Below are 57,026 nucleotides of genomic sequence, written 5' to 3'. Positions count from 1 at the left end.
CTCAAGAGCCGTCTGTTCGGGAGCAGGTTTCTTCAACATGTCCCAGTGAATCATAAACCCCTGGATGTGACCAGGGGTTTGTCAGCAGTCTGAGGCCGGCGAGAACGCCGGCCTTCGTGTTTTCAGACTGCGTCGATCAGATGTTCTCGGCCACGGTTTCGCGGGCGAGACGTTCCTCTTCCTCCCGCTCTTCGCGGTTGTACTTGATGGACGACCAGAGCGAGATGCCGATCAGGGCTGCGCCACCGAGGCCCGTGATGACTTCCGGGATGTGGAACAGTGTCTGCACATACATGATCACCGAGAGGATCAGGATGGCGTAGAAGGCGCCGTGTTCCAGATAGCGGTACTCCGCCAGCGTGCCCTTTTCGACCAGCATGATGGTCATCGAGCGGACATACATGGCGCCGATGCCAAGGCCGATCGCGATGATGAACAGGTTCTGCGTCAGCGCGAAGGCGCCGATGACGCCGTCGAAGGAGAAGCTGGCGTCGAGCACTTCGAGGTAGATGAAGGCGCCTAGGCCGCCCTTTGCCGCTTCGCTCATGGTCTTCTGCGAGGCATCCAGCAGTCCACCCAGCACTTCGACGGCCAGGAAGGTCACAAGCCCGTAGATGGCGGAATAAACGAATGTCGTTGATTCCTCGCCTTCGAGCAGGTTGGAAAACAGCAGGATCAGGAGCAGGACCAGCGCGATCTCGATGCCCTTGATGGAGGCCGAGCGTGCCATGTGCTTCTCAAGCCACTCGATCCAATGCACGTCCTTCTCATGGTTGAAGAAGTAGGTGAGGCCGACCATCATCAGGAAGGTGCCGCCGAAAGCCGCGATCGGAAGATGCGCGTCGTTCATGATGCGGGCATATTCGGCCGGCTCGCGCGCTGCCAGGATGATCGCTTCAATCGGGCCGATCTTCGCGGCGATGACCACGATGAGCAGCGGGAAGACGATGCGCATGCCGAAAACGGCGATGATGATGCCCCAGGTAAGGAAGCGCTGCTGCCAGACAGGGGTCATGTCCTTCAGCTTGTTGGCGTTGACGATCGCGTTGTCGAAGGACAGCGAGATTTCAAGGACCGCCAGAACCGCGCAGATGAAGAAGACGGTCGCCATGCCGGCGATCGTGCCGGACGACTGCCAGCCGAGAACGCCGCCCAGGATGAGGCCGATCGCCGTGACGATGAAGGCCCAGCGGAAATAGCCGAGGGTGGAGCTTCCACCGGTTGCTGCTGCCGTGCTCACGAGTAGACCTCCTGGCTGGAGGACAGAGAAATTGTAGAGATGCGAAGCGCCCTGCACGCCTTCGCATGAAGCATGATCCAGTTGTTCATTTTTCTAGAATCCGCCGGCTCAAATTGCTGGCGGTACCGACATCACGAGAGCGCCGTAAACTCTCGCCAGAGGGGCCCGGCACCAGGTTCGGACGCGGTGATGCTGAAATCACGGCGCCTCACGTTCTTGTTAACGAACAATGCTCAAACGTCAAGAATTAAGGCAGGCGAGGCGCGATACTTGATCGTATTGCGCAAAGACGATGCATCCGGAAAATGGCGCGGTCTTGATCGTGTGCTGCGGCAAACGAAGGCCGTGGAGATGACTCGCGACGCTTTGAGGTTGCGGCTTCTCTCCTGCTAGGCGTTGCCGATCACCAATGTCGGACGCACGGCAAGACTGTTGCTGACGGTGCAGATTTCCTCTGCGCGGTGGGCGATCGCCTGTTGCTGCTCCAGATCGAGCGCGCCCTGAAAGTCGAATTCGACCGTGAAGCCGATAAAGCGGGATGGCGCGTCGGCTGCCTTTTCACCGCTGACCGCTACTCCGACGCCTTCGAAGCTATGCGCAAGGCCAAGTTCGCGCGCGGCAATGCGTGCACTCATGCTCATGCAGGCGGCGAGCGAGGCGAGCAGCAGGTCGAGCGGATTGAAGCCGGGCTGAGTGGACCCCGTGACAATTTCCAGTTCGCCGCCGGTCACTGAGCGAATGGCCGGATAGCCGGTTTTCCCGAGAGTGGCGGTCGCGCCGATCGGTCGGTCCTTCAAGTCTGCCATCAGGGTCCCCAATTTCCAACCTGGACAGAATAGGGACCCGTCGCAGAAGCGGCAAGCAATGTCAGATGCTGCTGCCGATACGGGCCGTGCCCGTGTCGCCGTTGTCGCGGATCCACTTGAGGCGCTTGTCACCGGTGCGGATCAGTTCGAAGCACATCGGAGCGCCCTTGTACCAGCTGGTAAACTGCTGGCAGAGGCGGTCGCCATTGATCCACCACTTGCCCTTGTCGTTCGGCTTGGCGAAACGGCCGAGGCCGAGCGCTTCACCGGATCCGTCGACCTGGCCATCAAGGCGGTAATTGAGCGGGAATTCACCGCCGAAGGGCACGGCGAGATAAATGCGTTTGCCGATGATTTCGCCCTTGATGTCATTGGCTGTGAAGCGCTCGTTCGCCATTGCGGCCGACGTGGTGAAGACGAGCGTCAGGAGCGTGATCAATCCGGCGCGAAAGCTGCTGGTCATAATGAAGATCTCCCGTTGAAATGGGTTAACGGGATGTTTTACGGCATCCATGTTGCGCCGGATCACGTGCAATTGCATGATGGTCAATTCCGGATAAAGACATTCACGGATGCGGCGCGGCCTTCCGCATCGACGACGGTCAGCGTCGATTGCCCGGAACCCTCCGGATGCCACTCGCCGGTTCGTCTTCGCGTGCTGTCGCTCATCGGCTTTCCGTCGACCAGCCAGCGGAACGGCGCGCGACCGGCCTGCAGCTTCATGACGACCGGCAAGGCTTCTCCGTTCGGCCCCTTGCCGAGTTCCAGCACCGAGCCCTCCAGCGGATAGACGATCTGTGGCGGGCGCTCGCGGGCCGAGACGGAGATGAGGCCGTTCGGATCAACGGAGAAGCGGCGCAGGGATTGCGGCAGGTCGGAGGCGGCGATGCGGTTGGCGCCTGTGGGGGCTCGGGGCAGGGCCGTTCCAGCGAGGCCGGACTTGGCGAAGGCCTCGAAGAGGATCGGGGCTGCCGTCTGATAGCCCGAGATGCCGGGGACTGCGGCATTGTCCGGGCGGCCGATCCAGACGCCGAGCACATAACGACCGTCATAGCCGACCGACCAGGCGTCGCGGTAACCGTAGCTCGTGCCGGTCTTGTAGGCGATGCCGGCGGGCGGGCTGCCGGTTGGCGGCAGAACGTCGCCGAGCACGTCTGCCACCGTCCAGGCGGCTGTGGGTTCGAAGAGGGGCTGTTCGTCAACAAGTTCGGCCAAGTCGCGGATGCCGTCGCCGAGCCGGACCGGCTGTTCGCGGTTTGCGAGGCCTGCATAGAGTTGCACGAGATCCTTCAGCGTGATGCCGGCACCGCCGAGCGCTATGGCGAGGCCCGGCGCTTCGTTCGGTGGCAGTTTGAGCGTTACCCCGGCTCGGCGCAGGCGCACCATCAGACGCGAGGGGCCGACGGCATCGAGCAGGCGGACGGCTGGCACGTTGAGCGACAGCTGCAGCGCCTGGCGGATGCTGACATCCCCCTGATACTGCATGTCGAAGTTCTTCGGGCGGTAGCCGAAGAAGTCGGCCGGGCGATCCTCTACGATGGTCTCCTGGGCGACGAGACCCTGCTCGAAGGCAAGGCCATAGATGAAGGGTTTCAGCGCCGAGCCCGGCGAGCGTTCTGCCCGCGTCATGTCGATCCAGCCGGAGCGGGATGCATCGAAGTAATTGGCTGCCCCGACCTCGGCGACGATTTCTCCGGTGGTGGCATCGGCCATCAGCAAAGCGAGCGAGACCTTGGGATCAAGCTTGCGGCCCGCTTCGAGCGCTACCTTTTCCAGGATCTCCTGTACCGGTCGCAGGATGGTGGTTTGGTGAATGCTGGCCTCGGGTGCCTTGCGCCGAGCGGCTTCGGCGAGATGGGGTGCCAGCGCCGGCAATTGACGCCGAACGGTCGGGAGCGAGGCGTTGAGCGCCAACTCGACTTCTGTCTTGTCGACGACCTCTGCCTCGCGGGCGCGTTCGAGAACCCGCTTGCGGGCTTCGAACGCATTGTCGCGGTAGCGGTCCGGGCGGCGCTTTTCGGGTAGCTGGGGCAGGGCGACCAACAGCGCGGCCTCCGCTGTCGACAGGCGTTTGGGTTCCTTGCCAAACCAGGCGAGACTTGCCGCGCGCACGCCTTCGAGGTTGCCGCCATAAGGAGCGTGGGTGAGATAGAGGTTGAGGATTTCCGTCTTCGAAAGACGTCGCTCGATCTGGATGGCACGGGCGATCTGGATGAGCTTCGCCGTCAGCGAGCGTTCCCGACGGGGCTCAATCAGGCGGGCGACCTGCATCGAGAGCGTCGAGGCGCCAGATACGATCCGGCCGTTGGCGGCGAGTTGCCATGCGGCTCTCCCAAGGGCCAGAAGATCGACGCCGGAATGGCGCTCGTATCGGCGATCCTCATAGGCGACGAGCATGCGCAGCAGGGCAGGGTCGACATCATCGACCCTCGTTTCAAGCCGCCAGAGGCCCTCACGGGTGGCGAAGGCTCTGAGAAGCTGGCCATCCCGATCAAGGATTTCGGTGGAGACTTCCCGCGCGGCCTCCAGCGGGGGAGGGTAGTTCCTGTCTGCCCAGTCGAGCGCAAGAAGCGAGGTGGTGGCTGCGATGGCGACCGCCCCGATGCTGATCCCGATGCGCCTCGCCCGACCCATCAGGGTGCAGTCGAGACCGTCATCGCACCGGCTGCCGTGCGCGCCGACAGCTGCGGGCGATACATGTCTTCGACGCTTGCCGCGGGCAGGTCATAGGTGCCCGGCGTGACGGCGCGGACGACATAAGCCAGAGTGATTGTGCCGTTCTCGCCTTCGCCGCGATTGACGGCGGCGACGAAACGGTCGCTGCGGAATTCGAGATGCGCCGTTTCGGTCTGGCCAATCCACTCGAAATTGGCGAGGGCCGCGCTGTCGACCAAGCTCGGATTGTCGATCTCGAAGCCGGCCGGAAGCAGATCGGTCACCAGCAGCTGCGCCGGCCACTCGTCTTCCTCGGTCACTTCCAGCACCACAACATAACGTTCGTTCTGGATCGCTTCGGTGACGCTCGCCTCCTCGCCATCAAGACCGTAATAGGTCTTGGTGATCTCAAAGCCTTCGCCACCGGCTGCCGGCGGTTCGACCGGGGCAGCGACCGTCGTGATCGCCGCACTGACCGGATCAAGCCCGGTATTGGTCAGCGTCATCGGCGCCTGCAGCAGGGCGTCGCCCGGGATGGTGGCTGCATAGGCGCCAGTCTTTTCGGCACCGTTGACATCGAGCTTCAGACCGTTGTCGTCCTGCTGGAGCGCGCGGGCGGCGAGCAGCATCCAGGTCTGTTCCTGGGTGCTGAGCGTTTGCTTTGCCTTCCATTCGTCGGCCACGACCTTTGCCAGGATCGGGACGACAGGCGGAACCGGTCGGCTTTCGGCGGCAAGGGCCAGAACGCCAGCTGCATCACGCAATGCCGAGCCATAGTCGGAGCGTGAGAAGCTGACCGGCGTCAGGCGGGCCTGTTCGCTCATGCCGGCTGCATCGAGGAAGACACCGTTGGCCCGTTCGCTGTCACCATAGAGGGACAGTGCCGCTGCCAGATGCGCCTTGGACAGGGGTGTGGGGAAATCACCCAGCATCGTATCCGCGTAGTAGCGCAGATCGCTGAGCGAGGCCTTGCGGCTGCGGGCAAGCACATAGAGCGCATAGGCGATCTCGTTGCCGCGCGTGCGGATGTCGTTGTCGTAGGCGATGCGGTTCTGCAGGTTCTGCAGCGCCTGGACGAGTGCTTCCTCCGGCACGTCGAACTTCTGCTCGCGAGCGCGGGTCAGGAAGTCGGTGACATAGGCGTCGAGCCAGAGGCTTTCGGAACCGGGTGCCCAGAGGCCGAAGGAGCCGCTCGACGACTGGTAGGCCAGCACGCGCAGGATGCCATCCTGGACGCGCTTGTTGATCGCCTCGTCTTCCGGCAGGCCTGAGAGCTTGGCCAGTTCATCGAAATAGAGAAGCGGCAGCGCGCGGCTGGTCGTCTGTTCGGCGCAGCCATAGGGATAGCGATCGAGCGCCATCAGCAGACCCGGAATGTCGAGGCCGTCTGCGCGGGCGACATTCAGGCTGACCGAGGCTCCCTGCAGCAGGCTGTCGGCGAGCAGGTCGCCATCGACGGTCAGGCTCTTGCCCGGTGCAAGCGCAATGACCTGCCGCTCGGTGATCGGCAGCGTGGCCGGGCGTACCGGAAGATCGAGAGACTGGCTGACGGCGATGCCGTCTGCGCCAGACAGGGCAATGTCGATGGCTCCGTCGCCGGGGGTGTTGGCGGTCAGCGGCAGCGTGACGGTGGTGGTCTCACCGGCGGTCAGCGCAACTTCCTGGCTTTCGGCCCCGCCGACACTGACCGGACCGTTGCTGGTGACAGCGAGCGTGTAGGTGCCAGAAGGCGCGTCTGTGGCCGCGATATCGAGGCGCAGGCTGCTCTGGTCTTCAGGTGCCAAGAACTTCGGCAGGCTTGCCGTCACGACGACCGGGTCGCGGATGATCACATCAGTCTCGCCATGGCCAACACCGGTCTTCGACCAGGCCCAGGCCATGATACGCGCCGTGCCGTTGAACTGGGGGATGTCGAAGGAGACGGTTGCCTTGCCGTCTGCATCGAGCTTCACGGGGCCGGAGAAGAAGGCGACCAGCTTTTCGCGCGGCGGGTTGCCCTGAAGGGCGACCTGTCCGCCGTCACCACCGGTGCGCAGGCGTCCGGTTGCACCCAGCGAGCCATCGATCAGGCGGCCATAGAGATCACGCAGCTCAAGGCCGAGGCGGCGCTGGCCGAAGTAATAGCTTTCCGGATCGGGTGTCTCATAGCGGGTGAGATTGAGGATGCCGACGTCGACGGCGGCGACCATCACATAGGCTTCTTCGCCGATGCCGCCGCCGGTGACTTCCACCGGGATTTCGAGCGGCTGGCGGGGCAAGGTCTTTTCCGGCGGCGAAAGCTTGATTGCCAGCTTGTCGGCACCCGGATCGACGGCGAGCCAGGCAATGCCGATCGCACGCGCCGGCATACGGGTTTCCTCGGCGTCACCCGGACGGAAGAGCGTTGCCGTCACATAGGCCCCGGCACCGAAATCGGCTGTCACGGGGATCTCGATCTCCGCGCCTGTGGCCGGGACTTCGGCGACCTGGGTCGAGATTAGCGCATCGGTGCCGGAGGTCACGATGACCTGGCCTGCAAAGCGCGGCGAGATCTTCAGCTTTGCCGTGTCGCCGACCTGGTAGGAGGGCTTGTCGAGGCCGATTTCGAGAGCATCGGGCGTCTCGGTGGAGCTTGCGGTGACGAACCAGCCGGCGTCGAAATCGACGCTGGTGATCGCGCCGCCCTGTTCGACCTCCAGACGGTAGCTGCCCCAGGTGACGGGGACCGAAAGCGCTGTGCCATCGGCTGCGATGTCTGTGGTGCCATCGGCCACGAGCTTGGTCGTGGTGATCGGCTCGTAGCGCCAGGACGAGCCGTCGCGGTACCACTGGTAGTTCCGCTCCAGCTTGATCAGCTTCCACCGTGCAGCCGGCAGTGCCTGACGCTGACCATCCGGGCCAAGGGCGATCAGGTTGAAGGCGGCATTGGTGTTTTCGGCGAGGTCACCCTCGAATTCCGGTTTGATGCCGATGACAGGACCATCAGGCGTGACCGGAAGGCTCAGCTTGCGCTCTACGGCGCGGCCACCGCCTTCGCGCAGGCGCAGGACCACATCGGCATTCAGGAGCCGGGTGGTGGATGGCAGGTCGGTGAGGGAGACGTCTATGGTGGCGAGACCGTCGTCATCCAGCGCGTCAAGGCCTTCGAGAGGGACACGCATGTCCTCGATGCCTTCTTCGTCCGAAAGGCCGAAGCTGTAGCGGTCGAAGTCCGGATGGCTTGTTGTCGGGCGGATCACGACTTCGCCTTCGAGCGTGAGGCCGGCTGCCGGCGCGCCGTAGAGGTAGCGGCCATCGGCAGAGACGGTGACGGGCGCCTCAGGCGAGATGGCCTTGGCTTCGCTGGACAGTTTGAGATCCAGACGATCGGGCACGAAGTCGTCGACGAGGAAGGTCGACTGGGCGATGGCCGGCTTCTTGGGATCGGTATGGATTGCCACCGTCCAGGTGCCGCGCATGGCATTGGCGAGGATGGGCAGATCGACGGCATAGCCACCAAGCGTCTCGCTTGATACCGCCATGCGGCGGAACTCGACCCCGTCGGGCCGCGAGAAGAGGAAAGTCAGTGGCAGGCCAGAAATGGCATCGGCATTGGTGTCGCGGGCCAGCGCTGCGGCGTGCACGGTTTCGCCGGGGCGGTAGATGCCGCGTTCGGTCCAGGCCAGAATATCGACCGGGCCCGGTGCCGGGCGACCGGTGACACCACGATCCGAGAGGTCAAAGCCGGCGCGGGTCATGTCGAGGAAGACGTTGTCGTCGGCACCGCTGCGGGCCGCGATGACGGCTGGCGCCAGGGCCGCACCGCCGCGGACGAGACCGGCATCAAAGCGGGCGCGGCCGTCTGCGTCAGTCGTGGCGGTTGCCAGGATCTCATTGTTCTTGGCGATCAGCTGCAGTTCGATATTGGCGAGCGGGCTTGCCGATGCGAGCGAGCGGGCGAAGACGTGCAGGCCGTCAGTGCCGGCAAAGGTCGAAAGGCCGATGTCGGACACCACAAACCATTGCGTTGCGCGGCTGTCCCAGTTCTCGATAACAGATGTCGGCGAGACGGCGGTCATCACATAGATGCCCGGCTTGCGGGTGGGCAGCGCTTCCTGCAGCGGAATGCTGGTGACGACTTCCTTGTTTTGCTCGTTGGCGATCTCGACCGAGCCCTGCCAGACGAGTTCGCCCAGTTCATCCTTCACACGGCCGGCGGTGTAGCCGTCCATCTGGGTCAGGAACTGCGAGGATGCCAACAGCGGAGCGATGTTGCGGTCGCCGATCCGGTAGAGCTCGAGATTGGCGCTCTCGCTGTTGATCGAAACCAGCGGAATGCCCTGACGGGCAGAGGAGGGCAGAACGAAGCTGTCGCCGGTGAAGCGCACGGTGGAGCTGCGGTCGCGGACGTAAAGCTCAAGCTCGACCGGGGCTTCCAGATTTTCGTCCACGGATGAGGGCAGGCCGGCGCGGAGCGCGAGGCGATAGCGCCCGCCATGTTCCAGGCCTTCGACGCAGATCTGGTTGTTCTTGGCTTCGAGCGCCTTCGGCGTCTTGCCGTCGAGGGTGACGAAGGACGAATAGTCGACGCCGCGTTTGACCAGCGGTTCGGAGAATTCGACGCAGGCACGCGGCGAAGCGCTGTCGGAATCAACAGTGTTGTTGACGACGCGGAAGCCCTGGCGGGAGCGCAGGTCTTCGAAGGCGGCGCGCACTTCGGCGTTCGACGCAAGTTCGAGGCTTGCCTTGTAAGCGCTGAGCGCCGAGCGCCAAGTCTCGCTGTTTTCGAGTGACTTGGCGAGCGTGGCCAGGGCGTCGGCGCGGGTCGCGGCACCACGGGTCAGGAGATAGCCGTTGATGGAGGCCATCGCTCCTTCGTTGGCCATTCCGTAGTTCCCGGTGACGGTGTTGGCCATACGGGCCAGTTCGAGCCACAAGGCCTGATCATCGGGATCGACCGAGAGGGCGCCTTTCATCGAGGCGATGGCGTAGTCGATATTGCCGCCGGTGAAGGCTGCGCGCCCGGTTTCGATGAGGGCGTCGCGTCCGAGCCCCTCCTGTTCCGGCGTGACTGCGAGATTGTCGCGCTGGTTGCGAGCTTCGGTCTTCAGGTAGTCAGAAACGAAGGGAAGCGCTGGAGGAGCGCCGATGTCTTCTTCTGCCGTTTGCACAACGACGCGGCCCGCGATTGCTCCCGGGAAACTGTTCAGCTGATCATAATCGGATTTGAGAAAGCACCAGTTGACCTTCGGATTGTAAGTGAAGGCCCGGCAGGAGGCGTCGCCGATGCAGCTTGCCTCGCATTCGTCGATGGAGACATTCTTTTCCGTCCTGAGATCGAAGCCGAAATAGTCGGCATCAACGATGCGCTCGATGGTGCGGATGTCTTGCGCGGAAGCTGGGAGGGATGTCGGGACAAGAGCCAGCGCGAGTGCGAGAAATCCCGAAAAACGGTGTGTGAACATGGTCCCCTCCGAGCCTGATCATGGCTTTCGAAGGTTAGTCTTTGCTCATGACGGTAGGTTGTCAATCGGCACAGGACACAGGTGCTGAGTCATTTCTGGGTGCTCTTCAACCGCTTGTCGGACGTCGCTCGCTGAAGGTTCTCGCTTGCTCCAGGATCCAGGCCGCAAAGGTGCTGGCCGGCCCATAAGCCATCTTCGAAAGCGGTCGAACGAGGTAGTAGGCGCTGGCACTCTTGACCTCGTGATCCCAGGCGCGGACGAGTTGTCCGCTCGCCAGTTCCGGCTCGATCAGGAAGGTCGGGACCAACGCAATGCCGAGGCCGGCATGGCAGGCCTGGACGACATTCGAGAATTGTTCAAAGCGCATGCCGCCGCCGCGGCCTTCGCTGATGCCGAGGCTCGCGAACCAGTGTTCCCAGGCGCGCGGGCGGGACGCCATGTCGAAGAGAGGCTTGGCCAGGAGATCCTCCGGTCGCTTCACCGGGTTGGCGGCAAGGAAGGCGGGGCTGCAGACGGGCGCCACCATCTCATGCATCAGGAACTGGCAATCCGTGCCGGGCCAGTTCGGTTCGCCGATATGAATGGCTGCGTCGAGGCCCGATCCCTCGAAGTCGAACTGGCCGATGCGGGTGGCGAAATCCATGATGATGGCCGGGTTCTTCGACAGGAAGTCGGGAATGCGGGGCATCAGCCAGCGGGTGCCGAAGGTGGGAAGGATGGCAAGGCGCAGATGGGTGTCGTCGCGGGTCGCCATGGCTTCGAGCGAGAGCGTGCGGATGGTGGCGAGTGCGTCGCCGATACCTTTTGCATAGGTTCTGCCGATCGCCGTCAGTTCGACGCCGCGATTGGTGCGCTCGAAGAGCTTGACGCCGAGCTGGTCTTCGAGAAGGCCGATCTGGCGGCTGATCGCCCCTTGTGTCAGCGCCAGTTCGTTGGCGGCAGCCGAAAAGCTGCCGAGCTTGGCGACGGAATCAAAGGCGGCGAGTGCGCTGGTGGAGGGCAGGAAACGGCGTTGATGTGTGAGCATGCGATATGAATAGACCTAATAGCAACATGAGTAAACATGGCTTGAATTGTCGTCAGACATGAGCAATCTGGCATGACGAAACAAATGGATGAGACCGATGAGCGAGATGCAGCCGTTTTCCTGGAGTGACCCTTTCCTGATGTCTGAAATCCTCAGCGAGGATGAGCGGATGATCCAGGATGCCGCAGCGGCCTTTGCCGAAGCCGAACTCGCTCCGCGTGTCTCGGACGCCTATCTCGGTGAAACGGTCGAGCCGGAACTCTTCCGCCTGATGGGCAAGGCCGGTCTTCTCGGCGTCACGCTGCCGGAAAAATATGGTGCAGCGGATGCGGGCTACGTTTCCTATGGTCTCGTGGCGCGGGAGATCGAGCGGATCGACAGCGGTTATCGCTCGATGATGAGCGTGCAGTCCTCGCTCGTCATCTATCCGATCTATGCCTATGGTTCGGAAGAGCAGAAGGACAAGTATCTGCCGGGTCTGGTTTCCGGTGAACTCATCGGCTGCTTCGGCCTGACCGAGCCGGATGCCGGCTCCGATCCGGGTGGCATGAAGACCCGCGCTGAGAAGATCGAGGGTGGCTACCGCCTGCGTGGCTCCAAGATGTGGATCTCCAATGCGCCGATCGCAGATGTCTTCGTCGTGTGGGCGAAGTCCGAGGCGCATGGCGGCGAGATCCGTGGCTTCATCCTCGAAAAGGGCATGAAGGGCCTGTCGGCGCCGAAGATCGGCGGCAAGCTTTCGCTGCGGGCCTCGGTCACCGGCGAAATCGTCATGGATGGTGTCGAAGTCGGTGAAGATGCGCTTCTGCCGAATGTATCCGGCCTCAAGGGTCCCTTCGGCTGCCTCAATCGTGCGCGCTATGGGATCTCCTGGGGTGTACTCGGCGCGGCCGAAGACTGCTGGCATCGTGCCCGCCAATATGGCCTCGATCGCAAGCAGTTCGGCAAGCCGCTCGCCGGCACGCAGCTCTTCCAGAAGAAGCTGGCCGACATGCAGACCGAAATCTCGCTTGGCCTGCTTGCGTCACTGCGCGTCGGCCGCCTGATGGACGAGCACCAGTTCGCGCCCGAGATGATCTCCATCGTCAAGCGCAACAACTGCGGTAAGGCCCTCGACATCGCCCGCATGGCCCGCGACATGCATGGCGGCAACGGCATCCAGATCGAGTATCATGTGATGCGCCACGCGCAGAACCTTGAGACCGTAAACACCTATGAAGGCACGCATGACGTGCATGCACTGATCCTGGGAAGAGCCCAGACCGGTATTCAGGCCTTCTTCTGATCGGGTCATTCGGCTTCAGGCGGTCCACCACCCATGCCTATCCAGGGGTTTGATTGGTGGACTGTCGCAATATTGCGCCACCACCTGCAAAACCGCGTTTCCGCTTAAACACTCATACACTTGTCTGGTCTTAGAAACACATTCAGAAGACCCGAAATTTGTTCTAAGGTGTTGTTCGACGATTCCCGAGCGAGGATGCGGGATGCGGGTGCTCTGCACCACGGTCGGTTGTGGAGGATGCGCCATGTATGCTTTGACAGTACTCGATGCCGATGCGCTCAGTGCGTTCAGGAACGAGCATCCATGGCTCGATTTTCCGGAGAGCGTCACTGAGGTTTCGGTGTATTTCGATGACAATGGGGGCCCCAGCCGTCTGACGGCCCTCATGAAGGCGGAAGACGGTCAACTCCAGCCGGCCGACGTCAATACATTCGGTGTGGATACCCTTCTCGGCCTGATCCGCTATGCTCCGCAGGGAACGGCGAAAACCGAAGGCCCGCCAGAGGAACAGACCATCTGGGCCTTGATGGAAGCTCTTCCGGTTGCAGATGGATCCCGTTCGGTGGAGGCTGTCGAGGCGGAGCGTACGGAGAAGCTGCAGGAGGCCTATGCGATCCTGCGCAGCGTAGCGATCAGCAAAATGGAGGCTTTGCTCAAGACGGCGCAGAGTGCTCGCGAGACGCAGCGACTGGCCGATGGTATCTCCGCACTGCCGAAAACACTGGACGGCGTGGATGACGGCCACAAGCCGCACTTTCTCGAAGTCGACCTCTGGCGTCTCGTCGCGGTCCTTCGAGACGAGCTGGCGATGCCTGCCGACTACGAGATCTCGCCCGCAAGCGAGGACAAGCTGCTTTCGCGTGAACTGATCGAGCAGGCGGAAGCCACGGCGCTGTCCGGCCCGGTTATTCAGGCCCTGTTCGAGCTTTCGCCTGTCGCGTTTTCGATTTCCAGCATCGGACAGAAGAGCTCCCGCTATGTGCGGGTCAACCAGGCCTATCTCGATCTGGTCGGCAAGAACTGGGACGAGATCCGGGGTAGCGAGATGGTGGCTTCAGGTGTCGTTTCTGGCAGCGAGGCCCGTGCCGAGCGGCTGATGCTTCTCGACCGGGACGGCGGCTATACGGGGCTTCGCGGCGAGATCCGCAATGCTGACGGCAACATGGTGCCGGTGGTGATCTCGGCCCGACGAATCTCGGTCGCCGGCCAGCTCTACGACTTCGAAGTCCTTCAACGCGCGACACAGGACTGATCGACGGGCCTCAGGCCCGTCGTGACAGGGCGAAAGACCACGCCTCCAGCTCGAAGGTCTGGCCTTCCTCGGCCAGCTGCCCATGCTTTTGGTCGTCCTCGGTCGTAAGCTCCTGGGGGATTCGGGCCGAAGGCGGGGACGTCAGGATTCGAGTGGCGGATAACAGCCAGGAAGAGGACATGGCGGTTGCCTTCGAGCGCCTTCTTTAGGCGCGAAAGGTGTTGCGTATCGCAGTCGCCTATGCCGCCATCAATGGCACCTTGGCTCCGGTCGACGATCTGAAGCCGGACAATTCCGATGGCGAAGATCGCAACGATGGCAACCGACAGGCAGATGAGAATATGGGTTCTCAGGCCTGATGGAGACCCGGTGGATGCGCCAGAGGTTTCAGGTCTTGTCGCCGCTGGCCGTCGACGTATAGGTCGCAGACACCGGGTCGCTGGCGGGATAGGTATCCTCCAGGCCTTCCTGCAAGGCCGTTCCACCCCGCTGCATGGTCCGCTTGTCCTGCTTCTCCTGCCTAAGGCTTTCGACTGCAGCGCTCGGTTCCCTCGGAAGGTTTTCGTCGATTTCCGTGTCGCCGATCTCGCTCACGCCGAAGCGCGCCGCCTGCAACAGCATGACTTGTGCCTTCTCGAGCGCGTTATCCCGAGATAGGTCGCCGTTTTCGGTTGCTGCCATACGGACCGATACCCTCTCTTCGCCGTCACCGCGAAACTCGACAGTGAAGCCGCCGTTGGCCCCGTGATGCGCAATGATGTCCGTTCCGATGATCTGCATGGGGTGTCTCCCTTTTCTGTTGGAATCTGAACGCAGGGATTCGCATGTGTGTTCCATGCTTGACCGAGAGACTGCAGCGGGTGCGATTGCCCTAACCCAGGTCTTCTTCGCGTTAGGTCTCTGTTTACCATGTTGTTCGGCAATTTAAGAAAATCTGAACAAAGCATGATGGCGATCGTTGTGGTCGCAAAAGGAGAGAGAAGATGCCAGCAGGACAGGCTTTAGCGATCGACACCATTCTGATCGTCGAGGACGACGTGTTCATCTCGATGGATGCCGCCGATGCCGTCGCACGGGCCGGTGTCAACGTCATCACCACGGAGACGGTCAGGGATGCGCTGGAAATCCTGGATACCGAGCATATTTCCGGTGCGATCCTCGACTTCAAAGTGCGGGATGGCGCGGTCACGCCAATCATACAGAAGCTCCGCCGCAGCGGCATTCCGTTTCGCATCGTCTCAGGGTCGCCTGTCAAGGAGATCGAGGCGAACGGAATACCCGAGGATCTTTGTGCCTCAAAGCCGGCAGACTATGGGCAAGTGCTCGTGGCACTGATGCGTGACGTCGCGCCGCGTGGCGCTCACGGGGGCCACTGACGCTTCACGCGCGCTTCGACATCAACCGTTCCAGAGTCCGTTCGACAACGTCGACCATGACCATCGTCTGGTGGTCCACCTCGATGTTGAGGGCGTCACCCGGCTTGTAGCGTGGGAATGTCGTCTGACGCAGGGTTTCGGGAATAAGGTTGATCGTGAACGTGTCGTCTTCGGCCTCTGCAACGGTGAGGCTGGCGCCGTTCACTGCGAGGTAGCCACGCTTGAAGACGTATTTCGCCCATTCTTCCGGGACGCGGAAACGGATGAACGCACCCGGCATTTGCATGTTCGCAGCAACCAGCTCGGCCGTCGTTGCAATGTGGCCGGCGATGTTGTGGCCGCCGTTTTCATCGGTGGGCTTGGCAGAGCGCTCGATGTTTACATGGTCGCCGGATCCGAGGCTTCCAAGATTGGTTCGATCGAGAGTCGCATCCATCGCGTCGAAGCTCACCGTGGCGCCCTCCATCGATGTAACCGAAAGGCATACACCCTCCACAGCGACGCTGGCGCCGATTTGCAGATCAACCATCAGCCGTTCCGGCAGTTCAATGAAGAAGGTCGTATAGCCATCGTGACGGACGATGGATTTGATCGGAGCGACGGTCTGGACGATACCGGTATACATGGGATGAAGTTCCTCGAAAGATGCGAACGGAAGGTAATGCCTCGCACACCAAAGACAATCCCCATCAAGTGATCTCTGTGTTCACCCCTGGGGGTACACGTGGGAACACCGATTCCTAAGTGCGGTTGAGACCATGCGTCCTTGGGCCCGCTTGCGGTCCCGTGCACGACCGTCTTAGATCCTTCACGACGTTGTTGCAGTCTTGTCTCCGATCATTGTCAGGTAGTTCATCCATGAAGAAGATTCTTTGCCTCGCCCTCAATCCTGCAATCGACATCTCCAGCGATGCGGACGTGGTGCGCCATACACACAAGACCCGGACCTACAATCAGCAGCAGTTCCCGGGTGGTGGTGGCATCAACGTGGCGCGTGTCATTGCCACGCTTGGCGGCACCTGCGACCTGATGTTCCTGTCGGGCGGTGCCACGGGCGAATTGCTGGAAGCGATGCTGAAGCCGCTGCCGATCGCCACACATCCGTTCAGGATTCACGATCCGGTACGGGTCGCCTTTGCGGTGCACGAAACATCCAGCAATGTCGAGTATCGCTTCGTGCCTGAGGGGCCATTGGTAACCGAGGCCGAATTGGCACCCGTGTTCGAGGCTGTCGCTGCGAGTGATGCGGATTACGTGGTGGCGAGCGGCAGTCTGCCGCGCGGCATCGCTGACGACACCTATGTGCGACTCGCGGATATCGTGGCTTCGAAAGGCGCGCACTTTGTCCTCGACACATCGGGGCAGCCGCTTTCGGAGGCCCTGGCGCGATCGCGAATGTTTCTCGTCAAGCCGAGCCTTGGCGAGTTCGAAACCTTCCTCGGACGCAAGCTCGCACATGACGAGGTCGGTGCAGCAGCACAGGCGCATGTGAGGACAGGTGCCGCACAGCACATCGCGGTGACCCTCGGTGCGGATGGTGCCGTTCTGGCTTCGGCGGACCGGATCATCCGATTGCCGGCCATCGATGTGCCCGTGAATTCGGCGACAGGTGCTGGAGACAGCTTCGTGGCCGGCATGATCTGGTCCCTGGCTAAAGGGCATGATATCGCAGAGGCCTTCCGCTTCGGTCAGGCGGCAGGAGCCGCGACTGTCATGACGGCCGGAACCGAACTCTGCCGCAGGCATGACGTGTTCGAGCTCTTCGAACGAGAAGCGCAGGACATCAGTCTCCGCTGAGCGTGATCACAGATTCTGGAAAACAACCTCTCGGTTGTTTTATTACTTGTCACCATTAATCAAGTTTTATAAGGGAAGGCAGCGTAAGGGCGCGACCGTGGCGTCCGCAATTTGATCACCAGTCTATAAAAGGAGCTCCCAATGCCGCTCATTCATTCGGGGCCTTCGCTGAAGCGATTTGGACTTCTCCTTTCCGTTCTTCTATGCGTCCCTGTCGCCCATGCGCAACAGGCGGAGCAACAGATAACCCTGCCGCAGAACGCTGCAGCTGCGCCTGTGGCTGTGTCTCCCGCCGCCCCGGCGCCAACGGCTGGCAGCCCTGCCATTCCCGCAGAAGCAATGGGGGAGCAAGCGCCTTCGGCATCGGCGCTTCCTGTTGCGCCGGCCGCAGCCGCGACATCATCGCAAACGCCTCCCGTGGTGCGTGACACACAAGCAGTTTCGTCCGGCGTCGCGCAGGTGCCGCAGCCTTCCGCAACGCCGCCGACTGAACCCTTGGCCAATGAGGCCGCAGTCGAGCCTGCGGTGGATGCGGCTGTGCCGTCTGTGCCGGTGTCCGGCACTGCCGAGCCGTCAGAAGACATTGCCGAGAAGGGCATTGCGCATGATCTGTCGCCTGAGGGCATGTTCATGGCGGCCGACTGGGTGGTCAAGTCGGTGATGATCTCGCTTGCGCTTGCCTCCGTGCTGACATGGACGGTGTGGTTGGCCAAGTCGCTTCAGCTCTTTGGGGCGCGCTCCCGGGCCCTGCGCGGGCTCAAGGCCGTCACCCAAGCCCGTCAGTTGCAGGATGCCCTGCAGGCGCTGGAGAAGAGGGGTGGCGTGGTTGCCGGCATGGTACGGGCCGCCCAGCACGAAATGCGCCTGTCCGATGCCGCGATCGATCAGGTCGGCGGTGACGGGGTCAAGGAACGTGTGGCCTCGGCATTGGCACGGATCGAAGCCGGGGCCGGGCGCAAGATGTCGAACGGCACCGGCGTTCTCGCAAGCATCGGGTCAACGGCGCCATTCGTCGGCCTGTTCGGCACTGTCTGGGGCATCATGAATTCCTTCATCGGTATAGCCGAGACCCAGACGACCAATCTTGCCGTCGTCGCGCCGGGAATTGCCGAAGCGCTGCTGGCAACCGCAATCGGTCTCGTCGCAGCCATTCCTGCGGTCATCATCTACAACGTCTTCGCCCGGTCCGTGACCGGTTACCGCCAGCTGCTGGCCGATGCCGGTGCTGGTATCGAGCGGCTGGTGAGCCGGGATCTCGACTTCCGCAAGAGTGCCCGGATCGCTCAGGCGACCAAGCCCATGACGATGGCGGCGGAGTAAACAGATGGCTGGCGGCATCCGCGAAAACAGCTCCGGCGACGATCTGGTCGAGAACCACGAGATCAACGTAACGCCCTTCATCGATGTCATGCTGGTCCTGCTGATCATCTTCATGGTCGCGGCTCCGCTCTCGACGGTTGATGTCAACGTCGACCTGCCGGCTTCGACCGCAAAACCCGCTGAGCGTCCGGATGAACCGGTCTACGTCACGCTGAAGGAAGACATGAGCCTTTCGCTCGGCAACGATACCGTTGCCCGCGAGGCGCTCGGAACATCGCTCGACCGGATGACTGATGGCAACAAGGATGCGCGGATCTTCCTGCGTGCCGACAAGACCGTCGACTATGGCCAGTTCATGGAGATCATGAACCTGTTGCGCGATGCAGGTTACCTGAAGATTGCGCTCGTTGGTCTGGAAAGCCTGCCGGCAGCGCCAGCGCCAGTTCCAGCGGCTACGCCGATGGAGCCTGCGCCATGATCGAGCCCCGCTCCACGAAGCGCGCCATCGGCGAGGGGCTGTTGTGGACCGCAGCCGGCGTTCTCATCGCGGCGGCCCACGCAGGTGCCGTGGCGGTGCTTCTGCGCGAACCGGAGATGGTCCTTGCTGACAGCGGACCGCCGCCGGCCATCATGATCGAGCTCGCCCCGGAGGCGGAAGCCGTCATTACTGACGAGACTGAGATCTCGAACGAGCAGGTGGATGCCGAAGAGGTAAAGACGGCAACCAGCGAACCGGTACCGGAGCCTGTCCAGGAACCGGTGGAGCAACCCCTGCCGGAGCCCCCGCCGCCGGAACCCGAGCCGGAGGTCGCCGAGGCTCTGCCCGAGCCGCCGCCACTCATCGAGCCGGAACCCCTGCCGGAGCCAATCCCCGAAATCGATCCCATCGAGCAGCTTGTGATGGCGGAGCTGGAAAATGTCGAGGTTCCGATCCCGATGATGCGGCCGCCCGTGCCGAAGCCGGTCGTCGAGAAGAAGAAGGAACCGGCACCGAAGAAGGTGGTGAAGAAGGAGCAGGTTCAGCCACCGGCCTCGCAGTCAGCGCGGACGGCGAAGGCCGAGGTGGCACCCTCGACCCGGAATGCTGCGGCGGCCACGGCCAGCGGCGCAGGTCGCAATGCGTCTCCCGCCAAGTGGCAGTCGCGGCTGATGTCGCATCTCGAGCGGCGCAAACGTTATCCCAGCGAGTCGCGTAGCAATCGCGAAGAGGGCACGGTCTATGTCCGCTTCCGGATCGACGATTCCGGCAATGTGCTGGCGGTCTCCCTGTCGCGTTCCTCGGGTTACCCGACACTGGACAATGCCGTGCTCGACATGGTTCGAGCTGCGTCTCCGGTCCCCCCGCCGCCTCCGGGTGTCAACAAGACAATCACGGCTCCGGTGAAGTTCAACATCCGCTGACGGCAACGATCGTTGCAAGGCCGAGTGCTTCTTCCGCGACAATGGAGGCGGGACGACTTGCATCGATGCGACGCCAGTCGATCGGGCCGATCTCGCGTGCCAGCTGCTTGTCGAGAACCTGCACCGTTGCATCGGAATCGAGCACTGGCCTCGCCTTGACACGGGACCGCAGGACAGCTGGATCGGCATCGAGCCAGAGGCCCAGGAAACCGACCCCGTTCCGGCGCGCGACGTCTTCGATCGCTGCCCTTTCCTGCTCGTTGGCAAAGACCGCGTTTGCGACGACGCATCCTCCGGATCGGATGACAATGTCCGCCTTTTCGGCGAGCGCGGCATAGACCCTTTCGGAGATCTCCTGGCTGTAGGCCTCCGCTGGCATGTGTCGACCCCGGGGATGGCCGAGCATGGCGCGGCGCAGGCGATCGCTTTCGAGCAGGCGGGCGCCGGGGGCAAGGCCGATGCGTGGTGCAATCGCTTCGGCGAGTGTCGACTTTCCCGATCCGCTGAGCCCACCGATTGCGACCAGTATAGGCGCCTTCTGCTGCAGCAGCTCGATTGCCAGGTCCCGATACGACCTTGCGTCCTCTGCGGCATGGCCGGACTGGTCCCCCAGATCGCGCAGCTGCGTTGCTCCAACATGGGCGCGGATTGCGGCCCTGAGCGCCAGCAAAAAGGGCATGATCCCGTAACCGCCATCGTCGCCTGTCCGGTCGAGATAACGATTGACGACGGTGCTGGCGAAGTCCGGCAGCGCTCTGTGCCAAAGGTCCATCAGCAGAAAGGCGAGGTCGTAGAGGATGTCCGATGTCGCCAGGTGGTCGTTGAAATCGATGCAGTCGAACATGCGCGGTCCTTCGGGACCGAGGAAGATGTTGTGGAGGTGCAGATCGCCGTGGCAATGCCTGATCATGCCGGCGCGTTCGCGTTCGTCCAGTGCCGCTGCGTGGCGGTTCAGAGCCTCGCGGAAGAGCGCTGTCAGTCTGCTTGTCTCATCCGCCGAAAAGAGCGACACGGCCGAGAAGGCCGCTTGGTTGATGTCAAGGACTGCGGCAAGGTTGGCGCGTCCGCTGCCGATATGAAGGATCTCGGCCTCTCCGTGGAATTCCGCGATTTGCTCTGCCGTATCTTCCATCAGGGATTTCGATAATGCGCCGGTCTCGGCCATCCTGTCGAACAGCATCTCCTGCGAGAACCGATGCATCTCCACGACATAATCGATGGCCTCACCTTGGCCGCCCAGCGCGATGTTGCCGCCTGCGTCTCTGGTGATCGCGCGAACGCCGCAATAGATCTCCGGAGCCGTGCGCCTGTTGAGCGTCACTTCAGCCTCGCAATAGAGGCGTCGCAGATCGATCGTCGAGAAGTCGGCATAAGGCAGTTTGACTGCCCGCTTCAGCTTGTAGGCCTTATTGGCTGCGAGGAATATCAGGGAGATATGCGTTTCGATCACCTCGACCTGCGCGGATATCCCGTGGTTGGCGGGGTCCCGGAGAAAGGCGATTGCGGCTGACTGGTCCTCGACTTGCATGCATCCCTCACACGTGACGGCTGCTTCAGTCTCCTCCATCCCAAGGCCAAAGGCCAGCGACCCGCGCATGGACCTTTGTCGCAGGGGAAGAGGACCGGCGGAGGCCCGCCGGTCCTTCAGACATCACTCGATGTCGAACTTGACGCCCTGGGCGAGCGGCAGGGTACGACCGTAGTTCACGGTGTTGGTCTGGCGGCGCATATAGGCCTTCCAGCTGTCGGAGCCGGATTCGCGGCCGCCGCCGGTTTCCTTTTCGCCACCGAAGGCGCCGCCGATTTCCGCACCCGACGGGCCGATATTGACGTTGGCGATACCGCAATCCGAGCCACGGTCGGAGACGAAGGCTTCCGCCTCGCGAATGTCGTTGGTGAAGATCGACGAGGAGAGGCCCTGGGGCACATCGTTGTTCAGTGCCAGTGCGTCGTCGAAATTCGCATACTTGATGACGTAGAGGATGGGCGCGAAGGTTTCCTCGACGACCGGGCCGCACTGGTCCGGCATCTCGACGAGGGCCGGGCGGACGTAGAAGGCGTCGGCGGCTTCGTCAGAGCGAACGCGGTCACCACCATGCACCTTGCCGCCATTGGCCTTGGCGGCTTCCAGGGCGTGCTGCATGCGCTCGTAGGAGCCCTTGTCGATCAGCGGTCCGATCAGATTGCCGGATTCCAACGGGTTGCCGATGGTGACGGAGCCGTAGGCCTTGATCAGGCGCGGCACGAGCGTGTCGTAAACGCTCTCGTGGACAAAGAGACGACGCAGCGTGGTGCAGCGCTGGCCGGCGGTGCCCATGGCGGAGAAAGCAACGCCGCGCAGCGTCAGGTCGAGATCGGCGGTCGGGCCGACGATCGCGGCATTGTTGCCGCCGAGTTCGAGGATCGAGCGGCCGAAGCGGGCGGCGACGCGCGGGCCGACGGCGCGGCCCATGGCGGTCGAACCGGTTGCCGAGATCAGCGGAACCTTCGGGTGATCGACGAGGATCTCGCCGATGTCGCGGCCGCCGATCAGCAGCGTCGACAGGTTTGCGGGCGCCTTGCCGCCCTGGGCATTGTAGCGCTTCACAGCCTTTTCGAAGATCGCCTGGGTGGCGATGGCGGTGAGCGGGGTCTTTTCCGAGGGTTTCCAGATGGTCGAGTTGCCGCAGACGAGCGCAAGCGCTGCATTCCAGGACCAGACGGCGACGGGGAAGTTGAATGCCGAGATGATGCCGGTGACACCGAGGGGGTGCCAGGTTTCCATCATGCGGTGTTCGGCGCGTTCGGTTGCGATCGTCAGGCCGTAGAGCTGGCGCGACAGGCCGACGGCGAAATCGCAGATGTCGATCATTTCCTGGACTTCGCCGAGGCCTTCCGAGGTGATCTTGCCGACTTCGATCGAGACAAGGCGGCCGAGCTCGGTCTTCGCCGCGCGCAGCTCCTCGCCGAGCAAGCGGATCAGTTCGCCACGCTGCGGGGCGGGCACGAGACGCCATTCGAGGAAGGCCTTGTGGGCTGCGTCGATCGCCTTGCGGGTGTCGTCTGGAGAGATTTCGGCGACGGCTGCGATGGTCTCACCGTTGATCGGCGAGCGAACCGACAGCGTGCCGCCGGTCAGGGCCTTGGCGTCGACGCCAAAGCTTGCCATCAGCGATGCCGTTTCGGCGGAAAACTTGAGAGTGGCGAGGGTCATGGTGGTCCTTCCGTCAGGTCTACCTGGTTCTTGTTCGTTCAAAATCGTGCGCCGGCCAGATGCGCCACCTGGGCGCCGGCCTCGTACCATGCTTCCTTCAGGGTGCGGAAGGCCGGTGCTTGTGGATCAGTGAGTGGCAGGGGCAGTTCTTCTTCGGACATCTGGCCGAGGATGTGGCTGGCGATCGTCTTGCCAAAGACAGTGCCCGGTGAAATGCCGCGTCCGTTATAGCCGGAGAAGCCGATGACGCCGGGCGCAAACTTGTGGAAGCGCGGGAGCGCATTCGTGGTCATGCCGATCTGGCCATACCATTCGCTTTCGAAGGCAATGTCGCCGATCTGCGGGAAGATCGCTTTCAGCGCTCGTTGTGCCCAGGCGCGATGAATGCCGAGGCCTGTGCCACGCAGGGCGCCGACGCTGCCAAAGACCATGCGGCCGGCCTTGTCCATGCGGAAGGAGGACAGCACCTCTTTCGTGTCCCAGCAGCCTTGCCGCTCCGTCAGTATCGACTTACGCAGATTGTCACTGAGGGGCACGGTCGCAAAATTGAAGTAGGGGAGATGAACCTGTTCTTCGCGCACGGCAGCGAAGGGGCCGTGGCTATAGGCATCAGTTGCAACCACGATCCACTGCGCATCGACGCTGCCTTCTGCGGTGACGACACGCCAGCCGTTGGCTGTCTTGTCATAGGACACGACCGGGCTTGAGGTATGGAGGACGGCTCCCGCCTTCACTGCCGCATGGGCGAGGCCACGGGCATAGGCCAGGGGTTGCAAGGTGCCGGCGCGGCGATCGAGCAGCGCGCCCTGATAGGCGCGGGTCGCGATCTTGTGTTCGGTCTCCGCCTCGTCGAGCAGTTCCACGGGCGCGCCGCGACGCTGCCACTGCTCGGCGCGCGCTTCGATTTCCTTTCGCCCGGCGGTCCCAACGGCGCAGTGAAGGGTGCCCTGGCGCTCCAGTTCGCATTCGATCCCGTGGCGATCGATCAGGTCCATGACCGTGCGCGGTCCGTTGCCGAGCAGATCGAGCAGGCGCTCGCCATAGACCGGGCCGAGTTCACCCGGTAGATCATCGGGCATGACCCACATGCCGGCATTGATCAGGCCGACATTGCGGCCGGCGCCGCCGAAGCCGATTTCCCTGGCTTCGAGCAGAATGACGCTGGTCCCTGCTTCGGCGAGATGAAGGGCTGCGGAAAGGCCGGTATAACCTCCGCCGACGATCACGACATCGGCCTTGGCCGCACCCTGCAGGGACGCTGTCTGGGGGGCAGCGGGAGCCGTCTTTTCCCAAAGTCCGTGGGAGCGAGGATCGTTCAGCATGGTGTGGCCCCGGGATATGTATTGTGCCGAGGCTGGTAGACCTGACATGGATGCATCTCCGATATCATTCCGCCTCGTACTGTCTTGTGATTTCTAGAAGAGCGTTCTACGCCATTCCAGCGATAAATTCTCAAGAGATCATTCCAAAAAGGCATGACCAATGCTGCCGGCGCGTCGCTTTCTCCCGTCGCTCTCCCTCCTCACCGCCTTCGAGGCTGCCGCCAGGACCGGGAGCATCACGGCCGCCGCGCGTGAGCTTGACCTGACGCAGAGTGCCGTCAGTCGCCAGATCAAGGCGCTGGAGAATCAACTCGGGGTCGGGCTCTTCCTGCGGGAGCGGCAGACGATCCGGCTGACGGTTGCCGGTGACAGCTATGCCCGCGAGATCCGCGAGGCGCTCAGGCGCATCTCAAGTGCCTCCTTGAACCTCCGTGCCAACCCGCATGGCGGGACGTTGAACCTCGCGATACTGCCGACTTTCGGCGCGCGCTGGCTCGCGCCACGGCTTGGGCAGTTCCTTACAGCCAATCCTGGGATCACGATCAACCTCGTGACACGGCTGTCGCCCTTCGATTTTCGCCTCGATTCGATCGATGCCGCGATCCATTTCGGCGATGCGGTCTGGCCCGGCGCGGAGCTGACCTTGCTGATGGAGGAGGAGACGATCCCGGCCTGTAGCCCGACGTTCAAGCGCGAGCATGCAATCGAAATGCCGACCGACCTCCTGCATGTCTCGCTCTTGCACCTGACCACGCGGCCCGATGCCTGGGAGCGATGGTTCCACGAGACGGGTGTTGCGTTCGAAAGCGTGCATGGCATGCTTTTCGACCAGTTCGCAACGGCATCTCAAGCGGCGATCGGCGGGCTAGGTGTCGCGCTCTTGCCGACCTTTCTCATTCAGGATGAACTCAGGCGCGGCGAACTCGTACCCGCCGTCAATCGGCCAATCCGGAGTGACCAGCGCTATTATCTCGCCTTTCCGCGTGAACGCGCGGCCTATCCGCCGCTCGTGGCCTTCCGCAACTGGATCATGAGAGAATTGTCCAGGCCTGCGGCGTAAATCAGACGCCGCTTGCGGCCGCCGCGATCCAGACCGCGAAGGCCAGATGCGTCAGGTGATGAAGGGTCTGGTCTGTACCGAAGAGCCACCAATAGGCGGCCTGCTCGGCCTTGAAACGGAAGCGATGCTGGAGCAGCGTCTTGCTCTTGTCGATCATGCCGTGGACGATCAGGTCGACCACCGCCAACCATGCCATTTGCGGGGCCAGAAGCAATGCGATCAAGAGCGTGCCGACGGCATGCACGGTGATATGTGCCAGCAATGGCACAAGCCAGCCCTGCAGGCGCTCTTTTCCCTTGGCCATCCAGCCGGTCTGCAGAAGAAAGTCAGCCGCCAGATGCTTGATAATGAACAGAGCTACGGCCCAGATCAACAGCTGGGTGGAGATTTGCTCCGGCAGGATGGGCATGAGTATTCCTTCGGCTTACTTTTCTGTCCGAAGATAGACCACTCTTCAAAACGGTGTGAAGCCGCCATTTAGTCTACCCAGATTTGGGCTTTGCGCTTCCTTTACGTGATTATGGGCTTTCGCGCGCGTCCGTTAGGTCCATGGTAGTGTCTGGGAGGCCGGTCACCAGCCTTCGGAAAGCACCTTTTCCAGCATTTCCGCGAAGAAGTCGGCGCTTTCCCGTGTCAGGCAAAGGGGCGGTTTTATTTTCAAAACGTTAAGATGATCGCCGGTCGGCTGCATGATGACCCCACACTCGAGCAGCCTGTCGCAGATGGCAGCGGTTTCTTCGGTCGCCGGCTCGAGTGTTTCCCGGTCGCGAACGAATTCCAGCCCGAGATACAGGCCCATGCCGTGGACCGCGCCGACAATCGGAAAGCGCTGGCCGAGTGCTTCAAGGCGGAGCTTGAGGTGATCGCCGACGTCGCGCGCATTTTCCTGCAGGTTCTCGTCCTTGATGATGTCGAGCACGGTCATGCCGACCACGCAGCTGACGGGGCTGCCACCGGACGAAGAGAAGAAGTAGCCTTCCTTTTCGAGGCTGTCGGCGATTTCCCGACGCGTGATGACGGCTCCAAGTGGCTGGCCGTTGCCCATCCCCTTGGCCACGGTGATTATGTCGGGCACCTCTCCCTGCTGTTCGAAGCCCCAGAAGTGGTGTCCGAGCCGGCCATACCCGACCTGCACCTCGTCTGCTATGCAAAGGCCGCCATGTTCACGGACCAGAGCGTAGACCTCGCGAAGGTAACCCGGGGGCAGCGGAATGCCGCCGGCATTGCCATAGAGGCTTTCCGCGATGAAGCCTCCCAGGCGTCCGCCCCGATCCTCGATCTCGGCGATTTTCTCGGCAACTGCCGCCACATAACCGCCGGTCGACCCTTCGCAGCGATATCTGCCACGATAGGTGTTTGGCGAGAGCACGGGGTGTACCCAGTCGGGGCGCGTTTCAAGGGCGCGCGGATTGTCGGCGATAGACGTCGAGACCGCGTCGCTGGCGACTGTCCAGCCATGATAGGCTTCGAGCAGGCTCAGGACGTTGCGGTGGCCGCTATGCGCCCAGGCGAGACGCAAGGCCAGATCGACCGCTTCTGAACCGGAGTTGACGAGGAAGACGGTGTCCAGGCCCTCCGGTGCCAGCGATGCCAAACGGTCTGAAAACTCTGCGACGGCGGCATAGTGGAACCGTGAATTGGTGTTGAGCAGCGCCCATTGGCGTCCCACGGCCTCGGCCAGTCGGGGATGCCCGTGACCGAGGATCGTGACATTGTTGACCATGTCGAGATAGGCGCGTCCCTTGACGTCGAAGAGATGCTCTTTCCAGCCGCGCTCGATCTGCGGCGGGTCGGCATAGTAGTTCTTCTGGGGCCTGGCAAAGCTCTTCTTGCGGCGCTCGAGCAGGTCATGGCTCTCCGGTGCCGGCGCGTCGACGCCAACGCCGAGCAGTCGCGACGGAGAGGGGCAGATAAGGCGCCAGATCGCACTTTGCTGCGGTTTCGAGAACAGCGGCGGAATGAGATCCGGGTCCCGACAAAGCTGGATGCGCAGCCCGCCGACACCGCCTGCGGCCCCTGCCACCGCACCGATGGGATCACCCGCCGTGACGCTCGCACCGTTCTCCAGGCTGCAATCGATCCCGTCCAGATGAAGTGACAGATCCCGTGAGGAGAGGATCAGGTGATGACCGTCGAGGATGACGGTGGCATCGAAGGGGGCAAAGGCTTCCGTTGCCCCCGGCAGGCAGACGTCGATGTGGAGCGCGAACGTCGCTGGCGGCGTTGCGGAAAGAAGTTTTGTATAGGACAAGCGATACTCGCCATAGCGGGTCGAGGCGACGCCGGTCTCCAACGCCGCCCGCGCGAGTAGCTTCCAGTCGATTTCCTGGTCGGCCCAACTGTCGCGCGGCAGGTCCGGGCTTGTGACGGTCAGGTCTGTGAGCCGGAAATCGTCGGGCGTCAGCGACGGCAGCAGTGAATGCGCAACCGGGGTCTCGGTCTCGTCCGGAAGCAGGCCCGCAGCGTGCAGAATGGCCGCCTGCATCAGCGAATGGGGAACCGAAGTGGCGACCTCGAAGATCATGCGTTCGTGGTCGATGTTGCCGAGGATGTATTCGTTGTCGGGGTCGATCGACAATTGCTGCTCGCTGCTTGCGACGAGGACACCGGCCCTTGCGACGATCAGTGGCCATAGAGCTCTGAGTTCCGCCTCGTTCAGCGGGTAACGCTGGTGGAAAGCCTTGACCGCCGGCAGGATGAAGAAGGGGTCGCCGTCGGCATGGTGGAGCAGGGCGGCGCATGTGACGGCGAGGTCTGCCACCAGCCAGCCGTAGAGCACGTCACCGAAATCGATGACGCCATCCGGCATGAGCCTCCTGGAGGCGTTCGGTGTCGCGACCACGTTGTCATCGGTGATGTCGTGATGGATGGGCTGGATGCGCAGTTCTGAAGCGAGCGGCTGCAGGCGCTTCACTGCCACAATCATCGCCTTGGCGATCCGGTCACGCTGCTTCTGATCCGTCACCGATTTCAGGAGATGCAGGGCGACAGGCCCCGCCCGGCGTAGATCCCACTGCAGTTCTCGTTGCAGTCCCTCATGGCGGAAGTCCCTGAGGCCCATGGCCACGCGCGCAACCACATCGCCGAAGGCCGCGACGACCTCCGGGGGGAGGTGCTTCTGGAGTGTGAGCGGCTCGCCATCGAGATAGGAGAGAAGGCGGATCCAGTAGTGCTCTCCGCCGAGTTCGATCTGCGGGATGTATTCGCCCGTCAGGGCCGGGATCGGCTCGGGAATGCGCAATCCGATCTCCAGACCGCGCAGGTGGTCCATCGCGCGGTTCTGTGCGTCGAGCTCGTACTGGGGATACTCGGCCCGCGTGACCTTCAGGACGAGGCGTTCTTCGCCGGTGTCGATCAGGAAGTTGCGGTCCTGCTGGCTGCCGAGCTCCCGGATGGGGCCGCTGAAACCGTAGAAATCATTGAAAATGATCTTTGCGTCGGCCAGCGAGACGTTCGGGCGAGGCAATTCGGTGCGCTGGAGCAGAGCCGAGTCGGCCATACGTTTCCTCCCTGGGAATCATGACGGGAGATTAGCAGAGCGGCGCTTCGCGTCTATCCCGGAGACCCCCCGGAGGAAAAGACAAGGGGCGCCGTTTCCGACGCCCTTGCAATCCTTAGCCCATGCGCTCGGAGGCGTAGGAGCCCGGGCTTGCCGGGAAGACGACGGTTCGGTTGCCGTTGATGAAGGTGCGGTGGTGGATATGGGCGTGGATGGCACGCGCCAGCACTTGGCTTTCGACGTCGCGACCGATCGAGACATAGTCGTCCGCCGACTGGGCATGGGTGATGCGGGCGACGTCCTGCTCGATGATCGGACCTTCGTCGAGATCGGCCGTGACGTAGTGCGCCGTTGCCCCGATCAGTTTCACGCCGCGCTCGAAGGCCTGCTTGTAGGGGTTCGCACCCTTGAAGGACGGCAGGAAGGAGTGGTGGATGTTGATGATCTTGCCGGACATCTTCTGGCACATCTGGTCGGACAGGATCTGCATGTAGCGGGCCAGCACGATGAGCTCGGTGCCGGTCTGCTCGACGATGTCCATGATGCGGGCTTCGGCTTCCGGCTTGTTGGCCTTGGTCACCGGGATGTGGTGGAAGGGAATGTCGTGGTTCACGACGACCTTCTGGTAGTCGAAGTGGTTGGAGATGACGCCGACGATCTCGATCGGTAGGGCGCCGATCTTCCAGCGGTAGAGCAGGTCGTTCAGGCAGTGGCCGAAGCGCGAGACCATCAGCAGCACCTTCATGCGCTTGGCGGTGTCGTGCAGTTCCCAGGCCATGCCGAATTTCTCGGCGACGGGAACGAAACCCTTTTCCAGCTTGGCTTCATTGATGCCTTCCTCCGAGATGAAGGAGACGCGCATGAAGAACTGCCCGGTGTGGAGATCGTCGAACTGGGAGCTATCGACGATGTTGCAGCCCTGCTCGGCGAGATAACCCGAAATCGCCGCCACAATGCCGCGGGTCGACTGGCAGGATACGGTCAATACATAGCTCGTCATCGGTTCTCTCATCTCCTCGGCAAAAATTGCCGCGTGTCTCTATCGCATCTCGGGCGCCACCGGAAGCATGTGTGGGCGTCGGATTGTTTCGGTCTGCGGAGGCGGCGGTGTCGCGTTCAGTCTCGCCATCGATCCTCCTTCGATCGCCCGAGCTTAGGCAAGCAAGCGCAAAATTCCGTTCCCATTGCGCCTTCCAAAGACGTATCCTCGCCGTCGGGCGGTTCACAGTGAGTAAAACATCGCGGCCGTGGTCCTGTTTGGCATTGACCTTTGTGTGGCCGCCAATAACCTGCGCGCGACCCATGCCTCGAAACGAGAGAGCACATGCAATTCCGGAAGCAGCCGTTCATCGGCAGATGTCGCCTGACCAGTCTGATCCGGGCATCCGGCTTCGCCCTTGCGCTACTGGCTACGTCATCCCAACCGGTGCTCGCCGCTGGTGCCTGTCTCAGGGGTGTCAATCTCGCCGGTGCCGAATTCGGAGAGGAAGACGGTGTTTTCGGCACGGCCTATATCTACCCGTCGGATGAGACGATCGCCTATTTCGCCGGCAAGGGCTTCAATTCCGTACGGCTTCCCTTCTCGTGGTCGCGGTTGCAGACGTCACTGAACGCCGAATTCGACCAGGCAGAGTTCGATCGGTTGAAGGATACGGTGCGTCGGCTGCGTGAGACCGGTCTCACGGTGGTGCTTGATCCTCACAATTACGCGCGTTACCGCGGAGAGTTGATCGGCTCCGACGCCGTGCCCTACGACGCCTTTGCGCGATTCTGGACCGAACTGAGCCTCGCATTCGCCAATCAGGACGGCGTCGTCTTCGGACTGATGAACGAGCCGCATACCATGCCGACGGAACAGTGGCTCACCGGGGTCAATGTCGCGATCGCCGCTATCCGTGCCACGGGTGCTCGCAATCTCATCCTGGTTCCCGGTAATTCCTGGTCAGGGGCGCATAGCTGGCTGGGCGAGGATTATGGTGGCGCAAACGGTGTGGTCATGCTGGGGGTCAAGGACCCCCTCAATCACTACGCCTTCGAAGTGCACCAGTATTTCGACGACGACTTTTCCGGAACCAAGGACAATTGCAGTCGGGCCGTTGATGCGGTCGCTGCGATTGAAGGCTACACCCGTTGGCTGCGCGAGAACGGCAAGCGTGGCTATCTCGGTGAATTCGGTGTCCCCAAGGACGAGGCTTGCATCCAGGCACTCGAGAGAATGGTCAGCGTGGTCGAACAGGGCCGCGATGTGTGGATCGGATGGGCCTACTGGGCTGGAGGCGATTGGTGGCCCGAAGAGGAGTCGCTGAATATCCAGCCAACGGCTTCCGGCGATCGACCGCAACTGCGTGGCCTTACGCGCGCCCTGCAGGATTTCTCGCCGGCGGCTTCTACCTGTCCAGCGCTTGGCCCCTGATCACATCGCCTTGGCTGGCGTTTCCCCAACGGCTCGTGCGCTGCGTGAAGGCCATGATCGCCTGGCCGAACTCCGTGTCCGGCCACTAGCGCCATTTGATCCCAGCGCGCCATGTGACCTTCCAGCCCCTGCGAAAACGTCACCTTAACGGTTTTCCTTTAGGCAGATCGAATGAGACAGACCCGATCCATCCAGCATGAAGGTGAGGCATGGAGAGCATGACTGCGTCGCGATCGACCGGCGCGACAGGTGGCAAAAGAGCCCCGCGCATCCTGCAGGTCGTCCGACAATACGCTCCGAGCCGGGGTGGGCTGGAAGACGTCGTCGCCAATCTCAGCCGGTCCCTGGCCGGACGCGGCTTCGAGGTTCGCGTGCTGACCCTGGATCGCCTTTTCCGCGCTCCGGAAAACCTTCTGCCAGCTCATGAAACGATTGATGGCGTTGATGTTGTGCGCATTCCCTGGCGCGGAAGCAGCCGCTATCCGGTTGCGCCGCAGGTATTTCGTCATCTGGCCGACGCTGATCTCGTCCATGTGCACGGAATCGATTTCTTCTATGACGCCCTTGCCTGGACGCGCCCTTTTCATCGCAAGCCGCTGATTGCGACGACCCATGGCGGCTTCTTCCACACGCAGACCTATGCGTCGCTGAAGAAGATCTGGTTCCAGACGGCGACACGCGCCTCTGCCCTTGCCTATGACGCGCTGGTCTGCTGCAGCCAGTCCGATCTCGACATGTTTGCACCCATCTCTGGCGGAAAGGCACGCCTTATCGAAAACGGCGTCGACGTCGCCAAGTTCTCCGACCTTGCCAGTGCCCTGCCGCAGCGCCGCATGACGACGATCGGTCGTTTTTCCGTGAACAAGCGTCTCGACCGTCTGCTGGATGTCATGGTCGCTCTCAGGACCGTACAGCCTGGCTGGCAGCTTGACATCATCGGCTCGCCTTCGGACCAGACAGGAACGGATCTGCGAAGCGCTATCGCCGAACGCTCCCTGGAGGATGCCGTTCACCTGCACATCAGCATCCCGAATGCCGAGGTGCGCGAACTGCTGTCGCAGTCGTCGCTTTTCGTTTCGGCTTCCGAATATGAAGGTTTCGGTCTCGTCGCGGTTGAGGCGATGAGTGCGGGCCTGGTCCCGGTCCTGCACGCCAACGATGCCTACCGGGCGCTCGCCGCGCGACATCCGGGTGTGGCGGTCAGCGACTTCTCTCGTCCCGACGCGGCCGCTCAGGCTGTCGAGGGCGCCTATCAGGCGCTGGTGGCCAATCCCTCTCTGCGGGCGCAGATGATGGCGGCTGCGTCCCGACATGATTGGGCAGGCGTATGTGATCACCATGTCGAACTGTACCGAACCGTGCTGCGACCTCGCGATAGGGAAGTGTTTGCCTGATGCGTTCTTCGTCCAACCGTGTGCTCATCATCTCCGGTCATCACTTCGCCGACGCGCCGCGGCGGGTCGATCTCCACTTCATCGCAGACCAGTTGCGGGCCGAAGGGGCTGCTGTCGACTTCCTCATCTGCCGCCTCAGTCCGCTCAGTCGCTTCATCCGCGACGGCCGATACAAGCATGCCCGCACGCGACCGATCAATTCCTGGAGCCGCCTGGACGAGGGGCTGGAGGAGTTCGTCTGGTTTGCCCCCTTCCACCCCATCAATCTCAGGCTGGGCTGGATGAACGATATCGTAGCGCCTCTCTATCGTCGCTATGGGCATTTCCTGCCGAAGGCCGTTATTGATCGCCTTCCAGGCTATAGCCATGTCGTTGTCGAGAGCGGACCCTCGCCGCTCCTGACCCGCTATCTGCGCCGCCATGCGCCGAATGCGAAATTCATCTATCACGCAGCTGATCGTTTGGAGACGATACGGGTCCACCCCTGTGTCATCGAAGAGCTGAACCGCACGCTTCCGCTTTATGATCAGCTTCGAATCATGGCAGAGGCCATGCGGACCGATTTTGCATGTCAGGACAAGGTCGTCTTCGTGCCGCACGGCATCAGCAAGGACATCTTCGACAATGCCGTGACCACGCCCTTTCAAGGTGAGCGCCATGCGATCAGCGTCGGAGACATGATGTTCGACGGCAGCCTGATCGAGACGCTGGCTGTTGCCAATCCCGACTGGACCTTCCACCTCTTTGGCAAGAAGGCCCTGCCGCTGCAGCCAAGGGGCAATATCGTGGTCCATGGCGAGGTTTCCTTCGCCACGATCGTGCCCTTCATCAAGTTCGCGGATATCGGTATTGCGCCCTACAGGCCCGGCGCCGGGGCCGACTATCTCAGTCAGTCCAGCCTGAAGATGATCCAGTACAGCTACTGCCACCTGCCGATCGTCGCTCCGCGGTTCGCGGCAGCCGGTCGCGACAATGTGTGTGCCTACGAGCCGGATGATCCGGTCTCGATGAGGGCAGCCTTCGAGAGGGCGAAGGTGATGGACCATTGCGCGATCGACACGTCTGGCATCCTCACCTGGGGGGAAGTGGTCGACCGGCTGTTTCACTCTCCCGAAGTTTGATGTCTGGCAACTGAACCGTCTTGCTGCTCACGACAGGGTCTGGATCAGGCGTCCGCCGAGATGGCGGAGCGTCCCCTCTGGACCGCGCCCTGCGGTGAGGCTGTCTCTCGGAGAGAGCCGGACCCGCTTGACCCGCCCTGGCGCCAGATGAAACCAGTCATCCTCTGGTCGGAAATGTTCGAAATCAAGGTGGACCGATTGAGCGAACCGGCTCGTCGAGAGATCGATGTACCAGTTGCCTTCGATCCTGTGCAGGCTGTGGTCGATCGTTGCCTGATGCCTCGCAATGCGACGCCCGAGGGGGAAGTGGAACGCCTCGGACAGGATGTTGCCCTTGGCATCGACCAGTCTCGCGACGGTGACGTCATGTGACGGCGGGCCAAACCGATAGGCATAGGTGGTGTCGAAAAAGGCGCCGAACAGATCTGTCGCAGCCAGACGGTGGGCGGAGCGGGCGTCGAGCGACATCGCGCGGCTCTCCGAGACCACGGGTTGGCCGCCGTCGCGCAAACAGGCGATCTCGACCGTCACGCTTGCGCTGGCTGACGTCTCGTTGATCAGGTGTATGTCGAGGCCATTGGTGCCCTCGTCGGACAAGAGGATCTGGACCGGGCGGAACGCGCGCTTGAGTGCATACCAGACGGGTTTCGGTTCCCCGGTCGCATCGATCAGCCCCCAGCCGGGACCTGCCTCAAGATCCTGAAAGGTCCAGGTGAGGGCGCCCCGGCAGGAGGATCCGTTTCTGCGCCACTCGGCGAAAACATCCGTCACCACCTCTGCCGTCGTCGCGCGGGCATGATCGAGATAGGCTGCTGGGTCTTCTCGCCGCAGCCGCGCCGGATCTACGCCATAGAGTTCTGCCAGATAATGATCGCGTATGTCTTCGAAATCCCAGGAGGCGCCGCGATCGCGTGGGACACGCGCTTTCCAGCGCGGGTCATGAACGGGGGCGACCGCCAGATGCGCATCGAGTGTGCGCTGCTGCGGGACATGGGCGAAGGCCAGGCATTCGGCCGCAAAGCGCACATTTGCGCGGCGCGCATCTTCCAGCGGCCGCTGATAGGCACCGACGCCGTAGTAGTGCGTCACGCTTTCATTGGGCGAGAACGGCATTGTGCCGCCATAGGGAGAATTGGGTATGTATACCACGTCCGGACGGCCGTCTTCGACGATCCGAGCGAGGGTATGCGTAAAGAACTCGCCCTTCCAGGTACGTTCTGGCAGGCCGAGCATCGCGCCCTGCTGAAAGACTTCGCTGCCGCCGGCGATAACCACAAGCGAGGGATTGCCCTGAAGGCCAGCGAGCAGTGTTTCGACCTCGACCGTGGCCATGCTGGAGAAACCCTCGTCAGAGACGGGGTAATCGAAGTTGGCCAACATCAGATCCTGCCAGACCATGATGCCCAAGCGGTCACAGAGGCGGAAGAAATCGGCACTCTCATAGGTCATGGTTCCGCCAATGCGGATCATGTTCATGTTTGCTTCCGCAGCCTGGGCGAGCCAAGGCGCGTAGTTTTCTGCCGAACCGGAAAGTCTCAAGAGATCGGCACTGGTCCAGACGGCGCCCCGGCAGAAGACGGGAGCGCCGTTGATCTTCAGGCCAAAGCCCTTGCCGTCCTCGTCATGGTCCACCTCGACTCGACGGAAACCGACGAGCCCGAGCGAATGAACACGTCCGTCGATCGCCAGCGAAACTTCGTGGAGTGCCGGCTCACCGTGTGTCCTCGGCCACCATGGTGCCACGGCAGGTAATTCCAGGCGGCCGGAGACTCGTCCATCTGCTTTCCTGTCAAGCGGCACCGTGATGCCGCCGCATAGGACCGCCATCTCGGCACGGGGCTCGTCGTCGAGTTCCACGGCCAGGTGTCCCGTGCCGAATTCGTCGAGATCGGCACGGATCCGCAGGTTCGAGATCCTGTCCTGTGATGGGCGAATGAGTGAAATCGGCCGGTGGGGACCGACGGGGTGGATGGCGGGGCACCAGCCGGGCATATGGCCCAGAAGCGTGGTGCGAACGAGACGCAGTCCCTGCTGGTCGATCATCTGCGGACGCCAGCGTGCTCTCGGGCCTTTCTTTTCCAGCTGGGGCTGGAGTGCCCGGAAGCAGATCGCCAGTTCATCGTCGCCCGAGAGATCGATCGGGAGGTCGACAGGCTCGAACATGCTGACGCTCGTGTGCCTCAAGGTACCGTTGACGAAGATGTCGGCGATGGTCGCCAGTCCCTCGAAACGCAGGATTGCGGTGCCAGGTGTCTCACCTGCAAGGGATCGCCGATACCAGACATCCTTGTCATGCAAGGAGTGCGGATTGCCGGGATCGTAGAGGCCGGCATCGGTCAACGCTCCGGCAACTGTCCCCGGAACGGGGGCCGGAATGTGAAAGGCTGCACGGGGCAGGTCGGACGAAGCAGCGTAGCGCCCTGCTTCGGTCATCAGAAGGGTCCAGCCCAGCTCCAGAGGACGGATGTCCGCCCCCAGATAGATCGTCCCCGTCATGTCTTCGTCCTTCACGTCAGCCTTTGGCCGAGATCATCCATCAGTCGGCCCCAGGCCGCAATGGCCGGATCGAGGGCCGTTGCCAGCGGATCGAACTTCTTGCGGGTCACAGCGCGCGCGAGCTGGAACTGAACCGTCTTGGCGCATTCACTGATCTTCAGCGCCTCGCCAATCGCAGATGCGTGCCTTGTCTCATCCAGCCAGGCGAGATGGCTCGCCAGAAGCTCGAAGTTGGCGCCGAACTGGCGCAGTGTGTTGAAGGCGTATTTGTGGAAATAGCCGAAGGGACGTTCCGCGACGGCCTCGACCTGTCTCGGGAATACCGAGGCGAAGTCGGCGATCGGATTGCTGTCCGGCCTGCGCGAAAAATGACGGCGCAGAAGGATGTCCGCCGTTTCCCTTTGGTGCGGCGATGAGGTTGGTGTCCGGGGGAACTTGGCGAATTCCGTGTAGGGCAGGAAGGGGAGCGCACCCTCTGGCAGGTTCCGCTGGAAGACGCCGTCGAAATTGTCTCCGTCCAGGCGGAAGAAGCCGCCGTTGTGGAAATAGTCCATGACTCGGTTTTTGACATCCAGTCGGTTGATGCCGACCGTCGTCTTGCCATGCTCCTGTCCATAGCCGACGCCTTGCGTGTCGGGCATGAAGAAGCTGTCCATTTCGACGAGACAGAGGCGGCTGCGGGCGATCTGCTCGGACACGTGGTCCTCGACCGTGTCGAAGATCGCAAGCTCGGTCACCCTGATGTCGTAGAGCTGTTCGAGATCTTCAAGCGGAACCTTGAAGAAGGTGAACTGGTCACCCTCGAAATCCTGTGTCAGCGTGAAGCCGAGCATGGCTTCCGGGGTGAAGCCTGCCGAAGCCAGTACCTCGATCCAGAGGTCGACATAGCAATTGGTTTCCGGCCACATGCGCTCCTGATTGTGGAGCGCATGTGGGACGAAAGTGTCCGGATCCAGTCCGGGAAAGACGGATGCCATTGCGGGTTCAGCCCCAGAGTGTCTTGCGCACGGCCTCCGGCCAGGCGGCAACGTCGAGGCCATGCTGGGCGAAGAGGGCAAGCGCGATGCGCTCAAGACCAAAGCCGACGCAAGCGGTGTGAGCGACCGAGCCGTCTTTGAGGGAGAGACCCCATTTCTGGCCAAATGCGTCCTGATGGTAGTTGAAGCTCATGCAGGCGGTCTTGTTGGCCTGCGAGGTGACGGGGATGAGCAGCTCGAACTTCAGGTTCTGGTCGCGCTGGTTGTTGGCAAGCAGCTTGCCGGCGCGGCCGAAGAAGGGATCGTTGGCGACATCGATCTCAACGTCGAGACCGATCGACTTCATCATGTCCACGCCGCGATCCATCCAGGTCTGGCGGAACGTCGTCACATGAGCTTCGGTACCCATGCAGACATATTCGCGCATGCGGAACAGCTGCTGACGGGCCGGATCCTTGGACGGCTCGTGGCGGAAGCAATAGGATTGCAGGTCGAAGAGGCCGCCTTCCATGGAGATCGGGCCGCGCTTGGCGACTGTCGGATAGAGCGGGTAGCAGGCGGCCGGGGTCAGCGCGATATCGGTCGCCTTCTGCTCCTTCGCCCAGTCCTTACCCTCTTCCATGCACTGGAGCAGGCTCATGTGGTCGTGGTCGTTGCCGCAGAAGGAATGGACGGTGCCGGCGAGCTGCGGGAAGCTCTTCATGTAACCGCTCTTTTCGAAATAGGCGCGGTTCATGCCGGGCGGGAAGCGGATCGCTTCGGCGCCATCGGCGCCGCCGATCTTGTCGATCAGTCGCTCGAAGGCGGCGATGACATCCTCGAACTGGCCGCTGCGGCCATAGAGGCCATCGACGCCCGTGTCGATGAGAAGGCCGCTCTCGAAGAGGCGGTCCAGAAAGCTCACCTGCATATCCATTTGGTTACCCCAACAATCCGGTTTCTTGCTTGTGTACGAGCAGCATGGTCGACGTGTTGCCGAGAATGCGGTCGTTGGAAATCATCAGTTCGGCGGAATGGGCATCCCGCAGATGGCGGCCAAGGCTGTAGGGCGTGCCGTTCTTGTAGCCCATGATGCCGCAGATCCTGAGCGCCTGGTGGATCACCGGCAGGATCATCTCCGAGGAGGCGATCTTGACGTTGTTCATGGCAACTGCAAACCCCATCGAGGATAGACGGTCGGGATCCTTCAGGGCCTGTTCGTGGGAGGCCAGTCCCGCCTGGATGTTGGAGCGGATCACCTGAAGCTGGCTCGACATTTCGGCAAGCTGGACAAGGCCTGGAGGCTGGGTACCCGGAGCCTTCCGAGCTGCAGCGCGGATGAAGGTCTGGGCCTTGGTGAAGGCGTCTACGGCGATCCCATACCAGAGCGCGCTCCAGAGCAGATGCGAACTCGCCAGCATAGACTGGGCGGCAATCTCGGCGAAGGGCTTGGGCAGGATCTGCTCTGCAGGTGCCTCGCCCTTGAACAGGAAACCGTCGGAGCAGGTGCCCCGCATGCCGAGCGTGTCCCACACATGGGTCTGCTCAAGCGTGTACTGGTCCTTGAGGAAGACCGTCATCACCTGGTCGCTGGGTGGCGCGTCCTTGTGGGCCCGGGAGGTGACAAGGATGGCGTCAGCCTGCTTTCCGTAGGAGATGACTGTGGCGTCCTTCTCCAGCCGGCAGCGGTCGCCATCGACTTCGATGGCGCAGATCGAGTTGCGCAGATTGCCGCCGATGCCGCCTTCGGTGGTGGCCGATCCCAGCAGGAATTGGGCGGCGCAGATCCGATGCATGAAGTCGCGGTGCCAGGAGGCATCGGTGCCGTGAGAGACGAGGCTGGACACCTTGATCTGGTGCATGGCGAAGATCATCGCGCTGGCAGCGCAGCCCTGGGCCATGACAGTGCAGAGTCCAGCGATCTCGGAGGTCGAGCGGCCTTCGCCGCCGCAATCAACGGGGATCTGGATCCCCATCAACCGCTCTGCCTTCATGGCGTCGATCGCTTCTCTTGGAAAGCGACCGTTCTTGTCGACGTCATCCGCATGAACAGCCGCGATGGCGGCGACACGGGAGGCGCGCGCCTTCAGGCTCTGGTCCGTCGATGTGGAGGAGAGGTCCATCAGGCGACCTTTCTGTCCCCGACGATGGTGGCGACCGTCGCCTCGATGGCGGCGATGCTGGCGAAGGATTTGCGGTTCAGGAGATGGTCCGGGAACTCCATGTCAAAGGCTTCTTCCAGGCCCAGCATCAGCTGGACGGAGGCGAAGGACGACAGGCCGGCGGCGTAGAGATCCGCCTCATTCCCGAGCGTGTCGACGGCGACGGGGAGGCCGCCGAGTTTGGCGAGGAGCCCGCGAATGGTGTCGTTCATCTGTTTGCCTCCAAGCAATCACTCAAATTTCTATTGAGCGATTTCTTACAGAGGAAAGACGAAGTTTCCGCTAAACAATTCGGTAAAATCGGAATGAATGGTGCGCGGATACTGTTCAAAAAGCATCGTGATGACCGTCAATTCGCTTGTTTCGTCGGCTTTAGCCCTCGTAAACCTGTTGGTTGCCATGGCGGTCGAGCGCGATGTACCGATTTGGTGCAACCTCACGCAAGGCGTCCGTTCCTACCTCAACCTTTCCGAAGCCGCCAGGAAGGTCGAGAATGTAGTGAGGGATGCAAAGCCCTGATACCTTGCTGCGCAGCTCGCGCATGATGGCCTGCCCCTCCGCAATGGTCAGGCGGAAGTGGCCCGTGCCAGGCGCCAGGTCTGGATGATGAAGGTAATAGGGCTTCACGCCGATCTCGACGAAGGCACGCATCAGGTCCGCGAGCGTGTCAGCGTCGTCGTTGACGCCTTTGAGCAGCACGCTCTGGCTGACGAGATTTACGCCCGATGCGGCGAGACGGGCCGAGGCGGCGCGGACCTCCGCCGTGAGCTCGCGCGCATGATTGACATGCAGGGCGATGAAGAGCGTCTTCCCGGATGCCCTCAGGGCGTCGAGGAGGCTATCGGAAATGCGCGCCGGATCGACTGCAGGCACGCGGCTGTGGATCCGGACGATGCGGACATGGGCGATCGTCGCCAGTTCCTGCATCACCTCCTTGAGCCGCCGCGGCGAGAGGATCAGCGGATCACCACCTGTGAGGATCACTTCCCAGATCCGATCGTCCGCACGAATGTAGTCCAGCGCCTTTCGAAGGGCATCGGTGGAGAGGTTGCCATCTCCCTGCGGACCGACCATCTCGCGGCGGAAGCAGAAGCGGCAGTAGACCGGACAGACATGCACGAGTTTTAACAGAACACGGTCGGGATAGCGATGCACTATGCCATCGACCGGAGAATGCGGATGATCGCCGATCGGGTCAGCACGTTCGTCGGGATGCTCGACGAGTTCCGCTGCCGTCGGCACATATTGTGCTGCGATCGGGTCATGGGGATTGCCCGTGTCGATCAGCGCTCGGACGGTTGGCGTCAGGGCGATGGCATAGCGCTCGGCGACCGCCTCGATGTCGGTTGCCGCTTCGGCTCGGACGAGGCCCTCTGACACGAGGTCGCCGACGGTGCGCAGGGTCACCTCAGCCAAGATGGGTCTCCGCTACCGGTGCCCAGATCACCTGTTCGATCCTCAGCGCCCCTGTTGCCAGCATGACGAGGCGGTCAAAACCGAGCGCGATGCCCGAGGCCTCCGGCATGTGTGCCAGCGCTTCCAGGAAGTCTTCGTCAAGCGGGTAGGTCTCGCCATAGACACGTTGTTTTTCGGCCATTTCGGCTTCGAAACGGCGGCGCTGTTCGGCCGGGTCGGTCAGTTCGCCGAAGGCGTTGGCAAGCTCGACACCACAGGCATAGACCTCGAAACGTTCGGCCACGCGCGGCTCGTCGGAGCATGGACGGGCCAGTGCAGCTTCGGCGACAGGGTAGCGGTCGAGAATGGTGACGCGGCCAATGCCGAGGTTCGGTTCGACCTTTTCCACGATCACCCGGCTGAACAGATCCGCCCAGGTATCGTCTTCTGCAACGCGCATTCCGGCGGCCTGCAACTGCTTAAATAGTGCGTTTCGATCCGTGCTGCCATCTGCGGCAATGGTGGCCAACAGGTCGATGCCTGCGTGGCGAGCAAAGGCGTCTGCTACCGAGATGCGTTCCGGTTCTGCGAAAGGGTCAACGGTTTTGCCGCCATAGGCAAATTGCTGTGTGCCGGCAGTCCGCGCGGCGAGCGCGATCAGATCGGCACAGTCCTGCATCAGCCGTTCATAGCCCGCGCCCACGCGATACCATTCCAGCATGGTGAATTCCGGATGGTGCAGAGGGCCGCGTTCCCGATTGCGGTAGACATGGGCGAAACATGCGATTTTCGGCTCGCCTGCTGCGAGCAGTTTCTTGCAGGCGAATTCCGGCGATGTGTGCAGGTAAAGAGCCACCGCTGATCCATCGTGGCCGATCGCTGCGGTTTGGAAAGCATGCAGATGGGCCTCATTGCCCGGGGAAACCTGAAGCGTCGCGGTGTCGACCTCGACGAAGTCCTGTTCGGCGAAGTGCGCGCGGAATGCGGCCTGGATGCGATTACGGCCGATGAGAAGGGGACGCCGATCCGCATGCACGGAAGCGCGCCACCACGGTGGGGATGATCGGCGGCTGTCAATCATGCCGGAATCTCGGTCCATTTCTCAACACGGGCTGGCTATTTTGCCGGATTTGGGTTAGTTGCGCCCGAGAAATTCATAGAGGTCCGTCGGGACCGCCGTCCTTTACGACGGGTCTTACGCAGATACAAGGAATTCCAATGGTCAAGATTATCGCCTCGTCCGTGCGCAAGGGCAATGTCATCGACGTGGACGGCAAGCTCTATGTCGTGCTGACTGCCGAGAACTTCCACCCGGGCAAGGGTACGCCGGTCACCCAGGTCAACATGCGCCGTATCGTCGATGGCGTGAAGGTGTCCGAGCGCTGGCGCACGACGGAGCAGGTCGAGCGCGCGTTCGTTGAAGACGTGAACCACCAGTTCCTCTACGAGGACGGCGAAGGCTTCCACTTCATGAACCCTGAGAACTACGACCAAGTCGTCGTTGATGTCGAAACCATGGGCGACCAGAAGGCCTATCTGCAGGAAGGTATGGTCTGCATCCTGTCCATGCACGAAGGCGTGGCGCTTGCCATCCAGCTGCCGCGTCACGTGACGCTCGAGATCGTCGAGACCGAGCCGGTCGTGAAGGGCCAGACGGCATCGTCGTCTTACAAGCCGGCGATCCTGTCGAACGGCATCCGCACAATGGTGCCGCCGCATGTCGACGCCGGCATCCGCGTGGTGATTGCGACCGAAGACAATTCCTACGTCGAACGCGCCAAGAACTAAGTTCGATCCGGTATCAAATCCAAGAAGCCCGGCGTTGACCAACGCCGGGCTTCTTGATTCACAGAGTTCTATAAGGCGAAATGCCGGCGGGGCGCAGGGTGCCCCGCCGGCCGCTCTCGCCGGTCACGATGCGCCATCACGGAGCGCAAGCGTGCTCAGCGTCCGGCGAGAAGGGTGCCGAAGTTGGACGCCTTGGAGCGGGCGATCGGTGCCTTCATGGCGTCGCCCTGTTCCAGCAACATGATCTGCTCCTTCAGGTGCAGCCTGATCTTCTTCAAGGCGCGCACCCGAATCCCGTCCGGCTGCGGACGACGCTGTTCCTCATCGATCTTCGCGGCGACGATCGAGTGGCGGGCTCTCAGGGCTTTCAGCAGTTGCTTCATGGCGATCTCCTTTCGTACCACCCGAATATGAGGTGTCGAAGTTGATTGTTCCAATTGATTGATTGTATCATCTCCATAGATATTCTCTATGGAGGTCCCATGCCTTTCCGCCCAAGTCATCGGCAATTGGAATATCTCGTCGCTCTCGGGGAGACAGGCCATTTCGGGGAGGCGGCAAAGCGCTGCCACGTGTCGCAGCCGACGCTCTCTGTTCAGGTTGCCCTGCTCGAAAAGCAGCTGGGGGTCACCTTGATCGACCGTATGCCGGGGCAGGTGGCGCCCACCCCTGTTGGTCTCGAGATCATTCAAGCCGCCAAGATCATCCTGAATGGGCTGGATGAAATCCGGGTTCTCGCTACCAGTTCCAAAGGCAATCTGGGCGGTTCCATCAGGCTCGGCGTTGCGCCATCGTTCGGGCCGTATTTCCTGCCGCATCTGCTGCCACGGCTGCATCTCCGGCATCCGGACCTTAAGTTGTACATCCGTGAGGACCGTCCCAGACTTCTGGAAAGAGCCGTGTTGCAGGGCGAGACGGATTGTGGCCTCGGCCCGATCCCGTTCGGACAGGAGGACTTCGTATCGGAGCAGATCTGTAGCGAGCGGATCTTTCTCGGGGTTCCCAAGGACCATCCTCTGGCGCAGATGGAAAGCGTGCCGATGGCGGCGCTGAAGGGGGCTCGAATGCTGACGCTGGGCCCTGGGCACCGGCTGATGGACGAGGTGCGCAAGCTCGCCGACATGTCCGGTGCCATCCTCGCTCTGGAATACGAGGGATCAAGCCTTGATGCGATCCGGCAGATGGTCTCGATCGAGATGGGGCTTTCGCTTTTTCCGGAACTGTATGTCCGATCCGAGGTGGCGAAGGACGAGGGTATTCGCCTGCTTACCATCACAGATTGGGAGGGAACGCGGGATATCGGCTTCTTCTGGCGCCGGGCATCGATGCGTGGAGGCCACTTCCAGGCGCTGGCGAAGCTGGCAGGCGCTGTCGCCGACCAATTGTTCGCCAGGAGTCCCTTAGAGAAGGATCCCCAGCCTGGCCGGGGATCCTGATGCCGTGATCAGGCAATGCCGCCGAGGCAGATGTACTTGATCTCGGTATAGTCATCGATGCCGTATTTCGAGCCTTCGCGACCGAGACCGGACTGCTTGATGCCACCGAAGGGCGCGACCTCGGTGGAGATCAGGCCGGTGTTGACGCCGACCATGCCGTATTCCAGGGCTTCCGCGACCCGGAAGATCTTCGCGATGTCCTTCGAGTAGAAGTAGGAGGCAAGGCCGAATTCGGTGGCGTTGGCGAGCTCAACCACTTCCTCTTCGGTCTCGAACTTGAAAAGCGGAGCGACCGGTCCGAAGGTCTCTTCGGTCGCAACCTTCATCGCGGTGGTGACGCCGGTCAGGATGGTGGGCTGGAAGAACAGCTCGCCCGCTTCTGCGCCGCTGCCGCCGAGCGCGATCTTGGCGCCCTTCGATACGGCGTCGGCGACGTGTTCCTTGACCTTCTCGATGGCCTTGGCATCGATCAGCGGGCCAGTGGTCACACCTTCCGCAAAACCGTTGCCGACCTTCAGCTGTCCCACCTTCTCTGCCAGCTTCTTGGCAAAGGCATCATAAACACCCGCCTGCACATAGAGGCGGTTGGCGCAGACGCAGGTCTGGCCGGCATTGCGATACTTGGAGATCATCGCGCCTTCGACGGCGGCATCGAGATCTGCATCGTCGAAGACAATGAAGGGCGCATTGCCGCCGAGTTCAAGACCCAGCTTCATGATCTGATCGGCACCCTGGCGCATCAGGATGCGGCCGACATTGGTGGAGCCGGTGAAGGTCAGCTTGCGGACCTTGTCATTGGCGCAGAGTTCCTGGCCGATCATGGCCGCATCGGTCGAGGTCAGCACCGAGAACAGGCCGGCGGGCAAACCGGCGCGCTCGGCGAGGATGGCAAGAGCCAAGGCCGAGAGTGGCGTCTGGGCGGCGGGCTTGGATACCATCGCGCAGCCGACGGCAAGTGCGGGAGCGACCTTGCGGGCGAGCATGGCGTTCGGGAAGTTCCACGGTGTGATCGCGCCGACGACGCCGACCGGCTGCTTGATGACCATGATCCGCTTGTCGGCCTGGTGGCCGGGGATCGTGTCGCCGTAGACGCGCTTGGCTTCTTCGGCGAACCACTCGACATAGGATGCGCCGTAGAGGATCTCGCCACGGGCTTCCGGCCAGGGCTTGCCCATTTCCATGGTCAGGATGGTCGCGAGGTCGTCGGCATTGGCGACCATCAGGTCGTTCAGCTTGCGGAGCACGGCGGCGCGCTCCTTGCCGGTCTTCTTCGCCCAAGCCTTCTGGGCCGTGTGGGCGGCGTCGATCGCCTTTGTCACTTCCGCCTTGTTGAGGTCCGGAAGTACCGCGATCACTTCGCCGGTTGCCGGGTTGGTGACCTCGAAGGTCTTACCAGACTGGCTTGCGGCCAGCCAATCATTGCCGACCAGCGACTTGTCGGTCGCCAGTGTCGGGTCCTTCAGCTTGTCAGTGAGAACTTTCGAAAGGGTCATGCCTCAGGCTCCTGCTGCGACTTCACGGATCGAGGCTTCGATCAGGTCGAGCGCCTCGTTGAAGACCTCGTCCTGAATGGTGATCGGGGCGAGGAAGCGGATTACGTTGCTGTAGACGCCGCAGGTCAAAAGGATCAGGCCCTTTTCCAGCGCCTTCAGACGCACCGCATTGGTGAAATCCGCATTCGGCTTGTCGGTTCCCGGGATCTTGAATTCGACGGCGTTCATGAAGCCGAGGCCGCGGATGTCCATGATGTGCGGAACGTCGGCGCGGATCGCTTCGAGGCGCTGCTTCAGACGGTTGCCCAGCTGGTTGGCGCGGTCGCAAAGCTGCTCTTCCTCGATGACGTCGAGGACAGCATGGGCGGCTGCGATCGCCAGCGGGTTGCCGGCATAGGTGCCGCCGAGACCACCGGGGCCGGGAGCATCCATCAGCTCGGCGCGGCCGGTGACGGCGGAGAGCGGGAAGCCGCCGGCGAGGCTCTTGGCCATCGTCGTCAGGTCCGGAACCACATCATAGTGTTCCATGGCGAAGAGCTTGCCGGTGCGGGCAAAGCCGGTCTGCACTTCGTCGGCGACGAGCAGGATGCCGTGCTGGTCGCAGATCTCGCGCAGCGCCTTCATCAGGGCACGCGGCACGTCGTAGAAACCGCCTTCGCCCTGGACCGGCTCAAGAATGATGGCTGCAACGCGCTTCGGGTCGACATCTGCCTTGAACAGCTTGTCGAGTACGTCGAGCGAGGTCTCGACGTCGATGCCGTGCATTTCGAGCGGGAAGGGAACGTGGAAGACGTCGCCCATCATCGGGCCGAAGCCGACCTTGTAGGGCACGACCTTGCCGGTCAGCGCCATGCCGAGGAAGGTACGGCCATGGAAGCCGCCGGTAAACGCGATCACGGCAGAGCGGCCGGTGGCGCATCGGGCGATCTTGATCGCGTTTTCGACGGCTTCGGCGCCTGTTGTTGCGAAGATCGTCTTCTTCTCGAAGTTGCCGGGTACGATCTTGTTCAAGCGCTCAGCGAGCGCGACGTAGTTTTCGTAAGGGACGACCTGGTGGCAGGTGTGCGTAAAGCGGTCGAGCTGTGCCTTCACGGCTTCAACCACCTTCGGGTGGCGATGACCGGTGTTGAGAACCGCGATGCCGCCGGCGAAGTCGATGTAGCGTCGGCCTTCGACATCCCAGATCTCCGAATTCTCAGCCTTGTCGGCATAGATCTGCGTGGTCATGCCAACGCCGCGGGAAATGGCGTCATTCTTGCGGGCTGAGATTTCGGCGTTCTTCATCGTTTTCATCCTGTGCGAAGGGTGGCCAGCGGCGTCGTTTCGGTCTTTGATCGCGCGCTGAGATATTTCCTACATTTTTTCTGTAGACTTGCAATATGCCTTGGCGGCATTATCACCCATGACTGCGAGATTTCGTAGAGGGACGCGTGGAAGATATCCGGTTCAAGATTGCAGAGGCGGCGAGAATGGCTGGGGTTTCCCCGTCCACCCTACGCCTGTGGGAGACGCAGGATCTCATCCAGCCGATCCGAACCGAGACGGGCCAGCGGCTCTATGATCGCATACTGGTGGATCGTCTGAAGCGGATTGCCTGGCTCAGGAGCGAGCGGGGCCTCAACCCCGCGGCGATCCGGGAGACGCTGCGCGAGATCTCTGCAGAGATCGAGGAGGATGCCTCAGATGTCGACGATGACGCGGCGGATATCCGGCCGGGAAGCCGCATCCGACGCCTACGACGCGACGCCAGCAAGACGCTCGAAAGTGTCGCGCAGGCCACCGGCGTTTCGGTTTCGCAGCTCTCCACATTCGAGCGCACGTCGCAGGGGCTTTCCTTCACGGCCCTTCACGAGGTGGCGCGCCATCTCGGTACGACGCTCGCGTCGCTGAGCGGGCAAGAAGAGGGGCGCGGTGGCGAGTCGCTGATCCGCGATGGCAAGTGGCCGTCATGGCCGACCACGTCCTCCGGTGTCGCGGTCCAGGTTCTGGCGGAGGGGCGCAACCAGATGGAATGCAACCGGTTCCAGTTGGCTCCCGGTGCCTCCAGCGAGGGTGCCTACCAGCACGAGGGCGAAGAGTTCATCCACATGCTCGCTGGAAGCCTCGAGATCATTCTGGACGGGGACAAGTTCTTCGAACTCCATGCCGGCGACAGCTTCTACTTCGAAAGCCGCCGGCCACATTCGTGGCGCAATATATCGAGTGGCGAGACCGTGCTCATCTGGATCAACACGCCGGCCACGTTCTGAAATCAGGACAAAAGAAAACCCGGCTACCGTTGCTGGTGCCGGGTTTCGATCTGCGTGGCTCAGTCTTACTGGCTGGCGACAACCGTCTTCTTGTCCCAGGCATAGCCGCCGCCGATGGCGACGTTGAGGGAGACGTAGCCGTTTGCCAGCTGCTGAACGGCCTGAGCCAGATTGGCCTGGGCGCTTGCAACGTTGCGCTGGGCATCGAGAACATCGAGCAGCGAGGATGCGCCGTCACGATAGCTTGCTGTTGCGAGCGAAAGGGCTTCCTCGTAGGAGCGTACGGTCGCCGTCAGCGCCGATACGGTCTGGCGCGTGCGGTTCACGGCGACCATGGCATTCTCGACTTCCGACACTGCGCCCAACACGGTCTGCTTCCAGGCGAGATAGGCTTCGCGGGCAGCGGCTTCGCGTGCCTTTACATTGGCGCGCCGTGTGCCAGCATCAAAGATCGGCAGATTCAGGCTTGGTCCGAAGCCCCAGGAGGTGGCATGGCCGCTTGCGGCCGAAGTTGCGACCAGGGTCGGGGAAATCGAACCGCTCAGCGAGATCGACGGATAGAGCGCAGCTTCGGCGACGCCGATTTCGGCGACGGCTGCTGCCAGGTTCCGCTCTGCGGCGCGAATGTCAGGTCGATTGCGGATCAGGTCAGCCGGCACGCCGGCGTTCACGCTGCCACGGGCATAAGGCTGGGATGCCCCCTTCTGGAGATCGGCGAGCAGGCTGGTCGCAGGCAAGCCGAGCAGCAAGGAAATGCGGTGAACTGACTGACGGAAGGAGATTTCAAGTCCGGGAATTTCGGCCAGCGTCGAGTTGACCAGACCCTCGGACTGGACGACGTCCAGGCGCGAAGCCGCGCCGGCTTCCAGCTGAAGGCGGGTCAGTTCGAGCGTCTCGCGGCGCGATCCCAGATTCTTGCGGGCGATCGCAATGCGCTCCTGGTAATAGCGGGCATCCACATAGGCCGAGACAACGCTCGACAGGAAGGTCAACTTGGCAACGTCGGCGCTGGCAAAAGCCGCATCGAGGGATGCCTTCGCGCTTTCCTTGGAACGGCGATACTGACCGAACAGGTCCAGCAACCAGGATACGCCGACGCTCCCTGTCGAGGTGTTCGTGGTATCGCTGTCCCGGCTGGTCAGTGCACCCGTGCCGTTGGTCCGAGAGACCTGGTGATCGGTGGAGAGGTTGACCTGGGGGAAGGCGCCGGAGTCGGCGGCATCGAAATTGGCTTCGGCTGCGGTGATCCGCTCAAGAGCCTGGAGGACATCGAGGTTCTGGGCGAGGCCCTTCTCGACCAGGCTGGTCAGGCGGGGGTCCCTGAACGCTGTCCACCAAGGCGCGAGAGTTACGTCTTGAGCCGCAGCCTTGGCGCTACCCTCTGAAAACTTGACGGGGAGGGTCGTCTGCGGCGCCTCATGGTCCGGGCCGACGACGCAGCCGGAAAGGAGGAGCATTGCGAGTGGTGCGACGGCACGAATCTTGAGCATCACGTGTTCCTGTACTTGTCCCCCGGTCTTGCCACGAGAGGGTCTTGAATTCCCTCGAGCCAGCGACCGCTTTACTCACGCAGGCTACCGCAGCACCCTACGCAATAGTTGGTTAAGATAGTTTGTCAATCATTGTGACGACAGCTCTTCTTTGGGTTTTGCACCGCCGAAGACCTGCCGGATGATGACGAAGAACGACGGAACGAAGAAGATTCCGAGCGCGGTGGCGGTGAACATGCCACCTAGAACGCCAATACCAATGGAATTCTGCGCTGCGGAGCCCGCTCCGGTTGCAATTGCCAGCGGAACGACACCGAGAATGAAGGCCAGCGATGTCATGATGATCGGTCGCAGTCGAAGTTTTGCAGCTTCGAGTGTTGCATCAATGACACTCAATCCGGCGGCCTGACGGTCCTTGGCGAACTCGACGATGAGAATCGCGTTCTTCGCCGCCAAACCGATCGTGGTGAGCAATCCGACCTTGAAATAGACGTCATTGGACTGGCCGAAGAAGCTTGCTGCGGCAACCGCACCCAGCACCCCGACCGGAACCGCCATGATGACGGAGAACGGTATGGACCAGCTCTCGTAGAGAGCGGCGAGGCAGAGGAACACGATCAGAACGGAGAGCGCGTAGAGCAGGGGGGCCTGTGAGCCAGAGAGCCGCTCCTGATAGGAGATGCCCTGCCAGGCGACGGTGTATCCACCATCCAGGTCTGCCGTCAGTTGCTCCATGGTGTCCATGGCGGTCCCGGAACTCACGCCCGCGCCGGCGGCGCCTTCCATCGAGATGGCGCTGGCGCCGTTGAAACGGCTGAGGGTCGGTGCGCCACTGATCCACTCCGTCTTGATGAAGGAGGAGAAGGGAACCATATCGCCACTCCCGTTGCGGGCGTGCCAGTGATTGATTGCATCTTCCTGCATGCGGTAGGGCGCATCCCCCTGGACATATACCGGCTTCAGTTCGCCGTTCAACGTGAAGTCGTTCACATCGCGACCGGCGAAGATGGTCGAGAGCATGTTGTTGACGGTGGCGATATCCAGCCCCATCGCCCCCATCTTCTCCTGGTCCAGTAGGAACTTGAGCTGCGTTTCGGCAGGCGGATTGTTGGAGCGGAAGGAGGTGACGTTCGAATTGCCCGCTGCGGCCTGTGCCAGCTGCTGTGACGCTGCGGTTAGTGCCTCGGTCCCGTTCTTTCCGCTGTCGACGAGATACATCGAGAAGCCGCTGGAGTTGCCGAGGCCTGGAATGGCAGGCGGCTGAAGGGGGAAGACCATGCCGTCACGCAGCGTGAAGAAATAGCCCATTGCGCGCTGCACGACTGCCGATGCGGCGAGCTGAGGCTCCTTCCGCAGGTCAAAATCCTTAAGCTTGGCAAAGACCAGGGCGTAGTTCTGGCCGGAGCCGGTGAACGAGAATCCAGACACCGAGAATACGTCCTGGATCGCATCCTTCTCCTTGTCGAGATAGTAGTCTTCGATCTTCTCGATGATCTCTTCGGTTCTGGTGACGGTCGCACCGTTCGGAAGCTGGACGATGGTCATGAGCACGCCCTGGTCTTCCTGTGGCAGGAACGAGGACGGCATACGCAGGAACAGCCAGCTCATGCCGCCGATCACGATGGCGAACATCAGCATGACACGCAGCGGTCGCTTCAGAAGATAGCCGATCGACGAGACATAGCCATTGGTGGCGTTGTCGAAGTTGCGGTTGAACCAGGCGGCGGGACCGCGCTTCGGCTTGTGGTGATCGACAGGCTTCAGCATGGTGGCGCAGAGCGCTGGCGTCAGCACGATCGCGACGAGTGCCGAGAGCAGCATCGCCGAGACGATCGTCACGGAGAACTGGCGGTAGATGATACCAGTGGATCCACCGAAGAACGCCATTGGAATGAACACCGCCGTCAGTACCAGTGCGATGCCGACGATTGCACCGGTGATCTCGCCCATCGACTTCTCGGTCGCCTCGAGCGGTGACAGACCTTCCTCGGTCATGATGCGCTCGACGTTTTCAACCACGACAATGGCGTCGTCGACGAGAAGGCCGATCGCTAGGACCATGGCAAACATGGTCAGCGTGTTGATCGAGTATCCCGTGAGAGCGAGGATGCCAAAGGTACCGAGCAGCACGACCGGGACTGCGATCATCGGAATGAAGGTTGCCCGCAGGTTCTGCAGGAAGATCAAGAGGACCACGAAGACCAGCACGATTGCCTCGATCAGCGTGTGCACGACCTTCTCGATCGACAGTTCCACGAAGGGCGTGGTGTCGTATGGATAGGTGATTACGACATTCTCGGGCAGCGACGGAGCGATTGTCGCAAGCTGCGTCTTGACCCGATCCGCCGTGTCCAGCGCGTTGGCGCCGGTGGCCAGATTGACCGCGAAGCCCGTGGCCGGATTGCGGTTCGAACGGGAGTTCGTCGCATAGCTTTCCTGCCCAATCTCGATGCGCGCCACGTCGCTGAGGCGGACGGTCGCTCCGTCCGTTTCGGTCTTCAGAATGATCGCCTCGAAGTCCGAGACCGATTGCAGCTGGCTCTGGGCGGTGACGGTGACATTCAGCTGCTGTCCTGCCGGTGCCGGCTGGCTGCCGAGGGCACCTACCGAGACCTGGGTGTTCTGCGCCTGGATCGCGGCTGTAACGTCGGTTGCAGTCAGCTGGAACTTGTTCAGCTGGAAGGGATCGAGCCAGACCCGCATCGCATAGCCGGTCCCGAAGACCTGGATGCTGCCGACGCCTTCCAGTCGCTTGATCTGGTCCTCGATCTGGGTCGAGAAGATGTCGCCGAGGACCACATTGCTGCGCTTTCCGTCCGTCGAGACCAGCGCGCCCACGAGCAGGATGCTGGAGGTCGATCGGGTGACGGAGATGCCGGCCGTCTGGACGACGTCGGGCAGCTGGGACTGGACGAGCTGCAGCTTGTTCTGGACCTGGACCTGCGCGATTTCAGGATCGACCGAGGTGCCGAAGGTCAGAGTGACACTGGACGAGCCCGTGCTCGAGGATGACGTCATATAGGTCAGGTCATCGAGACCGGTCATGCCGTCCTCGATGATCGATGTCACTGATTTCTCGACCGTTTCAGCGCTCGCGCCATTGTAGCTGGCGGAGATTCGGACGGTCGTCGGAGCGATTTCCGGATACTGGGCGATCGACAGGCTCGAAATTGCTAGTGCGCCGCCCAGCATGATGATGATCGCAATCACCCAGGCGAAGATCGGGCGTCGGATGAAGTACTTGGCCATGGATTATCCCCTAATGCCTTTCGTGGCTTGCCTCGGCACAGTCAAGGCTGTGCGGCGGGGGCGGCAGCAGGGGCTGCGGCCTCTTCGACGATACCGTCTGCATTGATGGTCGCTTCAACCGGCTGGACAGGCGCGCCGTCGCCGATGCGCTGGAAACCGTCGACGATCAGCTTGTCGCCATCGGCGATGCCGTTTGCAACCAGCCAGTTGTTGCCGGACACCTCGGCCGCCGTGAAGGTGCGGGTCTCCACGGTGTTTTCTGCGGTGACGAACTTGGCTGTCAGTTCGCCGTTCGGGCTGCGGTTTGCGGCACGTTGGGGGATCAGGTAGCCGTTTTCAGTTCCGACGTTGACAGTCGCGCGGACATACATGCCCGGGAGGATGAGATTGTCGGGATTGTCGAATACGGCACGGATCGAATAGGTGCCGGTCGTCTGGCTGACCGCCATTTCCGACATGTCGAGCTTGCCGACGACCGGATACTCGATGCCGTCCTCCAGCATCAGCCTGATATCCGTCGTCTTGCTCTGGCTCTGTTCAATGCGACCTGCCTCGATTGCCTCACGCAGGCGGAGCAGATTGACGCTCGATTCCGTCAACTCGATATAGATCGGATCGAGGCGTCGCAGGGTCATCAGGCTGTCGGCCTGATTGGCGGTGACGACATTGCCGATCGAATAACGCGAGGCGGTGGTCACGCCCTCGAAGGGCGCGCGGATTTCCGTCAGGGCCAGTTCGATCTCGGCCGAGCGCAGCGCGGCCTTGGCCTGGGCAACGTCGGCCTCGGCCTGGAGCAATGTCACGCGCGCATTTTCCAACTCGACCTGCGTTGCACCGGAACCGACCAGGCGTTCCTGGCGGGCAAGGTTCGACTGTGCCGTCGGAACGCCTGCTTCAGCCTTTTGCAGGCTGGCCTGCGCCTGGGCAAAGGCTGCGCGATAGGTGTCGTCCTCGATCTTGAACAGCAGATCGCCTTCCTTGACCTCGCTGCCTTCCCGGAAGGCGATTTCCTGGATGACGCCGCTGACGCGCGGACGGATCTCCGCCATCTGAAATGCGGAGGCGCGACCGGGAAGTGTGGTCGTGATCTCGTGCGGGCTCTGTTTCATGATGACGACACTGACCTGTGCCGGCGGTCGGGCGCCCCCCTGGCCTGCTCCGCCGCCACCGGACTGTGTGGTGCTGGAGTCGCTGCAACTCGACAGGGCGATGGCGGAGAGGAGAAAGGTCGATATCAGGTGAAGCCGACGTGTCATGAATAATCCCACTGAAAAAAACAACGAACCCGAAAGACAGGCAAGCGCCTTGCCGTGGCCGGCATCGGTGCGTCCGCAGTCAGGCTGCCTCGCGGGAGGCGAAAGTCAGTTGAAGTGACGTAATCTGATGATCGTCACTTGGCAAGGGGCGCACGAAGGGCTGTGTCGATGAGGTCGAGCACTTGGTCACAACGTGTTGCCATTATGTCAGCCTTTTCCAACCCGACCATGACAGGATGAATAAAGCAGGTGAGGGCGTCGAACGTGGCATTCGCTGCTTTTTCGGCGTCATCGACGTGATAGAGGTCCGCGCAGACGCCGGCACGTATGATGTCGGCAATCATGTCGACCACCATATTCCGGAAACGTTCTCCGCAGTCCAGCTCTTCCCTGATGGTCACCAGGATCATCTCGAAGACATAGGGTGCGTCGGTCTGTCCCGAGAGATGCTCCTGCATCAACTGGTGCGCCAACGCTCTCAGGCGCTCCGGTGCAGGGCGGTCTTGCGCCAGCGCGCGCAGGGCGTCGAGGGTCTCCCCGATTGCCCGCGTCGCGATGGCATCGACCAGGCTTGTCTTGGTGCGAAAATGCTTGAAGACATTGGCCGGTGACATCGACAGCTCGTTGGCGATGTCGGCAATCGTGACGCTTGCATAGCCGTGGGCGCGGAACAGTTGTTCCGCCATGTTCAGGATCTCCTCACGGGTCTCTTCAGCCGGGCGGCGAGGGCGTCGTGTCGTGCCTCCGCCGGACGGCGACGGGCTGCAAGCCATCGAACCTGTGCAGTGATCGTGATCCATCGAGCCAGAGGGTCCTTCAGAAGTAGGGTGCGAGGTTGGCGCGCACCCGCGCCCAAGGAGTTTCACCGCGATCGTCGGGGATGAAGTTCTCTCCGGTGATTGCTTCGTAAGCCCTGATATAGACCCTCGAAGTCTCTTCGACCAGCGTTTGCGGGATTTCCGGTATCGCGTCGACATAGGGATCGCAGCGTTCTGCGACCCATGCGCGGACGAAGTCCTTGTCGAAGCTTTGCGGACGTTCGCCCTTTTCAAAGCTCGCCAGATAGCCATCGGCAATCCAGTAGCGGCTGCTGTCGGGTGTGTGGATTTCGTCGGCCAGGATGATGCTGCCGTTCTCATCCGTGCCGAATTCGTATTTCGTGTCGACGAGGATCAATCCCCGTTCAGCGGCCAGTTGCTGACCGCGGGCGAAGAGGGCAAGCGCATAACGTGAAAGCGTTTCCCACTGTTCGGCGGTTAGCAGCTTCTTGTCGACGATCTCGGCTGGCGTCAGCGGTTCGTCGTGACCGCCATCAAACTCTTTGCTTGTCGGTGTGATGATCGGTTCTGGCAGCTTCTCGTTGTCGCGCATGCCATCGGGCAATGTGATGCCGTACATGCTGCGCTCACCCTTCTTGTAGAGAGTGAGGATCGAGGTTCCCGTGGTGCCGGCCAGATAGCCGCGAACGACGATCTCGACAGGCAGGATGTCCAGACGCTTGCCGATCACCACGTTGGGATCGGGATAGGCGATCACGTGATTGGGGCAGATGTCGCTGGTCTTCTCGAACCAGTAACGGGCTGTCTGGGTGAGAACCTGTCCCTTACAGGGAATGCAGGTCAGGATGCGGTCGAAGGCGCTTAGCCGATCGGTGGAGATGATAATGCGACTGCCGTCGGGCAGATCGTAGTTCTCGCGGACCTTGCCCCGATAGTAGTTCGGCAATTCCGGATAGTGGGCTTCGGACAGGATGCGCATGTTTGTCCTCGATGTCTCGACGGTCGGGAGCACCTCGCAGGGCGCGGCTTCTGCCTCGCGGTACCTGAAAGTCTGTTGTCTTTCAAAGAAAAAGCGCATGGCCCGGGGGCCATGCGCAGGCTCCTGTCCCGACTGCTCAGGTTGCCGTGTGATGCAGACGCGTGTTGAACAAGCCGTTGTCGGTCGCCTTACGCAGCGACTTGGCGGCCGCCAGCACGGCGAGATCGACCAGTGGCTCGACGATGATGACCGTCATATAGGCGGCTCCGAAGGTCGCGATGCTGGCCATGCTCTCCGCTGTAAAGCCGTGACCATAGAGTGCCCAGAACGCCACCCAGGCGACGATACCGCCCTGATAGGTCGTCGAAAGCGCAAGCGCGTCGCGATAACCGACATCGACATAGGCCTTGCTCTTAGGGATCAGGCGTCCGGCCAGATGGCTGATCCCAAAAAGAGGTATGATGAGCGTCGTGACGTTCATTCCGTATTGTGGGAGGTCGAAGGGCGCAAAGAAGAGCCCCTGCAGGAGAAGGCCGAGTGCAAGTCCGATGGACGCAGCAGCGCCTCCGAACATCAGGAAGAGTGTCGAGCCGAGGATCAGGTGCACTTCGGAGACGCCCACCGGATGGTGTGGCAGAACTTCGAAGAAGGAGAAGACGAGTGTCGTCGTGATGATGGTCCTGCCTGCGAGGCCGCCGAGCGATGGTCTGGTTTTCAGGTCATCTTTCGCCATCTTGGCGATCAGGCCGAATGAAAGAGCGGCCGTTGCTAAGCTGAGTGCAAGCTTGGCGCCGTCGACGACGCCGGGTTCGATATGCATGGTTCAAGTCCTTTCGTCCGCGCCCACCGCGCGGGAAGAGTGAATGCCGCGTTCACGGCGCCAAGTGATGGCAGGTCTCCTGGCTCACGGGTCAGGGCTTCAGTCCGCCTTATCAGCACGGTGGCCAATGGCATGTCGGACGTCGCTCGCCGTTCACAGTTGCGGGGGCAGCCACGGTCTCGGCCCCTGATGGGTAGTCCTCACCGTATTCCCTCTTCGTCCACCCGTCGGGTCTTGTCCGGGCGGAACCATCACACCCGAAGATTAGGCTCCTCCGAAGACTGTTGTCCAGCCGATTGCGACACCATCAGTGGCGGTTGCCACCAGCGGATTGGCAAATGGCAATTTGCCACATTGTCCCCTTCGGCAAGGACACCCTACATTCCATATGGCTCCACTATAGAAGAAGGCAGACTGATGGGTGACGTAATTTTCCGAGTGCCATTGCTGGGCTGGATGCTGAAGGAGGCGATCCACGGGCCGATCACGGCCAAGGTCCTCTTCATCGTCAACCTGCTGCTGGTCTGGCTACTCGCCATCCTCGCTTTCGGTTACCCGGCGATCATCATTCCCGCCCTGACGGCCGTGCCCGTGATGTTCGTCGTGCTGATCCTGATCACCAAAGGGTAAATGCAAATGAGAGCCTTTTAACCGGGACGCTGCAATCCCATCTGAGGAATAGGCGAATGACGCAGGCTCTGGTCTGTGGTTGCGGCGTAGATTGAGTAGCCGCGCGGAGCCTCCCACAATTTTCACTGCAAAATCAGATACTTATAAAAAACGACAGTTTTTTGACAAATGGCTGTTGACGGTTTGCGGGAGTGGCCGTATAAGCCGCTTCACCGAACGAGAGGCGGCGCCGCATGGCCCGCCGGACTGGTTCAGACAAGATCT

Annotated in this window: 46 protein-coding genes and 1 riboswitch; of the genes, 16 read left to right on the top strand and 30 right to left on the bottom strand. The window is 61.8% G+C overall.

What is annotated here, in order from left to right; all coding sequences use genetic code 11:
• Positions 1-136: 136 nt before the first annotated feature.
• From J2045_RS22190 to J2045_RS22165, 6 genes are all read right to left on the bottom strand, one after another.
• Complete coding sequence (locus J2045_RS22190) at positions 137-1,240, bottom strand: DUF475 domain-containing protein (protein ID WP_307377333.1); 1,104 nt, start codon at positions 1,238-1,240, stop codon at positions 137-139.
• A gap of 389 nt (positions 1,241-1,629) precedes the next feature.
• Positions 1,630-2,046 (bottom strand): OsmC family protein, encoded by a 417-nt coding sequence (locus tag J2045_RS22185; RefSeq protein ID WP_307377330.1) that lies wholly within the window; start codon positions 2,044-2,046, stop codon positions 1,630-1,632.
• Positions 2,047-2,107: 61 nt separating this feature from the next.
• Positions 2,108-2,509 (bottom strand): hypothetical protein, encoded by a 402-nt coding sequence (locus tag J2045_RS22180; protein WP_307377328.1) that lies wholly within the window; start codon positions 2,507-2,509, stop codon positions 2,108-2,110.
• 83 nt (positions 2,510-2,592) lie between these two features.
• Positions 2,593-4,680, bottom strand: coding sequence for a penicillin-binding protein 1C (gene pbpC / locus J2045_RS22175; protein WP_307377325.1), 2,088 nt, complete (start codon positions 4,678-4,680; stop codon positions 2,593-2,595).
• Complete coding sequence (locus J2045_RS22170; protein WP_307377321.1) at positions 4,680-10,124, bottom strand: alpha-2-macroglobulin family protein; 5,445 nt, start codon at positions 10,122-10,124, stop codon at positions 4,680-4,682. The genes pbpC and J2045_RS22170 overlap by 1 nt, the downstream gene beginning before the upstream one ends.
• A 106-nt stretch (positions 10,125-10,230) precedes the next feature.
• Complete coding sequence (locus J2045_RS22165; protein WP_307377319.1) at positions 10,231-11,151, bottom strand: LysR family transcriptional regulator; 921 nt, start codon at positions 11,149-11,151, stop codon at positions 10,231-10,233.
• Positions 11,152-11,257: 106 nt separating this feature from the next.
• Here J2045_RS22165 and J2045_RS22160 point away from each other — a divergent pair, with 106 nt between their 5' ends.
• From J2045_RS22160 to J2045_RS22150, 3 genes are all read left to right on the top strand, one after another.
• Positions 11,258-12,436, top strand: coding sequence for an acyl-CoA dehydrogenase (locus J2045_RS22160; RefSeq protein WP_370873195.1), 1,179 nt, complete (start codon positions 11,258-11,260; stop codon positions 12,434-12,436).
• Between the two features lie 244 nt (positions 12,437-12,680).
• Positions 12,681-13,688, top strand: coding sequence for a diguanylate cyclase (locus J2045_RS22155; RefSeq protein ID WP_307377315.1), 1,008 nt, complete (start codon positions 12,681-12,683; stop codon positions 13,686-13,688).
• A gap of 218 nt (positions 13,689-13,906) precedes the next feature.
• Positions 13,907-14,047, top strand: a complete 141-nt coding sequence (locus tag J2045_RS22150; protein WP_307377312.1) for a hypothetical protein — start codon at positions 13,907-13,909, stop codon at positions 14,045-14,047.
• Positions 14,048-14,075: 28 nt separating this feature from the next.
• Here the strand turns inward: J2045_RS22150 and J2045_RS22145 are convergent, their stop codons facing one another.
• Complete coding sequence (locus J2045_RS22145) at positions 14,076-14,468, bottom strand: hypothetical protein (protein ID WP_307377310.1); 393 nt, start codon at positions 14,466-14,468, stop codon at positions 14,076-14,078.
• 203 nt (positions 14,469-14,671) lie between these two features.
• On the opposite strand from J2045_RS22145, the gene J2045_RS22140 reads away from it, so the two are divergent.
• Positions 14,672-15,064, top strand: coding sequence for a response regulator (locus J2045_RS22140; RefSeq protein WP_307377307.1), 393 nt, complete (start codon positions 14,672-14,674; stop codon positions 15,062-15,064).
• 4 nt (positions 15,065-15,068) lie between these two features.
• Here the strand turns inward: J2045_RS22140 and J2045_RS22135 are convergent, their stop codons facing one another.
• Positions 15,069-15,689, bottom strand: coding sequence for a riboflavin synthase subunit alpha (locus J2045_RS22135; RefSeq protein ID WP_307377304.1), 621 nt, complete (start codon positions 15,687-15,689; stop codon positions 15,069-15,071).
• A 233-nt stretch (positions 15,690-15,922) separates the two neighbouring features.
• On the opposite strand from J2045_RS22135, the gene J2045_RS22130 reads away from it, so the two are divergent.
• From J2045_RS22130 to J2045_RS22115, 4 genes are all read left to right on the top strand, one after another.
• Positions 15,923-16,861, top strand: a complete 939-nt coding sequence (locus J2045_RS22130) for a 1-phosphofructokinase family hexose kinase (protein WP_307377301.1) — start codon at positions 15,923-15,925, stop codon at positions 16,859-16,861.
• Positions 16,862-17,002: 141 nt separating this feature from the next.
• The gene (exbB, locus tag J2045_RS22125; RefSeq protein ID WP_307377296.1) at positions 17,003-18,181 is read left to right on the top strand and encodes a tonB-system energizer ExbB; all 1,179 of its coding nucleotides are present in this window, start codon (positions 17,003-17,005) and stop codon (positions 18,179-18,181) included.
• Between the two features lie 4 nt (positions 18,182-18,185).
• Positions 18,186-18,659, top strand: coding sequence for a TonB system transport protein ExbD (exbD, locus tag J2045_RS22120; protein WP_307377292.1), 474 nt, complete (start codon positions 18,186-18,188; stop codon positions 18,657-18,659).
• Positions 18,656-19,582, top strand: coding sequence for an energy transducer TonB (locus J2045_RS22115; RefSeq protein WP_166601401.1), 927 nt, complete (start codon positions 18,656-18,658; stop codon positions 19,580-19,582). The genes exbD and J2045_RS22115 overlap by 4 nt, the downstream gene beginning before the upstream one ends.
• Here the strand turns inward: J2045_RS22115 and J2045_RS22110 are convergent.
• The 3 genes from J2045_RS22110 to J2045_RS22100 form a co-directional block, all read right to left on the bottom strand.
• Complete coding sequence (locus J2045_RS22110; RefSeq protein WP_307377289.1) at positions 19,569-21,110, bottom strand: bifunctional aminoglycoside phosphotransferase/ATP-binding protein; 1,542 nt, start codon at positions 21,108-21,110, stop codon at positions 19,569-19,571. The two genes, J2045_RS22115 and J2045_RS22110, sit on opposite strands and share 14 nt — an antisense overlap.
• A 123-nt stretch (positions 21,111-21,233) precedes the next feature.
• Positions 21,234-22,775 carry an L-piperidine-6-carboxylate dehydrogenase gene (amaB, locus tag J2045_RS22105; RefSeq protein ID WP_307377286.1) on the bottom strand — a complete coding sequence of 514 codons (1,542 nt, stop codon included), beginning with the start codon at positions 22,773-22,775 and terminating at the stop codon, positions 21,234-21,236.
• A 38-nt stretch (positions 22,776-22,813) separates the two neighbouring features.
• The gene (locus J2045_RS22100) at positions 22,814-24,097 is read right to left on the bottom strand and encodes an NAD(P)/FAD-dependent oxidoreductase (protein WP_307377284.1); all 1,284 of its coding nucleotides are present in this window, start codon (positions 24,095-24,097) and stop codon (positions 22,814-22,816) included.
• Positions 24,098-24,257: 160 nt separating this feature from the next.
• On the opposite strand from J2045_RS22100, the gene J2045_RS22095 reads away from it, so the two are divergent.
• Entirely contained in the window at positions 24,258-25,157 is a 900-nt protein-coding gene (locus J2045_RS22095) for a LysR family transcriptional regulator (protein WP_307377281.1), read from the top strand.
• 1 nt (position 25,158) lies between these two features.
• Here J2045_RS22095 and J2045_RS22090 read toward each other — a convergent pair whose 3' ends face one another.
• From J2045_RS22090 to purU, 3 genes are all read right to left on the bottom strand, one after another.
• A complete protein-coding gene (locus tag J2045_RS22090) occupies positions 25,159-25,566 on the bottom strand; it encodes a DUF3307 domain-containing protein (protein WP_307377278.1) in 408 nt (135 codons plus the stop codon).
• 162 nt (positions 25,567-25,728) lie between these two features.
• On the bottom strand, positions 25,729-28,656 hold the full coding sequence (locus J2045_RS22085; protein ID WP_307377276.1) for an aminotransferase: 2,928 nt from the start codon (positions 28,654-28,656) through the stop codon (positions 25,729-25,731).
• A gap of 115 nt (positions 28,657-28,771) precedes the next feature.
• The gene (gene purU / locus J2045_RS22080; protein WP_166601407.1) at positions 28,772-29,656 is read right to left on the bottom strand and encodes a formyltetrahydrofolate deformylase; all 885 of its coding nucleotides are present in this window, start codon (positions 29,654-29,656) and stop codon (positions 28,772-28,774) included.
• A 324-nt stretch (positions 29,657-29,980) separates the two neighbouring features.
• Here purU and J2045_RS22075 point away from each other — a divergent pair, with 324 nt between their 5' ends.
• The 3 genes from J2045_RS22075 (at position 29,981) to J2045_RS22065 (ending at position 33,584) form a co-directional block, all read left to right on the top strand.
• The gene (locus J2045_RS22075; RefSeq protein WP_307377272.1) at positions 29,981-31,069 is read left to right on the top strand and encodes a glycoside hydrolase family 5 protein; all 1,089 of its coding nucleotides are present in this window, start codon (positions 29,981-29,983) and stop codon (positions 31,067-31,069) included.
• Between the two features lie 209 nt (positions 31,070-31,278).
• The gene (locus tag J2045_RS22070) at positions 31,279-32,463 is read left to right on the top strand and encodes a glycosyltransferase family 4 protein (protein ID WP_307377269.1); all 1,185 of its coding nucleotides are present in this window, start codon (positions 31,279-31,281) and stop codon (positions 32,461-32,463) included.
• The gene (locus J2045_RS22065; RefSeq protein WP_307377267.1) at positions 32,463-33,584 is read left to right on the top strand and encodes a GumK N-terminal domain-containing glycosyltransferase; all 1,122 of its coding nucleotides are present in this window, start codon (positions 32,463-32,465) and stop codon (positions 33,582-33,584) included. The genes J2045_RS22070 and J2045_RS22065 overlap by 1 nt, the downstream gene beginning before the upstream one ends.
• Before the next feature lie 27 nt (positions 33,585-33,611).
• Here J2045_RS22065 and J2045_RS22060 read toward each other — a convergent pair whose 3' ends face one another.
• The 7 genes from J2045_RS22060 to epmA form a co-directional block, all read right to left on the bottom strand.
• Entirely contained in the window at positions 33,612-36,080 is a 2,469-nt protein-coding gene (locus J2045_RS22060; RefSeq protein ID WP_307377264.1) for a glycosyl hydrolase 2 galactose-binding domain-containing protein, read from the bottom strand.
• Between the two features lie 11 nt (positions 36,081-36,091).
• Entirely contained in the window at positions 36,092-37,057 is a 966-nt protein-coding gene (locus J2045_RS22055) for a DUF1839 family protein (protein WP_307377261.1), read from the bottom strand.
• 7 nt (positions 37,058-37,064) lie between these two features.
• Positions 37,065-37,973 (bottom strand): amino acid--[acyl-carrier-protein] ligase, encoded by a 909-nt coding sequence (locus J2045_RS22050; RefSeq protein WP_307377259.1) that lies wholly within the window; start codon positions 37,971-37,973, stop codon positions 37,065-37,067.
• Positions 37,974-37,977: 4 nt separating this feature from the next.
• On the bottom strand, positions 37,978-39,159 hold the full coding sequence (locus J2045_RS22045) for an acyl-CoA dehydrogenase family protein (protein ID WP_307377257.1): 1,182 nt from the start codon (positions 39,157-39,159) through the stop codon (positions 37,978-37,980).
• Entirely contained in the window at positions 39,159-39,410 is a 252-nt protein-coding gene (locus J2045_RS22040) for an acyl carrier protein (RefSeq protein WP_166601415.1), read from the bottom strand. Before J2045_RS22040 ends, J2045_RS22045 begins: the two co-directional genes overlap by 1 nt.
• 160 nt (positions 39,411-39,570) lie before the next feature.
• Positions 39,571-40,614 (bottom strand): lysine-2,3-aminomutase-like protein, encoded by a 1,044-nt coding sequence (locus J2045_RS22035; RefSeq protein ID WP_307377252.1) that lies wholly within the window; start codon positions 40,612-40,614, stop codon positions 39,571-39,573.
• The gene (gene epmA, locus J2045_RS22030) at positions 40,607-41,674 is read right to left on the bottom strand and encodes an EF-P lysine aminoacylase EpmA (RefSeq protein WP_307377249.1); all 1,068 of its coding nucleotides are present in this window, start codon (positions 41,672-41,674) and stop codon (positions 40,607-40,609) included. Before epmA ends, J2045_RS22035 begins: the two co-directional genes overlap by 8 nt.
• A 137-nt stretch (positions 41,675-41,811) precedes the next feature.
• Here epmA and efp point away from each other — a divergent pair, with 137 nt between their 5' ends.
• Positions 41,812-42,381, top strand: a complete 570-nt coding sequence (gene efp / locus J2045_RS22025; RefSeq protein ID WP_054148625.1) for an elongation factor P — start codon at positions 41,812-41,814, stop codon at positions 42,379-42,381.
• A gap of 155 nt (positions 42,382-42,536) precedes the next feature.
• On the opposite strand, the gene J2045_RS22020 is transcribed toward efp, so the two are convergent.
• Positions 42,537-42,764 carry a YdcH family protein gene (locus J2045_RS22020; RefSeq protein ID WP_166601418.1) on the bottom strand — a complete coding sequence of 76 codons (228 nt, stop codon included), beginning with the start codon at positions 42,762-42,764 and terminating at the stop codon, positions 42,537-42,539.
• Positions 42,765-42,863: 99 nt separating this feature from the next.
• Between J2045_RS22020 and J2045_RS22015 the strand changes: the two genes are divergently transcribed.
• Positions 42,864-43,817, top strand: coding sequence for a hydrogen peroxide-inducible genes activator (locus tag J2045_RS22015; protein ID WP_307377244.1), 954 nt, complete (start codon positions 42,864-42,866; stop codon positions 43,815-43,817).
• Positions 43,818-43,825: 8 nt separating this feature from the next.
• On the opposite strand, the gene J2045_RS22010 is transcribed toward J2045_RS22015, so the two are convergent.
• Both J2045_RS22010 and J2045_RS22005 read right to left on the bottom strand, forming a co-directional pair.
• Positions 43,826-45,310 (bottom strand): NAD-dependent succinate-semialdehyde dehydrogenase, encoded by a 1,485-nt coding sequence (locus tag J2045_RS22010; protein ID WP_307377242.1) that lies wholly within the window; start codon positions 45,308-45,310, stop codon positions 43,826-43,828.
• 3 nt (positions 45,311-45,313) lie between these two features.
• Positions 45,314-46,594, bottom strand: coding sequence for a 4-aminobutyrate--2-oxoglutarate transaminase (locus tag J2045_RS22005; RefSeq protein ID WP_166601421.1), 1,281 nt, complete (start codon positions 46,592-46,594; stop codon positions 45,314-45,316).
• 185 nt (positions 46,595-46,779) lie between these two features.
• On the opposite strand from J2045_RS22005, the gene J2045_RS22000 reads away from it, so the two are divergent.
• The gene (locus tag J2045_RS22000) at positions 46,780-47,559 is read left to right on the top strand and encodes a cupin domain-containing protein (protein WP_205911229.1); all 780 of its coding nucleotides are present in this window, start codon (positions 46,780-46,782) and stop codon (positions 47,557-47,559) included.
• 65 nt (positions 47,560-47,624) lie between these two features.
• Here the strand turns inward: J2045_RS22000 and J2045_RS21995 are convergent, their stop codons facing one another.
• The 6 genes from J2045_RS21995 to J2045_RS21970 all read right to left on the bottom strand — a co-directional run bounded on the left by J2045_RS21995 (position 47,625) and on the right by J2045_RS21970 (position 56,132).
• A complete protein-coding gene (locus J2045_RS21995; protein WP_307377240.1) occupies positions 47,625-49,049 on the bottom strand; it encodes an efflux transporter outer membrane subunit in 1,425 nt (474 codons plus the stop codon).
• Between the two features lie 129 nt (positions 49,050-49,178).
• Positions 49,179-52,298: an efflux RND transporter permease subunit gene (locus tag J2045_RS21990; protein WP_307377238.1), complete on the bottom strand. Its 3,120-nt coding sequence runs from the start codon at positions 52,296-52,298 to the stop codon at positions 49,179-49,181.
• A gap of 41 nt (positions 52,299-52,339) precedes the next feature.
• Positions 52,340-53,554 (bottom strand): efflux RND transporter periplasmic adaptor subunit, encoded by a 1,215-nt coding sequence (locus tag J2045_RS21985; protein WP_307377235.1) that lies wholly within the window; start codon positions 53,552-53,554, stop codon positions 52,340-52,342.
• A gap of 134 nt (positions 53,555-53,688) precedes the next feature.
• Positions 53,689-54,240, bottom strand: coding sequence for a TetR/AcrR family transcriptional regulator (locus J2045_RS21980; protein WP_307377233.1), 552 nt, complete (start codon positions 54,238-54,240; stop codon positions 53,689-53,691).
• Between the two features lie 130 nt (positions 54,241-54,370).
• Positions 54,371-55,312: a phosphoribosylaminoimidazolesuccinocarboxamide synthase gene (locus J2045_RS21975; RefSeq protein WP_307377230.1), complete on the bottom strand. Its 942-nt coding sequence runs from the start codon at positions 55,310-55,312 to the stop codon at positions 54,371-54,373.
• Positions 55,313-55,448: 136 nt separating this feature from the next.
• The gene (locus J2045_RS21970; protein ID WP_307377227.1) at positions 55,449-56,132 is read right to left on the bottom strand and encodes an energy-coupling factor ABC transporter permease; all 684 of its coding nucleotides are present in this window, start codon (positions 56,130-56,132) and stop codon (positions 55,449-55,451) included.
• A 52-nt stretch (positions 56,133-56,184) separates the two neighbouring features.
• Positions 56,185-56,400, bottom strand: a riboswitch (cobalamin riboswitch).
• 149 nt (positions 56,401-56,549) lie between these two features.
• On the opposite strand from J2045_RS21970, the gene J2045_RS21965 reads away from it, so the two are divergent.
• Positions 56,550-56,762 carry a hypothetical protein gene (locus J2045_RS21965; RefSeq protein WP_307377225.1) on the top strand — a complete coding sequence of 71 codons (213 nt, stop codon included), beginning with the start codon at positions 56,550-56,552 and terminating at the stop codon, positions 56,760-56,762.
• Positions 56,763-57,026: the final 264 nt, after the last annotated feature.

This window comes from Peteryoungia aggregata LMG 23059 (genome assembly GCF_030814435.1).
In the GTDB taxonomy this organism is placed as follows: Bacteria; Pseudomonadota; Alphaproteobacteria; order Rhizobiales; family Rhizobiaceae; genus Allorhizobium; species Allorhizobium aggregatum.
This window is presented reverse-complemented; position numbering and strand designations above follow the sequence as displayed.

Excerpts from the sequence above, each read along its gene's own strand:
- J2045_RS22185 (WP_307377330.1), bottom strand. The coding sequence starts at position 2,046 with ATGGCAGACTTGAAGGACCGACCGATCGGCGCGACCGCCACTCTCGGG.
- J2045_RS22180 (WP_307377328.1), bottom strand. The coding sequence starts at position 2,509 with ATGACCAGCAGCTTTCGCGCCGGATTGATCACGCTCCTGACGCTCGTC.
- pbpC (WP_307377325.1), bottom strand. The coding sequence starts at position 4,680 with ATGGGTCGGGCGAGGCGCATCGGGATCAGCATCGGGGCGGTCGCCATC.
- J2045_RS22170 (WP_307377321.1), bottom strand. The coding sequence starts at position 10,124 with ATGTTCACACACCGTTTTTCGGGATTTCTCGCACTCGCGCTGGCTCTT.
- J2045_RS22165 (WP_307377319.1), bottom strand. The coding sequence starts at position 11,151 with ATGCTCACACATCAACGCCGTTTCCTGCCCTCCACCAGCGCACTCGCC.
- J2045_RS22160 (WP_370873195.1), top strand. The coding sequence starts at position 11,258 with ATGCAGCCGTTTTCCTGGAGTGACCCTTTCCTGATGTCTGAAATCCTC.
- J2045_RS22155 (WP_307377315.1), top strand. The coding sequence starts at position 12,681 with ATGTATGCTTTGACAGTACTCGATGCCGATGCGCTCAGTGCGTTCAGG.
- J2045_RS22145 (WP_307377310.1), bottom strand. The coding sequence starts at position 14,468 with ATGCAGATCATCGGAACGGACATCATTGCGCATCACGGGGCCAACGGC.
- J2045_RS22140 (WP_307377307.1), top strand. The coding sequence starts at position 14,672 with ATGCCAGCAGGACAGGCTTTAGCGATCGACACCATTCTGATCGTCGAG.
- J2045_RS22135 (WP_307377304.1), bottom strand. The coding sequence starts at position 15,689 with ATGTATACCGGTATCGTCCAGACCGTCGCTCCGATCAAATCCATCGTC.
- J2045_RS22130 (WP_307377301.1), top strand. The coding sequence starts at position 15,923 with ATGAAGAAGATTCTTTGCCTCGCCCTCAATCCTGCAATCGACATCTCC.
- exbB (WP_307377296.1), top strand. The coding sequence starts at position 17,003 with ATGCCGCTCATTCATTCGGGGCCTTCGCTGAAGCGATTTGGACTTCTC.
- exbD (WP_307377292.1), top strand. The coding sequence starts at position 18,186 with ATGGCTGGCGGCATCCGCGAAAACAGCTCCGGCGACGATCTGGTCGAG.
- J2045_RS22115 (WP_166601401.1), top strand. The coding sequence starts at position 18,656 with ATGATCGAGCCCCGCTCCACGAAGCGCGCCATCGGCGAGGGGCTGTTG.
- J2045_RS22110 (WP_307377289.1), bottom strand. The coding sequence starts at position 21,110 with ATGCAAGTCGAGGACCAGTCAGCCGCAATCGCCTTTCTCCGGGACCCC.
- amaB (WP_307377286.1), bottom strand. The coding sequence starts at position 22,775 with ATGACCCTCGCCACTCTCAAGTTTTCCGCCGAAACGGCATCGCTGATG.
- J2045_RS22100 (WP_307377284.1), bottom strand. The coding sequence starts at position 24,097 with ATGCTGAACGATCCTCGCTCCCACGGACTTTGGGAAAAGACGGCTCCC.
- J2045_RS22095 (WP_307377281.1), top strand. The coding sequence starts at position 24,258 with ATGCTGCCGGCGCGTCGCTTTCTCCCGTCGCTCTCCCTCCTCACCGCC.
- J2045_RS22090 (WP_307377278.1), bottom strand. The coding sequence starts at position 25,566 with ATGCCCATCCTGCCGGAGCAAATCTCCACCCAGCTGTTGATCTGGGCC.
- J2045_RS22085 (WP_307377276.1), bottom strand. The coding sequence starts at position 28,656 with ATGGCCGACTCGGCTCTGCTCCAGCGCACCGAATTGCCTCGCCCGAAC.
- purU (WP_166601407.1), bottom strand. The coding sequence starts at position 29,656 with ATGACGAGCTATGTATTGACCGTATCCTGCCAGTCGACCCGCGGCATT.
- J2045_RS22075 (WP_307377272.1), top strand. The coding sequence starts at position 29,981 with ATGCAATTCCGGAAGCAGCCGTTCATCGGCAGATGTCGCCTGACCAGT.
- J2045_RS22070 (WP_307377269.1), top strand. The coding sequence starts at position 31,279 with ATGGAGAGCATGACTGCGTCGCGATCGACCGGCGCGACAGGTGGCAAA.
- J2045_RS22065 (WP_307377267.1), top strand. The coding sequence starts at position 32,463 with ATGCGTTCTTCGTCCAACCGTGTGCTCATCATCTCCGGTCATCACTTC.
- J2045_RS22060 (WP_307377264.1), bottom strand. The coding sequence starts at position 36,080 with ATGACGGGGACGATCTATCTGGGGGCGGACATCCGTCCTCTGGAGCTG.
- J2045_RS22055 (WP_307377261.1), bottom strand. The coding sequence starts at position 37,057 with ATGGCATCCGTCTTTCCCGGACTGGATCCGGACACTTTCGTCCCACAT.
- J2045_RS22050 (WP_307377259.1), bottom strand. The coding sequence starts at position 37,973 with ATGGATATGCAGGTGAGCTTTCTGGACCGCCTCTTCGAGAGCGGCCTT.
- J2045_RS22045 (WP_307377257.1), bottom strand. The coding sequence starts at position 39,159 with ATGGACCTCTCCTCCACATCGACGGACCAGAGCCTGAAGGCGCGCGCC.
- J2045_RS22040 (WP_166601415.1), bottom strand. The coding sequence starts at position 39,410 with ATGAACGACACCATTCGCGGGCTCCTCGCCAAACTCGGCGGCCTCCCC.
- epmA (WP_307377249.1), bottom strand. The coding sequence starts at position 41,674 with ATGATTGACAGCCGCCGATCATCCCCACCGTGGTGGCGCGCTTCCGTG.
- efp (WP_054148625.1), top strand. The coding sequence starts at position 41,812 with ATGGTCAAGATTATCGCCTCGTCCGTGCGCAAGGGCAATGTCATCGAC.
- J2045_RS22020 (WP_166601418.1), bottom strand. The coding sequence starts at position 42,764 with ATGAAGCAACTGCTGAAAGCCCTGAGAGCCCGCCACTCGATCGTCGCC.
- J2045_RS22015 (WP_307377244.1), top strand. The coding sequence starts at position 42,864 with ATGCCTTTCCGCCCAAGTCATCGGCAATTGGAATATCTCGTCGCTCTC.
- J2045_RS22010 (WP_307377242.1), bottom strand. The coding sequence starts at position 45,310 with ATGACCCTTTCGAAAGTTCTCACTGACAAGCTGAAGGACCCGACACTG.
- J2045_RS22005 (WP_166601421.1), bottom strand. The coding sequence starts at position 46,594 with ATGAAGAACGCCGAAATCTCAGCCCGCAAGAATGACGCCATTTCCCGC.
- J2045_RS22000 (WP_205911229.1), top strand. The coding sequence starts at position 46,780 with ATGGCTGGGGTTTCCCCGTCCACCCTACGCCTGTGGGAGACGCAGGAT.
- J2045_RS21995 (WP_307377240.1), bottom strand. The coding sequence starts at position 49,049 with ATGCTCAAGATTCGTGCCGTCGCACCACTCGCAATGCTCCTCCTTTCC.
- J2045_RS21990 (WP_307377238.1), bottom strand. The coding sequence starts at position 52,298 with ATGGCCAAGTACTTCATCCGACGCCCGATCTTCGCCTGGGTGATTGCG.
- J2045_RS21985 (WP_307377235.1), bottom strand. The coding sequence starts at position 53,554 with ATGACACGTCGGCTTCACCTGATATCGACCTTTCTCCTCTCCGCCATC.
- J2045_RS21980 (WP_307377233.1), bottom strand. The coding sequence starts at position 54,240 with ATGGCGGAACAACTGTTCCGCGCCCACGGCTATGCAAGCGTCACGATT.
- J2045_RS21975 (WP_307377230.1), bottom strand. The coding sequence starts at position 55,312 with ATGCGCATCCTGTCCGAAGCCCACTATCCGGAATTGCCGAACTACTAT.
- J2045_RS21970 (WP_307377227.1), bottom strand. The coding sequence starts at position 56,132 with ATGCATATCGAACCCGGCGTCGTCGACGGCGCCAAGCTTGCACTCAGC.
- J2045_RS21965 (WP_307377225.1), top strand. The coding sequence starts at position 56,550 with ATGGGTGACGTAATTTTCCGAGTGCCATTGCTGGGCTGGATGCTGAAG.